The sequence below is a fragment of the Paenibacillus terrisolis genome, from assembly GCF_056171975.1.
On record NZ_JBKFGG010000033.1, the window covers coordinates 1 to 57,671 of the forward strand.

The 57,671-nt window shown below is 52.5% G+C and carries 53 protein-coding genes and 1 riboswitch (1 of these 54 running past the window's edge); of the genes, 48 read left to right on the forward strand and 5 right to left on the reverse strand.

What is annotated here, in order from left to right:
- Positions 1 to 1,422: 1,422 nt before the first annotated feature.
- Together ACI48K_RS21035 and ACI48K_RS21040 are read left to right on the forward strand one after the other, a co-directional pair.
- Entirely contained in the window at positions 1,423 to 2,568 is a 1,146-nt protein-coding gene (locus ACI48K_RS21035) for a DUF3298 and DUF4163 domain-containing protein (RefSeq protein ID WP_475029601.1), read from the forward strand.
- Between the two features lie 200 nt (positions 2,569 to 2,768).
- Positions 2,769 to 3,197: a hypothetical protein gene (locus ACI48K_RS21040; RefSeq protein WP_475029602.1), complete on the forward strand. Its 429-nt coding sequence runs from the start codon at positions 2,769 to 2,771 to the stop codon at positions 3,195 to 3,197.
- Between the two features lie 68 nt (positions 3,198 to 3,265).
- Here the strand turns inward: ACI48K_RS21040 and ACI48K_RS21045 are convergent, their stop codons facing one another.
- The gene (locus tag ACI48K_RS21045; protein ID WP_475029603.1) at positions 3,266 to 3,793 is read right to left on the reverse strand and encodes a hypothetical protein; all 528 of its coding nucleotides are present in this window, start codon (positions 3,791 to 3,793) and stop codon (positions 3,266 to 3,268) included.
- Between the two features lie 216 nt (positions 3,794 to 4,009).
- Here ACI48K_RS21045 and ACI48K_RS21050 point away from each other — a divergent pair, with 216 nt between their 5' ends.
- The 10 genes from ACI48K_RS21050 to rsmI all read left to right on the forward strand — a co-directional run bounded on the left by ACI48K_RS21050 (position 4,010) and on the right by rsmI (position 11,535).
- Positions 4,010 to 4,195: a sigma factor G inhibitor Gin gene (locus ACI48K_RS21050; RefSeq protein WP_475029604.1), complete on the forward strand. Its 186-nt coding sequence runs from the start codon at positions 4,010 to 4,012 to the stop codon at positions 4,193 to 4,195.
- A 159-nt stretch (positions 4,196 to 4,354) separates the two neighbouring features.
- A complete protein-coding gene (locus tag ACI48K_RS21055; protein ID WP_475029605.1) occupies positions 4,355 to 5,938 on the forward strand; it encodes an aminotransferase class I/II-fold pyridoxal phosphate-dependent enzyme in 1,584 nt (527 codons plus the stop codon).
- On the forward strand, positions 5,935 to 6,585 hold the full coding sequence (gene tmk / locus ACI48K_RS21060; protein WP_475029606.1) for a dTMP kinase: 651 nt from the start codon (positions 5,935 to 5,937) through the stop codon (positions 6,583 to 6,585). Before ACI48K_RS21055 ends, tmk begins: the two co-directional genes overlap by 4 nt.
- A 52-nt stretch (positions 6,586 to 6,637) precedes the next feature.
- Entirely contained in the window at positions 6,638 to 6,967 is a 330-nt protein-coding gene (locus ACI48K_RS21065; protein ID WP_178020592.1) for a cyclic-di-AMP receptor, read from the forward strand.
- Between the two features lie 51 nt (positions 6,968 to 7,018).
- Entirely contained in the window at positions 7,019 to 7,462 is a 444-nt protein-coding gene (locus tag ACI48K_RS21070; RefSeq protein WP_475029607.1) for a YaaR family protein, read from the forward strand.
- Positions 7,463 to 7,504: 42 nt separating this feature from the next.
- Positions 7,505 to 8,485 (forward strand): DNA polymerase III subunit delta', encoded by a 981-nt coding sequence (gene holB / locus ACI48K_RS21075; RefSeq protein WP_475029608.1) that lies wholly within the window; start codon positions 7,505 to 7,507, stop codon positions 8,483 to 8,485.
- Positions 8,486 to 8,588: 103 nt separating this feature from the next.
- Complete coding sequence (locus ACI48K_RS21080; protein ID WP_475029609.1) at positions 8,589 to 9,389, forward strand: PSP1 domain-containing protein; 801 nt, start codon at positions 8,589 to 8,591, stop codon at positions 9,387 to 9,389.
- A gap of 40 nt (positions 9,390 to 9,429) precedes the next feature.
- Positions 9,430 to 9,801: an initiation-control protein YabA gene (locus ACI48K_RS21085; RefSeq protein ID WP_475029610.1), complete on the forward strand. Its 372-nt coding sequence runs from the start codon at positions 9,430 to 9,432 to the stop codon at positions 9,799 to 9,801.
- A gap of 88 nt (positions 9,802 to 9,889) precedes the next feature.
- The gene (locus ACI48K_RS21090) at positions 9,890 to 10,648 is read left to right on the forward strand and encodes a tRNA1(Val) (adenine(37)-N6)-methyltransferase (protein WP_475029611.1); all 759 of its coding nucleotides are present in this window, start codon (positions 9,890 to 9,892) and stop codon (positions 10,646 to 10,648) included.
- On the forward strand, positions 10,645 to 11,535 hold the full coding sequence (gene rsmI / locus ACI48K_RS21095) for a 16S rRNA (cytidine(1402)-2'-O)-methyltransferase (protein WP_475029612.1): 891 nt from the start codon (positions 10,645 to 10,647) through the stop codon (positions 11,533 to 11,535). Before ACI48K_RS21090 ends, rsmI begins: the two co-directional genes overlap by 4 nt.
- A gap of 128 nt (positions 11,536 to 11,663) precedes the next feature.
- On the opposite strand, the gene ACI48K_RS21100 is transcribed toward rsmI, so the two are convergent.
- Positions 11,664 to 11,918 carry an AbrB/MazE/SpoVT family DNA-binding domain-containing protein gene (locus tag ACI48K_RS21100; protein ID WP_475029613.1) on the reverse strand — a complete coding sequence of 85 codons (255 nt, stop codon included), beginning with the start codon at positions 11,916 to 11,918 and terminating at the stop codon, positions 11,664 to 11,666.
- A gap of 320 nt (positions 11,919 to 12,238) precedes the next feature.
- Here ACI48K_RS21100 and ACI48K_RS21105 point away from each other — a divergent pair, with 320 nt between their 5' ends.
- From ACI48K_RS21105 to hydG, 29 genes are all read left to right on the forward strand, one after another.
- Positions 12,239 to 13,528 (forward strand): HD domain-containing protein, encoded by a 1,290-nt coding sequence (locus ACI48K_RS21105; protein ID WP_475029614.1) that lies wholly within the window; start codon positions 12,239 to 12,241, stop codon positions 13,526 to 13,528.
- A gap of 36 nt (positions 13,529 to 13,564) precedes the next feature.
- Entirely contained in the window at positions 13,565 to 14,335 is a 771-nt protein-coding gene (locus ACI48K_RS21110) for a TatD family hydrolase (RefSeq protein WP_475029615.1), read from the forward strand.
- A gap of 217 nt (positions 14,336 to 14,552) precedes the next feature.
- Positions 14,553 to 14,772: riboswitch (cyclic di-AMP (ydaO/yuaA leader) on the forward strand.
- 262 nt (positions 14,773 to 15,034) lie between these two features.
- Entirely contained in the window at positions 15,035 to 16,171 is a 1,137-nt protein-coding gene (locus tag ACI48K_RS21115) for a G5 domain-containing protein (protein WP_475029616.1), read from the forward strand.
- A gap of 113 nt (positions 16,172 to 16,284) precedes the next feature.
- Complete coding sequence (rnmV, locus tag ACI48K_RS21120) at positions 16,285 to 16,839, forward strand: ribonuclease M5 (protein WP_475029617.1); 555 nt, start codon at positions 16,285 to 16,287, stop codon at positions 16,837 to 16,839.
- Positions 16,836 to 17,726, forward strand: coding sequence for a 16S rRNA (adenine(1518)-N(6)/adenine(1519)-N(6))-dimethyltransferase RsmA (rsmA, locus tag ACI48K_RS21125; protein WP_475029618.1), 891 nt, complete (start codon positions 16,836 to 16,838; stop codon positions 17,724 to 17,726). The genes rnmV and rsmA overlap by 4 nt, the downstream gene beginning before the upstream one ends.
- Before the next feature lie 53 nt (positions 17,727 to 17,779).
- On the forward strand, positions 17,780 to 18,688 hold the full coding sequence (gene yabG, locus ACI48K_RS21130) for a sporulation peptidase YabG (protein WP_475029619.1): 909 nt from the start codon (positions 17,780 to 17,782) through the stop codon (positions 18,686 to 18,688).
- A gap of 221 nt (positions 18,689 to 18,909) precedes the next feature.
- Positions 18,910 to 19,185, forward strand: a complete 276-nt coding sequence (gene veg, locus ACI48K_RS21135) for a biofilm formation stimulator Veg (RefSeq protein WP_475029620.1) — start codon at positions 18,910 to 18,912, stop codon at positions 19,183 to 19,185.
- Between the two features lie 192 nt (positions 19,186 to 19,377).
- Positions 19,378 to 19,560, forward strand: a complete 183-nt coding sequence (locus tag ACI48K_RS21140; protein WP_475029621.1) for a protein sspF — start codon at positions 19,378 to 19,380, stop codon at positions 19,558 to 19,560.
- A 223-nt stretch (positions 19,561 to 19,783) separates the two neighbouring features.
- Positions 19,784 to 20,638, forward strand: coding sequence for a 4-(cytidine 5'-diphospho)-2-C-methyl-D-erythritol kinase (ispE, locus tag ACI48K_RS21145; RefSeq protein ID WP_475029622.1), 855 nt, complete (start codon positions 19,784 to 19,786; stop codon positions 20,636 to 20,638).
- 75 nt (positions 20,639 to 20,713) lie between these two features.
- Complete coding sequence (gene purR / locus ACI48K_RS21150) at positions 20,714 to 21,544, forward strand: pur operon repressor (protein WP_475029623.1); 831 nt, start codon at positions 20,714 to 20,716, stop codon at positions 21,542 to 21,544.
- 182 nt (positions 21,545 to 21,726) lie between these two features.
- On the forward strand, positions 21,727 to 22,011 hold the full coding sequence (gene spoVG / locus ACI48K_RS21155) for a septation regulator SpoVG (RefSeq protein ID WP_036618134.1): 285 nt from the start codon (positions 21,727 to 21,729) through the stop codon (positions 22,009 to 22,011).
- A gap of 122 nt (positions 22,012 to 22,133) precedes the next feature.
- Positions 22,134 to 23,534, forward strand: coding sequence for a bifunctional UDP-N-acetylglucosamine diphosphorylase/glucosamine-1-phosphate N-acetyltransferase GlmU (glmU, locus tag ACI48K_RS21160; RefSeq protein WP_475029624.1), 1,401 nt, complete (start codon positions 22,134 to 22,136; stop codon positions 23,532 to 23,534).
- 145 nt (positions 23,535 to 23,679) lie between these two features.
- Positions 23,680 to 24,633: a ribose-phosphate diphosphokinase gene (locus ACI48K_RS21165; RefSeq protein ID WP_475029625.1), complete on the forward strand. Its 954-nt coding sequence runs from the start codon at positions 23,680 to 23,682 to the stop codon at positions 24,631 to 24,633.
- Positions 24,634 to 25,182: 549 nt separating this feature from the next.
- Positions 25,183 to 25,743, forward strand: a complete 561-nt coding sequence (gene pth / locus ACI48K_RS21170; protein ID WP_475029626.1) for an aminoacyl-tRNA hydrolase — start codon at positions 25,183 to 25,185, stop codon at positions 25,741 to 25,743.
- Between the two features lie 131 nt (positions 25,744 to 25,874).
- A complete protein-coding gene (locus ACI48K_RS21175; protein WP_475029627.1) occupies positions 25,875 to 26,105 on the forward strand; it encodes an anti-sigma-F factor Fin in 231 nt (76 codons plus the stop codon).
- Positions 26,106 to 26,265: 160 nt separating this feature from the next.
- Positions 26,266 to 29,790: a transcription-repair coupling factor gene (gene mfd, locus ACI48K_RS21180; RefSeq protein ID WP_475029628.1), complete on the forward strand. Its 3,525-nt coding sequence runs from the start codon at positions 26,266 to 26,268 to the stop codon at positions 29,788 to 29,790.
- The gene (locus ACI48K_RS21185) at positions 29,777 to 30,916 is read left to right on the forward strand and encodes a peptidylprolyl isomerase (RefSeq protein ID WP_475029629.1); all 1,140 of its coding nucleotides are present in this window, start codon (positions 29,777 to 29,779) and stop codon (positions 30,914 to 30,916) included. The genes mfd and ACI48K_RS21185 overlap by 14 nt, the downstream gene beginning before the upstream one ends.
- 331 nt (positions 30,917 to 31,247) lie before the next feature.
- On the forward strand, positions 31,248 to 31,790 hold the full coding sequence (spoVT, locus tag ACI48K_RS21190; RefSeq protein WP_475029630.1) for a stage V sporulation protein T: 543 nt from the start codon (positions 31,248 to 31,250) through the stop codon (positions 31,788 to 31,790).
- Between the two features lie 172 nt (positions 31,791 to 31,962).
- Positions 31,963 to 33,588, forward strand: coding sequence for a putative polysaccharide biosynthesis protein (locus tag ACI48K_RS21195; protein WP_475029631.1), 1,626 nt, complete (start codon positions 31,963 to 31,965; stop codon positions 33,586 to 33,588).
- Between the two features lie 163 nt (positions 33,589 to 33,751).
- Positions 33,752 to 35,248, forward strand: coding sequence for a bifunctional methyltransferase/pyrophosphohydrolase YabN (gene yabN, locus ACI48K_RS21200; RefSeq protein WP_475029632.1), 1,497 nt, complete (start codon positions 33,752 to 33,754; stop codon positions 35,246 to 35,248).
- A gap of 182 nt (positions 35,249 to 35,430) precedes the next feature.
- Entirely contained in the window at positions 35,431 to 35,703 is a 273-nt protein-coding gene (locus ACI48K_RS21205) for an HU family DNA-binding protein (protein ID WP_068784357.1), read from the forward strand.
- Positions 35,703 to 35,984 (forward strand): RNA-binding S4 domain-containing protein, encoded by a 282-nt coding sequence (locus ACI48K_RS21210; RefSeq protein ID WP_475029633.1) that lies wholly within the window; start codon positions 35,703 to 35,705, stop codon positions 35,982 to 35,984. Before ACI48K_RS21205 ends, ACI48K_RS21210 begins: the two co-directional genes overlap by 1 nt.
- A 460-nt stretch (positions 35,985 to 36,444) precedes the next feature.
- Positions 36,445 to 37,506, forward strand: coding sequence for a [FeFe] hydrogenase H-cluster radical SAM maturase HydE (gene hydE / locus ACI48K_RS21215; protein ID WP_475029634.1), 1,062 nt, complete (start codon positions 36,445 to 36,447; stop codon positions 37,504 to 37,506).
- Between the two features lie 59 nt (positions 37,507 to 37,565).
- Positions 37,566 to 38,555: a 2-oxoacid:acceptor oxidoreductase family protein gene (locus ACI48K_RS21220; RefSeq protein ID WP_475029635.1), complete on the forward strand. Its 990-nt coding sequence runs from the start codon at positions 37,566 to 37,568 to the stop codon at positions 38,553 to 38,555.
- 20 nt (positions 38,556 to 38,575) lie between these two features.
- The gene (locus ACI48K_RS21225) at positions 38,576 to 40,867 is read left to right on the forward strand and encodes a thiamine pyrophosphate-dependent enzyme (protein ID WP_475029636.1); all 2,292 of its coding nucleotides are present in this window, start codon (positions 38,576 to 38,578) and stop codon (positions 40,865 to 40,867) included.
- 35 nt (positions 40,868 to 40,902) lie between these two features.
- Positions 40,903 to 41,412, forward strand: coding sequence for an NADH-quinone oxidoreductase subunit NuoE (nuoE, locus tag ACI48K_RS21230; RefSeq protein ID WP_475029637.1), 510 nt, complete (start codon positions 40,903 to 40,905; stop codon positions 41,410 to 41,412).
- Between the two features lie 16 nt (positions 41,413 to 41,428).
- Positions 41,429 to 43,306 (forward strand): NADH-quinone oxidoreductase subunit NuoF, encoded by a 1,878-nt coding sequence (nuoF, locus tag ACI48K_RS21235; protein ID WP_475029638.1) that lies wholly within the window; start codon positions 41,429 to 41,431, stop codon positions 43,304 to 43,306.
- 17 nt (positions 43,307 to 43,323) lie between these two features.
- The gene (locus ACI48K_RS21240; RefSeq protein ID WP_475029639.1) at positions 43,324 to 45,060 is read left to right on the forward strand and encodes an NADH-dependent [FeFe] hydrogenase, group A6; all 1,737 of its coding nucleotides are present in this window, start codon (positions 43,324 to 43,326) and stop codon (positions 45,058 to 45,060) included.
- A 57-nt stretch (positions 45,061 to 45,117) separates the two neighbouring features.
- Complete coding sequence (gene hydG, locus ACI48K_RS21245) at positions 45,118 to 46,545, forward strand: [FeFe] hydrogenase H-cluster radical SAM maturase HydG (RefSeq protein ID WP_475029640.1); 1,428 nt, start codon at positions 45,118 to 45,120, stop codon at positions 46,543 to 46,545.
- 1,168 nt (positions 46,546 to 47,713) lie between these two features.
- Here hydG and ACI48K_RS21250 read toward each other — a convergent pair.
- Positions 47,714 to 48,298, reverse strand: a complete 585-nt coding sequence (locus ACI48K_RS21250; protein ID WP_475029641.1) for a TetR/AcrR family transcriptional regulator — start codon at positions 48,296 to 48,298, stop codon at positions 47,714 to 47,716.
- Between the two features lie 215 nt (positions 48,299 to 48,513).
- Between ACI48K_RS21250 and ACI48K_RS21255 the strand changes: the two genes are divergently transcribed.
- Entirely contained in the window at positions 48,514 to 49,410 is an 897-nt protein-coding gene (locus ACI48K_RS21255) for a carotenoid biosynthesis protein (RefSeq protein WP_475029642.1), read from the forward strand.
- An 84-nt stretch (positions 49,411 to 49,494) separates the two neighbouring features.
- Here ACI48K_RS21255 and hydF read toward each other — a convergent pair whose 3' ends face one another.
- Together hydF and ACI48K_RS21265 are read right to left on the reverse strand one after the other, a co-directional pair.
- Positions 49,495 to 50,742 carry a [FeFe] hydrogenase H-cluster maturation GTPase HydF gene (hydF, locus tag ACI48K_RS21260; RefSeq protein ID WP_475029643.1) on the reverse strand — a complete coding sequence of 416 codons (1,248 nt, stop codon included), beginning with the start codon at positions 50,740 to 50,742 and terminating at the stop codon, positions 49,495 to 49,497.
- A gap of 14 nt (positions 50,743 to 50,756) precedes the next feature.
- Positions 50,757 to 52,196 carry an aspartate ammonia-lyase gene (locus tag ACI48K_RS21265; RefSeq protein ID WP_475029644.1) on the reverse strand — a complete coding sequence of 480 codons (1,440 nt, stop codon included), beginning with the start codon at positions 52,194 to 52,196 and terminating at the stop codon, positions 50,757 to 50,759.
- Positions 52,197 to 52,357: 161 nt separating this feature from the next.
- Between ACI48K_RS21265 and yabP the strand changes: the two genes are divergently transcribed.
- The 6 genes from yabP to ACI48K_RS21295 all read left to right on the forward strand — a co-directional run.
- The gene (gene yabP / locus ACI48K_RS21270; protein ID WP_475029645.1) at positions 52,358 to 52,639 is read left to right on the forward strand and encodes a sporulation protein YabP; all 282 of its coding nucleotides are present in this window, start codon (positions 52,358 to 52,360) and stop codon (positions 52,637 to 52,639) included.
- A complete protein-coding gene (gene yabQ / locus ACI48K_RS21275) occupies positions 52,636 to 53,217 on the forward strand; it encodes a spore cortex biosynthesis protein YabQ (RefSeq protein WP_475029646.1) in 582 nt (193 codons plus the stop codon). The genes yabP and yabQ overlap by 4 nt, the downstream gene beginning before the upstream one ends.
- 19 nt (positions 53,218 to 53,236) lie before the next feature.
- On the forward strand, positions 53,237 to 53,584 hold the full coding sequence (locus ACI48K_RS21280) for an FtsB family cell division protein (RefSeq protein WP_475029647.1): 348 nt from the start codon (positions 53,237 to 53,239) through the stop codon (positions 53,582 to 53,584).
- A 114-nt stretch (positions 53,585 to 53,698) separates the two neighbouring features.
- Positions 53,699 to 54,178, forward strand: coding sequence for a S1 domain-containing RNA-binding protein (locus ACI48K_RS21285; protein WP_475029648.1), 480 nt, complete (start codon positions 53,699 to 53,701; stop codon positions 54,176 to 54,178).
- A gap of 382 nt (positions 54,179 to 54,560) precedes the next feature.
- A complete protein-coding gene (gene spoIIE / locus ACI48K_RS21290; protein WP_475029649.1) occupies positions 54,561 to 57,056 on the forward strand; it encodes a stage II sporulation protein E in 2,496 nt (831 codons plus the stop codon).
- 91 nt (positions 57,057 to 57,147) lie between these two features.
- A protein-coding gene (locus ACI48K_RS21295; RefSeq protein WP_475029650.1) for an ArsR/SmtB family transcription factor crosses the window boundary here: on the forward strand, positions 57,148 to 57,671 show its 5' portion. 397 nt of this gene lie beyond the right edge of the window; only the first 524 of its 921 coding nucleotides appear in the window; the start codon lies at positions 57,148 to 57,150; its stop codon lies off the right edge, out of view.

The following is a 57,671-nucleotide window of genomic DNA, read 5'->3' on the forward strand; positions in this document are numbered from 1 at the left end:
CAAGAGAGAAAGAGCACTGCCGATATTCGGCGGTGCTTTTTTGTGTGTCCAGGTGTGTTGAATACGAATTTAGATGCTAAGACATAACGAAGTAATATGGCATGTACTTGGCCAGTCGAGAAGAAATGTTGTATTTCATGCAATAATCCAGGCCATGGATTGGCTAAACGGCTCAAATGTTGCAGTTTGTACAGCAATTTTGGGCTTAAGAGTCATTTTAGCCCGACCCTTGTCTAATATGTTGTATTTTCTACAACATAATGGGCTGCAACTCCCTCTTGCGGTCAAAAATGATGTATTTTATGCAACATTTGTTTGGATGTCGGCAGGTACCTAGGTATCTAGACTGCTTTTTGTTTATGCACCCTTGTTGTGGAAACCGATGGGTCACTTGGACCGAAGGGTTCTAGAGGGTAAGACGCCGCCAAGCAAAGAGAGAGAGCGCTGCCGATGTAAAGAGCACTGCCGATATTCGGTGGTGCTTTTTTTGTACTTCCGGGCCACTTATTTCTACTGCGTAGATAAAAGCCTGCAAAAGTGCAGGCATTTCCGGCTTCATTGCAGGGTTGGACGCAAGAACCTGCAAAAGCTTTTGCCGGGATTTGAAAAGATAGACCTCCCTGCACGGTAAAATTGATGTAGATGTTGCTGCGATGAATGCGATATAAGCGTTACATTAAATTATTGATCTTAAGAAGGCAGGGTTTTTGACAAACAACAGCGGGGAAGCGAGAGTAACTAGCAAAACACTGCCGTATTCGGTGATGTTCTTTTGGTACATACCGCGACGAAGGCTTTACGTTTGGAGCGGTCATATTACATGCACGTCTTACGCGATTGCGGTATGATCGGTATGATGAGCTATTCGAGGAAACTTAGTGTGCACGCGTGCGGAGACTTCACACCAGATTGACTTCTTGAAGCTACACGGCCCAAAAGGGCGGCAGTCAAAGTAGAAAAGGGTGTATTTCTTACAACATTTTGCGATATGAAGCTGACAATTAGGAGTAAATGTTGCACTTTATACATCAATGTTAAGCTTATAGAGGCTATTCTAAGCCAATATGCCGCGGAATTTGTTGTATAAAGTACAACAAAAGAATCTAAATTGCCGAATACGGTCAAAAATGATGCATTTTATGCAACATTTGCTTTGCTGGCCAGGCGGATTCAGAATTTTTCTTGTACTCTGGAAGGGAGTGGCGTGCTGACGCAGACGCATTAAAACTTTTCCCGAACCTTGATAGAGTTCGCGTGCTGATGCTTGCATCAATCCATATTTTTATTAAAAAAATGAGAAGAAAAAAGACCAAATAGAAAAAAATCTGTAAATTGCTTGTAATTCATAATAGCGGGAAAGAGAGTACAATAGTAATCGCTCAGACATTATAGGAAAAGCAGCGACGAGAGGAGTCCTTACCCATGAAATTAACAATGAAGCGGATTACGGCAATTACTGCGGGTGCGATAGGAATGTTTCTTTTTACGGGGGCGGTTATGCCATTAGGTTTGGGAGGGCAAGCGAACGCAGCTGCAACCACTCCTACTGCAGCAGCCGTAAGCGCAAAAACAACGGCGTCGACGCCGGTAATTTTGACTTGGAACGGGACAGATACGGCGTATCAAGGGCTGATTGTGAACGGCAAGGCTTATGTTCCGGTGGCGTTTTTGCAAGGGGTGCTCAAGCTTCCGCTATCTTACGATGCTGCCACTAAAATTTACAGCGTGGGAACGGGATACCGACAAATGAATTTGGAAGTCTTCCCTAATGGAGTTGCAGCTAATATAAACGGGTTCTATATCGATCAAGATAATCTTATGGCCAGAAATGAGCACGGGCGGCTGTACATCTCTTTTCAATGTCTCAAGGATTATCTGGGCTACTCCGGGGGCTGGAACGCGGCCAACAAGAAGCTGAATATTGTTCCCGCTCAGGAAAATAAACTCGCTTTAACCTCCGAAAACTACGATAAAACGTCCAAGGAAGTCAGCATCCATTTAATCACACCCCAAGTCAGCGGTCTTGCTAATGCTAATGGAAGCGTGGAAAAAGCCATCAATGATGTGCTTCAACAAGGGACGGAACAATTCAAAAAGGAAATCGACGATGAACTTAACGACAAAGATTCGGTCGCCAATATACGGCCTTATGAATATAGCAGTACATATGTCGTCACCCTGAATCAAAAAGGAGTGCTGAGTCTCGTTACTTTGAGCTACTCCTACACGGGCGGAGCTCATGGCATAAGCGTGATGCAGGGTTATACTTTCTCACTGCAGGATGGGAAGCAGCTGACGCTGGATGATTTGTTCGGACGCAATCCCCAATACCGCAGCGAGTTGAACCAAAAGTTGAAAGTAGGGCTGGCAGCAACACCGGGGTATTTCGGAGGTTTTAAAGAGATGAAAGCAAGCCCTGACTTTTATTTGCTGCCTGATCGGCTCCGTATCTTTTTTCAATTGTATGAGTATGTTCCCTATGTTAGTGGATTCATTGGCTTCTCGTTCCCGTTCAGCAGCCTGCTTCCTCAGGGAAGCACGCCTTTTGACGGGTTGAATGTCAATTAGTACGGCGTGTGGGTGGAGGTTATCTTGCCCTCCCGGATGAATGTAACCTTTTTGTTACCGACAGAGATTGGACTGCCGTTATAATTAGTATGGTATGTAATCTTCTAGGATATTTGACCTATCCGTGGACTATATCGGGAAATGAAACAGCAAAGGAGCAGGATTGATCAGCATATAGGCTAGGTAAGGAGGAATGAATCATGCGGCGAAAAGGAGTATGGTATTCCTTAGGCTTCATGTGGGTGGTCTTGGTGATGTTGTTCGTCATCGCAGGCTGTGCATCTTCCGAGCCTTCTTGGACCACTTTTGTTGGAGCAGCGGTTGAGAAAAGCTTCCCCGTTCCCAAAGAGGCAAATCAAACGGAGGCAGCCTTAAATAATTCTAAGATGGATTACGTGCATTATACGGTGACGGGTTTACAGAAGAGCAGTACAGTTCCGGAAGCGTACCAGAAGGCAATTACCGAGTGGGGCTGGACTGAGAAAAAGGATGAGAGCACAGGAACGACGCGGGTGTATGAAAAAGGCAAGCTCATCGTTCAACTGACGCTGCATGACGATTCCATAACCGTATTGGTACCCAAGCAAGAAAAGAAGATGGTTATTCAAGGCTTGGAGAGCAATCCCTAGGCTACTTGAGTAAGCGTAATCAAAAAAAGCCTGAATCCCTCGAACAATTGGGGGAGCAGGCTTTTCTATTATTGCATGTAGTACGAGATTTCCAGATCGGTGATCTTCAGCACTCCGTCTTTGCGCTGCCCTCTCAGCGTGCCGAGTACGTAAAACCGTGGGGCAATCAGCCAAATGTGCCAGAACAACAAGGAAAAAGTGAAGGAGAACGGCGACCAGGGAACAATGACCGCGATGATGCAGCAGCCAATCCAGGCCGAGTGTAGATGAACCCGGCGAAATATCGTATAGCCGACGTATTGATCGGGCATATAACCGATCCAGGGCATTTTCCTGGTAAATCGCCAGCGTTTACGGGTAGAGTGGCTGACGATCATCAGAACCGACCGGGAAATGACGTATTGAATCCATAAAGTAATCGGAATGGCGAGCAGAAAAAAGAAGAGGCTCGTCCAGGATATAAAAACCATCTCGGCTGCCAGCCAAATGAATGGGAGCACGAGAAAGCTGCGGGTCATGGACTTGGGAATAACGGCTTTTTTGAGCAGCGTGTAGTGGTAAAACGTCGCATTGGGTCCGGATTCAACTGACTTCAACAAACAACCCTCCTTGGATGACATAGGGTCCGCTTCATACGGACAGCCTTTATTAATATATCGGATAAAAGAAAGGAAATTTAAGATTTTCCTCCGTACAAACACAGCCGGGCGGCAAGCGGCATATATATAAAGTAGGTAAAGCGGCTATGAAAAGGTTTAAAATAATAGAATCTGTGTCATACTGATAGTAAAACAAACAAGGTGGGATCGGGCATGGATGAGCTTGCCGAAAGAAAATGCATTATTTGCGGGGAGCCGAAGACCGAAGGAATCCATATCGTGTCGGAGTTTATCTGTGACGCCTGCGAGGCCGAGATGGTACACACCGATGTGCAGGAAGAGAAGTACCACTTTTTCATCCATCAAATGAAACAGATCTGGGTGCAAAAAAATGCATAATAAAGCCTTATGAAGGACCTAATCTTGCGAAAAGATAGGTCCTTTTGTATTGCCCGGAGGGCCGAAAAAACGGTAAAATGAAGCGATGGCGGCATATTGCATATACCGCCACCCGCTTCGAGAAAATCGAAGCCGGAATTACCGGAAGGGTTAATAGACATGTCGGAACATATTCATCAAGCACCTTTATATGAAGCTTTATTGCAATATCAAGCGAGAAAAGACGTTTCTTTTCATGTGCCGGGACATAAAAACGGACAAACCCTTCAGGGACACAAGCTACCCGGACACGGCACGTTTACGCAAGTGATGGGAATCGACGCCACGGAAATCACCGGAACGGATGATTTGCATCATCCGGAAGGGGTGATTTTGGAGGCGCAGCGGCTCGCGGCGGCGCAGTTTGGCGCCGAGGAGACGTTTTTCCTGGTCGGCGGAAGTACCGCCGGCAATCTGGCGCTGATCCTGAGCGTGTGCACCGCTCCGGGCGACGTGCTGCTCGTGCAGCGGAACGTGCATAAATCCGTCATACACGGATTGATGCTGGCGGGCGCGCACGCGGTGTTTTTGGCGCCGCAGCTCGCGGCGCCGAGCGGCCTCGCGACCATCCCGTCGGAAGCGACGGTGCGTGAGGCCCTGCGCCGGTACCCCGGCGCCAAAGGGCTGCTGCTCACGCACCCGAGCTACTACGGGATGGTCGCGCCGCTGCGGCCGCTGGCGCAGCTGTGCCGCGCCAGCGGCGTGCCGCTGCTCGTCGACGAGGCGCACGGCGCTCACTTCGGCCAGCATCCGGCGCTGCCGGAAAGCGCGCTGGCCGCAGGCGCTGACGGCGTCGTGCAGTCGACGCACAAAATGCTCGGCGCCATGACGATGGGCGCGATGCTGCACGTGCAGGGCGGCCTGCTGGACCGCGGTCTGCTGCGCCAGCGGCTGGCGATGGTGCAGAGCTCCAGCCCATCGTACCCCATCATGGCTTCGCTTGACCTGAGCCGCAGCCAACTGCAATCGCAGGGTCCGTCCCTGTTCGAGACCGGCTTGGCCGCCGCTGAGCGTATTCGCGAGGGGGTGCGGAAGCACCCGCGGTTCGGGCTTGTAGAGCCGCAGCCGGGCGCGGGCGGAAAGCCTGCTGCATACACTATACAAGATCCTTTAAAAATTGTGATATTCGATGCCGCCGGACATCTCAGCGGATACGAACTGCAGCGGCTGCTGGAGAATGAGGGCTGTGTACCGGAAATGAGCGACGATCATTATGTGGTGTTGGCGTTAAGCTATGGAACATCGCATGAGGATGCCGACCGGCTGCTGCAGGGGTTGAAAGTGATTGGCGAAGCCTTGAAACCAGAACACCGCATCGAAGAGGCGGACATCCCACTTTCCACGTGGAACATTGAGAAAGAATCCGCAAGAACAATCGAGCGGGCTGCGCCATCCGCCGTACTTGAGTCGGAACTGGATATTTCCGCCCCGGTACCGTTTGATCTTCGCCCATTGGCGAGAGAGGAACTTGAAACGATCCCGGTTGAAGCCAGCACCGGCCGCCTAGCGGCGGAAATGGTGATTCCCTATCCACCCGGCATCCCGATTCTTTACCCGGGAGAGGCGATTACGCGGGAAATGACGCATCGATTGATTAAGCTCCGAAATGATGGGGCCAAATGCCAAGGAACGGCCGATCCTTCGCTGTATACCATCCGGGTCATCCATTCAGTCCAAGACGAAAGCAGGGAAACACACTCATGAACGGAAAAGGCAGAGGATTATTCATTACGCTGGAGGGCGGCGAAGGATCGGGGAAAACGACGGTCATCCGCGAACTGGAATCCATTTTGGAGGAACACGGGGTCGTGTATCTTACAACCCGTGAGCCGGGAGGCATCGAGATCGCCGAGAAAATTCGCGACATCATCCTGAACCCCGAGCATACCGAGATGGATGCCCGCACGGAAGCTCTGCTGTACGCAGCGGCGAGAAGACAGCACCTGGCCGAGAAAGTAGAGCCGGCACTGGAGCGGGGGATTACCGTGTTATGCGACCGTTTTGTCGACAGCAGCTTGGCTTATCAAGGATATGCCCGCGGTCTTGGAATCGAGGAAGTCCTGCGTATCAACAATTTTGCCACAAACGGCCGATTCCCTGACGTCACTTATTTTCTGGATATCGATCCGGAAGCCGGATTGGCGCGCATTGCGGCTGGAGAAGGGCGGGAAGTGAATCGCCTCGATCTGGAGAAGACCGGGTTCCACCAAAAGGTTCGGGAAGGATACATGAAAGTGATAAGCATGTTTCCGGAACGGATTAAGGTTATTGACGCCTCCGGCAGAAAAGAAGAGGTCGCCGCCGAGATTAAAGGCCATCTTTCAGCGTTTTTAAAGGATTTCATGGTATAGTTGTCTAATAAGTAGGTGTATCTATTTTTATAATAACGAGGAGGGACTGCAAATGAAGCTTATTGTTGCGATCATTCAAGATAAAGACAGCAATCGGTTATCCAGCGCGCTCGTCAAGGAAAACTACCGGGCGACCAAACTGGCAAGCACCGGAGGGTTTCTGCGGGCGGGGAACACGACGTTTATGATCGGTGTGGATGATCATCAGGTAGACTCTGTGCTTAATGTCATTCGTAACAGTTGTAAGGTGCGCGAGCAATTAGTGACCCCGGTTACACCGATGAGCGGCACGACCGATTCGTATTTGCCTCTGCCCGTTGAAGTTCAGGTGGGAGGAGCTACCGTATTTGTTCTGCCGGTAGACCGTTTCGAACATTTCTAATTCCATTTCAAATATCCATTATTATCTATTCTTAGGGCAGGTGGCGACGCTATGAAAATCGATCCGGGATTCAGGCCGCTCCAGAGCGGTTTCGGCATTAGTGATTCTCCCACCAAGCCGGTACAGGCCAAAAGCTTTTCCGACGTCATGCAGCACCAAGGGGAGCAAGCCTCGAAAGAGGAGCTTAACCGAAAATTCAAAGAGATTCAGCTCCAGGGAGAACGTCTAGCCCATTCGATGACCGTTAGGGAACTGAAAGCCTATCGTCAACTCGTCAAAAAGTTTCTCGAAGAAACGGTTCGGCGGGGCGTGACGATCAAGGAATCAAGAGGCTGGGATCGTAGGGGCAGGGGCAAACGTTACAAGCTTCTGGACGAAGTTGATGCCGCTTTGCTGGCGATGGCCGACGAATTGCTCGAGACCGAACAGGGAAAGATCGAGCTAATGCAGAAAATCGGAGAGATCCGAGGCATGCTGATCAATCTTTGCTTCTAAATGGTGCATGAGTTACGGGCTTGAAAGGACGAGAAGTTAAAGATGTTATTTCAGGAAATTATCGGGCAGGATCACGCCAAGCTGCTGCTGCAGAGTGCGCTGCGCCGTAATCAAATATCTCACGCTTATCTATTCAGCGGCCCCCCGGGCAGCGGACAGATGGAAATGGCGATGGCTTTCGCCCAAACTCTGTTCTGTGAGCGCAAGGGGGCCGATGCTTGTGGGGAATGCTTGCAGTGCCGCAAAATCCAGCACGGCAATCACCCTGATCTTCACCTCGTAGCGCCTGAAGGGGCCACGATTAAAATTGATCAGATTCGCGATTTGCAGCGGACTTTTTCCTATCGTTCGGAGAGTGGCAATCCCAAGGTTTATATTATTGACGATGCCGATAAAATGACGGTTCAAGCGGCGAACAGCCTGCTTAAATTTTTGGAGGAGCCGCCTACGCCGGCTGTGGCCATCCTGCTGTCCGACAACGGACGAGCCCTCCTTCCAACCATTCAATCCCGGGTTCAGACGATTCCTTTTACGCCGCTGGATCCGGAACGGATGCTCCAAATATTGGCGGGCGAGGGTTTTCCGGCTACATTAACCCGCAGCGCAGTACATCTCGCGGCCGGACTGGGTCCATGCCGGGAACTTATCCAGCAGAATTGGTTTGCAGAAATTAGAAACGTAGTGTTACAATTAGGGAGGGAAATCGCAGGCCGTGGCGGTTCTCCTTTGATTACAGCGCAGCAGAGCCTATTCAAAGCCGGTCTCGGCGATCACTTGGACATGTTGTTCAGTCTTTTTCATTTGTGGTTTAAGGATATGATCCATGCGCTTTACCATAAACATGACCAAATTGTTTTTATAGATGAGCTCCAGTTCATTACCGGACACGCACATCTGCGCAGCGCGGAGCAGTGGATTGATGCCATGGCGCTGGCTGCGGAGAGCAGAAAGAAATTGCGGCAGAACATGAACGGGCAGCTCTGTGTCGAACAATTCCTGATCCGTGTAGACGGACAACAGTAAGATTCATGAAACATCGATTGATTAAGGCAGAACGAACTTTCTCCCGTGAAGGAACAGGGATTTATCAAAAGCATTTTCATAGGCTATACGAGGGGGTAAGTTTTTGTATACAGTAGTGGGCGTCCGTTTTAAAAAGGCGGGCAAAATATATTATTTCGATCCGCTCGAGCTACCTGTTGAGAAGGATCAAAGTGTAATTGTCGAGACCGCGCGTGGGATTGAATACGGCAAAGTGGTAGTCGGCAAGAAAAAGGTAGGGGAATCCGACGTCGTCCTTCCGCTCAAGAAGGTCATTCGGATTGCCGATGACGTCGACGCCCGTGTTGTAGATGAAAATAAATTTGCGGCAAAAAACGCGTTTGCCACATGTTTAAATAAAATCAGAGATCATGACCTGAAGATGAAGCTCGTGGATGTGGAATTTACCTTCGACCGGAACAAGATTATTTTCTATTTTACGGCCGAGGGCCGAGTCGATTTCAGGGAACTGGTCAAAGATTTGGCCAGCATTTTCCGTACCCGGATCGAGCTGAGACAAATCGGGGTGCGGGACGAAGCGAAAATGCTGGGTGGGATTGGTCCATGCGGCCGCGTGCTCTGCTGTTCCTCCTGGTTGGGGGATTTTGAACCCGTATCCATCAAAATGGCCAAAGATCAGAGTCTCTCTCTGAATCCTACCAAAATATCCGGATTGTGCGGACGTTTGATGTGCTGCTTGAAGTTCGAGCACGATAATTACGAAAGCACCAAGGAAGAGCTGCCGACCGTCGGCAAGATGGTCATTACTTCCCTAGGCGAGGGTAAGGTCGTCGGACTGAACGCCGGAACACGCACTGTCCATGTACAGCTATTCGAAATTGGCAAGGTCAAAGAACTTCCTCTGGACGATGTTGTCCTCAAATAACGGAGGGGCTTAACTTTAGAGATGACTCTGGGGTGGGAACTTGGAGAACAAGGACATTTTCACAAATATGCAGGCGCTGGAAACACAAATGGGGAAGGTACACGGCGACTTGGGCAGCCTCATGCTTGAAGTGAAGAAGCTTATGGAGATGAACCAGCGGCTTTTGCTGGAGAATGAGCAGCTGCGCAAGATTTTGAAGTTGGAAAGTTCGGAAGGGCGTTTGCCTCTGCCTTCTGCAGAAAAGGCGAATGACCTGGTGCTTGCCGGCAAGGATGTCATCGATGTCGTCGGTGAAGGGCATGATAACCTCGCTCGTTTGTATCATGAAGGTTTTCATATATGCAATGTATATTATGGGCATTTGCGCACGGAAGGCGACTGTCTTTTCTGTCTGTCATTTTTGAATAAATAATAAACCGTGGGGAATGACCCTACGGTTTTTTTTGAGCGCGGAATCATAAATACCTGAAGCTAAACCTCTTACAGAATGGAAGGTCCTATTGAAAAACAACGTGATCATTTACGATAGTGAGCGGGTGGACGATTTGCTCACGCATGATTTGCACATCATACAAAGCGACGAAGTGTTCAGCTTTTCCATGGATGCCGTCCTGCTGGCCCGTTTTGCTTCGATACCGAAGTATGGGAAAGTCCTGGATTTATGCACCGGCAACGGGGTAATTCCTCTTCTGCTCACCACGAGAACAGAAGCATCCATCGAGGGCATCGAAATTCAGCCAAGAGTCGCTGATATGGCGCGCCGGAGCGTGGAGATGAACGGGCTTGCCGGTCGAGTTCTTATTCGCGAAGGTGATTTGCGTGAGTTGGTCAAAGAAACCGGGCACGGCATATATGACGCGATTACTGTCAATCCGCCCTATATGCCGGTGGCGAGCGGCGAAGTGAAACTGAATTCCCATCAGGCGATTGCCCGGCATGAAATCCATTGCAGTCTGGAAGAAGTCGTTGCGTCGGCGATGCGTTTAGTGCGTCCCGGCGGGAAAGTGTCGATGGTGCATAAACCTCAGCGGCTCGGGGAAATCCTGACCGTACTTAGACAATATCGCTTGGAGCCGAAAGTGATCCGGTTCGTTCATCCGCGGGCGGGGGCCGAGGCCAACATGGTATTGATTGAAGCCCTGAGAGACGGAAAACCGGACCTTCGGGTACTCCCGCCTCTCGTCGTATATGGAGAAGACGGTGAATATTGCCGAGAGATTATGGACATTTATTACGGACCAGAAGAGGGAAGAACATGAGCGTAAAAGTGCAAAAAAGTTTTGAGGAAGCACCAGGCAAAGAAGCCTATGGAAAGCTGTTTCTAGTGGCCACGCCGATCGGCAATCTGGAGGATATGACGTTCCGGGCCGTGCGGACTCTGCAGGAAGCGGATATCATCGCGGCGGAGGATACGAGGAATACGCGAAAGCTGCTTACGCACTTTGAGATTTCCCCGGTAAAATTGCTTAGTTACCATGAGCATAACAAGGCGGCCAGCGGACCTGAATTGATTCGCTTTATAATAGAAGGAAAAAATTTGGCGCTGGTCAGCGATGCCGGTCTTCCGGCGATTTCCGACCCCGGCAGCGATCTCGTAAAGCTTGCGCTGGAGGCGGGAATTTCGGTCGTTCCGATCCCGGGAGCCAATGCCGCCCTGTCGGCGTTAATCGTCTCCGGACTATCTACGGAGCGCTTTCAATTTCTCGGCTTTCTGCCAAGAGACAACAAGGATCGAGGAACGCTGCTGGAGTCGCTTCAGGATGATCCAAGCACACTGTTATTTTATGAGTCGCCGCATCGCTTGTTAAAAACACTCGAATCGCTTATCGATGTTTTGGGCGACCGGGAGATCGTGTTGGCCCGTGAGTTGACGAAACGCTATGAAGAAATGACGAGAGGGAAAATCAGCGATTGTTTGTCATGGCTTGAGGAACATCCGCCGCTGGGCGAATACTGCCTGGTTGTTAGCGGGGCGCATCCGGATCAAGTGAAGGAGAAAAAGGACGCTTGGTGGAAAACATTATCGGTCGAAGAACATGTTGCCCATTATGAGCAAGAGGACGGATTGTCGCGAAAAGAGGCCATGAAAAAGGCGGCGGGAGACCGTGGAGTTTCGAAAAGAGACATTTACCAAACGTTGTTATAGGCCCAATTAGCCCTTTAAGCAAAAAAAGGGGCCTTCACTAGGCCGGGTTCAAGCCTAGGAAGGCGCCAAGGAGATATGAAAAAGGTTAGAATTAACAGTTTCAGTAAATCTATTATATACTATATTTCTTAATTTGTCACAGGGTTAGGAAGCTCAGTAATACATTCGTGGCAAACAATTTTACCTTTGAAGTATGTCACGTTTTCGGCGTTGCCGCAGAAGATGCAGGCAGGCTCGTATTTTTTGAGCATAATCCGTTCTCCGTCCACATAAATTTCAAGCGCGTCTTTTTCACCGATGCCGAGTGTGCGGCGAAGTTCGATAGGAATGACAACGCGTCCCAATTCGTCTACTTTTCTTACAATACCGGTTGATTTCATCATTTCGATGACAACCCCTCTCGCTATAATTTTTTAATTGTCATTATTCGACATTGTTCTATCTTTTATGATATTTATAATACCAACCATTGCCAAAACAGTCAACCTATTTATGGTAGAGTTCATTATTATTTCTAAATTCGAGTTTTTATAGAGCGCAAATAGCCCTGTATTATAAGGGAAATCGGACTTTTACGAAGATTCGACATTTTGGAAATCTATATTTTGACACTTTTCGACAATGTTCGACACCATCTGTCGTCAATAGTCAAGTTCCTTCTTTTTCTCCCAAAAAACAGTTCCAAAATAAAGGAGTGTATGCCATGTATCGTCAGCTGCGCGAAGAAAAAGTGTTTAAAGATCCCGTACATAATTATATTCATGTCCAGGACGAAATGATTTGGTCGCTGATCAATTCGTCTGAATTTCAGCGTTTACGTCGAATTCGGCAGCTGGGCACTTCTTATTTGACATTTCACGGTGCCGAGCACAGCCGCTTCTCCCACTCGCTGGGCGTTTATGAAATCACGCGCCGCATCATTTCGCAGTTTGAAAGCGGCGGTTATGCCGGCTGGGATCACGACGAGCGGCTGGTCGCTTTAAGCGCCGCCCTGCTGCATGATTTGGGCCATGGTCCATTTTCCCATTCCATCGAGCAGGCCTTCCAAATGCATCACGAGGATTGGACCTGCAAAATTATGCTTGGCGACACGGAGGTCGGCCAGGTGCTTCGGCGCATGGGTGAGGATTTCCCCGAAAAAGTCGCCGCGGTCATCCGTAAGGATTACGGCAATCCGATTGTCGTCAATCTGGTCTCCAGTCCGCTTGATGCCGACCGGATGGATTATTTGCTGCGGGACGCCTATTTTACCGGGGTCAATTACGGCACGATTGACATGGACCGGATTTTGCGGATGCTGCGTCCTCATCAGGGCCGGGTAGTCGTCAAGGAGTCGGGCATGCACGCGGTTGAGGATTATTTGATGTCCCGTTACCAAATGTACTGGCAGGTATACTTCCATCCCGTTACCCGCAGCTCGGAGATCATTTTGCGGCAGATTTTGCGCCGGGCCAAAGAGCTTTTAGAGGCCGGGCATTCGTTTAAGTTCTTGCCGGATCCTTTGCCGGGACTGTTTAACCGTGAATTAACGGTCCAGGAATATTTACTGCTGGATGAGGCGCTGATGCAAACGGCCTTTATGCAGTGGAAGCAAGAGTCCGATCCTTTGCTCAGTGATTTATGCGGTCGATTCTTGGAACGTAAATTGTATAAATATGTAGAATGCGAATCGCTGGATTTGGAAACGATCGAGGGAATTCGGGAGGCGTTTGCTAAGGCCGGGCTTAACCCGGAATACGATCTGGAAATTGATTTTCCGACCGATCTGCCTTATGATGTGTTTCGTCCGGAGGAAGCTTTCGGACAGAAGCAGATCTTGCTGCTCGACCGACGCGACCGGCTCCGGGAAATTTCCGAGGTGTCCGACATTGTAAGGTCGATCAGCGGACTCCACCGCGGCAAATTTCATTTGTACTATCCCGACAATAAATTATCCGCTGTGATCGGCCGGCTGCCGGCAAACATTGCAAGGATTTTCGAGCAGCAGCATTAAGAAACGAATCAAAAAACAGCCTGGGAGGAACTATCGATGATGTTATTCGACACCCATACCCATATGGATGCGCCCCAGTTTGACGAAGATCGTGAGCAAGCGATTGCCCGCGCGGTGGAACAAGGGGTTACGCGTATGATCAATATCGGCTTTAACCGTGAAACGATCCCGACGACGATGAAACTTGCGGAATCTTATGACTTTATTTATGCCGCCGTCGGCTGGCATCCTCAGGATGCGATTACGATGCAAGAGGGCGATTTGGACTGGATCGCTGAATTATGCAAGCATGAGAAGGTCGTGGCCATCGGCGAGATCGGTCTGGATTATTACTGGGATACGTCACCGAAAGAGGTTCAGCACAAAGTTTTCCGCGATCAAATCGGCCTCGCTCGCAGCCTCGGAATGCCCATCAGCATCCATAATCGGGAAGCGCACGAGGATGTAGTCCGAATTTTGCGCGAAGAGAAAGCGAGCGAAGTCGGAGGTGTGCTTCACTCCTTCTCCGGTAGTTGGGAAATTGCCAAAATGTGTCTGGATTTGGGATTCCATTTGTCGTTCGGCGGACCGATAACGTTTAAAAATGCAAAACAGCCAAAGGAAGTTTTAGCCAAAACACCGATGGACCGTTTGTTGATCGAAACCGATTCCCCATATCTTACTCCGCATCCATTTCGAGGGAAAAGAAACGAATCCGCCCATGTACGTCTGGTTGCGGAAGCGGCGGCCGAGTTAAAAGGGGTGTTCGTGGAGGAAATCGCCGAAATTACCTCCCGAAATGCAATGGAACGATTTGGAATACGGTGAATTCCGGAGCAAATGGGCCGAAAAAAGCAGGATTTTCGAAATATGAATGCTTTTTAACCAGAAAATCCAAGTTAGTTACATTTTTTTAACCATTTTTTTTAAAAAACGTGGTTGATTCGTCCTTTACAACATGCATGGAAACAAGTTAGAATTTCTTCTGTAGTCATTTTGGCTCACTCGTCAGTTGGGCGAGCCTATTCGATGACTTTGGTTCCATGAACCAGTCTCGCTGAATCTCCATTTGGAGAACGGGGGAACCGATACAGGAATGGTTAAGGGCAGTGCTTAGAGCACCGGCTGTTGCTGTATTTGATTTCTTTACAGGGTCTTAGGGGTGAATTCGAGGTCATTGCGCCATGAGCGAATGAACTGAGAAAGGGCGGCTCTCTTTCGTCCGAACCCGACAGCTAACCTCGTAAGCGTCAATAAGAGAGGTAACTCGTGCATCCTATTACACCAAGACAATTCGGAAGCCACGAAGGAGTTCCTCTAACTCTTTCTTTAGGCTTCTTTTGTTTTTGAATAAAAGTAATAGGGTCATCATACTGTTGTTAAACAGGAGGTGACATATGCCAGGTAGACTGGGGCAGGATGCGAAATACGGGGGATTTCACCGCGTTTCGTAAAAACGATCTGTAGTCACGTCAAACGTATCATGCATCGACCTAGACGGCGGGACTATGAAGGAGGACGGACGAAATGGGCATTTTCCACAAAGAAGACACCCATCAATCACGCTCATCCAGCATGTCTTACGCAATGCGATGGAAGCATGAGAATTTACGTCAGATTTCGATTGTTGGAGTTCTGACCGTCGCAGTGATCATCATCATCCTGATTTGGCTATTTGGCCAAAACGATAAAAAAGAGACTTCTCTGGTAGCGGAAGGCAAGATCCAATCGGCCGAGACAGGCGTGTCTCAGGCGGATCTTAAGAAAGCGCCAGTCGGTATGCTGAGCAAGCAAGATTCAGCAGTCCAGCTTCTTGCCGGCTCGCAAGGGGCGGACAATCATTTTGTTGCCGTGCATGCGGTTCCGGTAACCGTAAGCGTGGACGGAGCAACGAAGGTTCATTTCACCACGAAAAGCAGCGTACAGGGGGCCATCACCGAGCTTGGCATCGCCCTGAGCAAAGACGATAAAATAAAACCGGCGCTGGGCAGCGCGCTAACGTCTGATTCGGATATCAAGATCGTCCGTGTCAGCAAGCAAACTGTTCAGGAAAAAATTACAGTTCCGTTCACCATCGTGAAGACGTCAGACGAGAACCTGCTTAAGGGCAAAACCAAAGTCCTTCAGCCGGGAAGCAATGGCGTGGTCGTTCACAACATCGAAAAGGTGTACGAGGATGGCAAATTCGTAACGAAGCGGTGGCTTGGCAAAGAAGTGGCGGTAAGCGCTCAGCCCAAGGTCATCGCAGTTGGCGTCAAAAAGCCGGCAGAGGTCAAATCCGCAAGCATTACCCGTAATCCGAACGCGGTAAATATCAGCGGGCTGACCACAAAAGGCGGCGTGTCGTTTAAATACAAAAAGGTACTTAAAAACGTTACCTTAACGGCTTATTCCTCCGAAGAGGAAGGTATCGGCACGAGAACCGCTTCCGGGACGCGCGTAACGCAAGGAAGAACCATTGCGGTTGATACCAGCATCGTTCCGCTCGGATGGTGGGTCTACATCGAAGGGCTCGGCTTCCGCAAGGCGGAGGATACCGGCGGCGCTATCGACGGACATAAGATTGACGTATATTACGACTCGCTCAAGGCAGCGACAAATTTCGGGCTCAAAAAGGGCCGTACCGTATATGTCATCGGTCCGACAAAGCCTGAATTAAACTAACCTCGTTTTACTTTGCGAGGGGAATAAGATAGTATTAGGATGATGAATAAGACATTGGATTAGAAGAGGAGCCTTCCTCTTCTTTTTGTTGTAAACGGAAGGGAAGACGGCACATGATCAAAGAGGTCATCGTGGTGGAGGGGCGCGACGATACCGTCGCGATTAAACGGGCCGTGGAGGCCGACACGATCGAGACGGGCGGGTCGGCGATCAACGAGACGACGCTGCGAAAAATTGCCCTGGCGCAGGAGCGGCGGGGAGTTATTATTTTTACGGATCCCGACCATGCGGGGGAGCGAATCCGTAAAATCGTCGCGGCCCGGGTTCCGGGGTGCAAGCATGCCTTTATACGGGAAGCGGACGCCACGAAACGCGGAGACATCGGCGTGGAGAACGCTTCGCCGGAGGCGATCCGCGAAGCGCTCTCCAAGGTCCGCTGCGAGCTTCAGGGAGTGGAGGGGCTCATTGATTGGGCAGACTTGATAGAGGCGGGCCTGATCGTTCATCCGGAAGCCGCTGCACGCCGGCGGGTGATGGGAGAGCTGCTTGGCATCGGATACTGCAACGGCAAGCAGTTCCATAAACGGCTGACGGTGTTCAAGATCAGCAGGGAAGAATTCGCGGCCGCCCTCGCGGAGCTCGAAGACAAAGGAGTCAATCACCCATGAACAGGAATGAAGATGTTTCTACGCCGCGCCGGACGAAGGAAATTATTCAACGGCACGGATTTTCTTTTAAGAAAAGTCTGGGTCAGAACTTTCTGATCGATCAAAATATACTCGGCAAAATCGTTGCAGCCGCCGGTTTGGACGCGTCCAAGGGGGCTCTTGAAATCGGGCCGGGGATCGGCGCATTGACCGAAAAACTGGCTCAGGAGGCCGGGAAAGTGGTTGCGGTGGAAATCGACCAGCGTCTGCTGCCGATTTTGGAAGAGGTGTTGGAGCCGCACCCGCATGTTCGCGTCATTCACGGCGATGTGCTGAAGCTGAATCTGCGCGCGTTGTTTGAGACAGAATTTGGCGGGGTCAGCGGCGTCAGCGTGGTGGCTAACTTGCCTTATTACGTGACGACCCCGATTCTGATGAAACTACTGGAGGAAGGCCTCCCGCTTGAGCATATCGTCGTCATGATTCAGAAGGAAGTGGCGGAGCGGATGGCGGCTTCTCCCGGCGGCAAGGATTATGGCAGTCTCAGCATAGCGGTTCAGTATTACAGCGAACCGGAGCTGATCTGTACGGTGCCGCACAGCGTGTTTATTCCCCAGCCTAACGTAGAGTCGGCGGTGATTCGTTTGACGGTGCGCAAAACGCCTCCGGTGGCCGTAAACGACGAGAAGTTCTTTTTTGACGTGGTACAAGCTTCTTTTGCGCAAAGAAGAAAAACAATCTCCAACAACCTGAAAACCCGCTTCTTCGCCGGAGAAGGCCGGGAACGGCTGGAGCAGCTGCTTGGGGCCGCGGAAATCGAACCTTCCCGGCGTGCGGAAACGCTCAGCCTGGAGGAGTTCGCGCGGCTTAGCAATACGCTGCTTGCGGCCGGGTTCAGCCATTCGTAACCCTCGCAATTGTAACCAATCCTTCGCCTAGCCCATACGATGGGAAAGAGGTGATGGATTTGACGAATTTGGGAGACTTGGTCGTCCGCAAATCTTACGGAGGAGACGTAACGTTCCGGATAGAAAGAATAGAGCGGAGCGAGGCTATCATCAAAGGGACGGAATTCCGGCTGCTGGCGGATGCGCCTTTGACCGACCTGGTCAAGGTAGACCCGGCTTCCCCCGGCGAGAAAGCGCAGCGCGCCCGCATCAAAGAGGCTGAATCGCTGGAACGGATGACACAAGACCGGAAGGTGCTGGCGGAACGCAATCAAATGACGATCGGTACGGATTGGTACCCGCAGCCGCAGGGGGAGCCGTCCTATTTTGAAGTCCCGGGCAAGGTGCTTCACCTGGACGGGGACGAGAGGTATTTGCAGAAAAGCTTAAGTCTATACGAGAAGCTGCGGATTCCGGCTCAAGGTTACTACGTGTCGGAGTCGCAGATGGCCAGAACGCTTTATCGTCTGCTGCCGTCCGTTCAGCCCGATATCGTGGTGCTGACCGGGCATGACGGCGTGCTGAAGCATCGCCCGTCCGGGGACTTGTATAATTTGACCAGCTACAAAAATTCCAAATATTTCGTGGAGGCGATTCAGGCGGCCCGGCAGTATGAGCGTAATTTCGATTCGTTAACGATCGTGGCGGGGGCTTGCCAATCGCATTTTGAGGCTTTGCTGCAAGCCGGTGCCAATTTTGCGAGTTCTCCGGCCCGCGTGCTGATCCACGCCCTGGATCCGGTCTACATCGCGGCGAAAGCGTCGCTGACTTCGATCCGCGACACGATCCAGATCACGGACGTGCTGAACAATACGATCAGCGGGGCCCAGGGGGTAGGCGGCATAGAAACCCGCGGAAGCTACCGGATCGGCCTGCCGAAGCTCCGGGATCTTTCTTCGCTGAAGGTTGTTCCGTCGATGTAAGGGCCGGAACTTTGGGATCATTTCATACATTTCTTTTACGCAGAGCTTGAGGTTTATGCCTTGGGAACTGCGTATTTTTGTGCCGGTTATTTAGTATACGCAAAGTGTCATAAAAAAAATGTTGACAATACATTTTTCTTGCTGATATAATTAATTATTTTGATTTGACAGGCGACTCCCTTTCATGTATAATGGACAAAGAAAGAAGGTGGTCACAGGCAATGGCTAAAAATGCACTGTCAGAAATCAAGCATAGTCTCGACGCCCACGTTGGACAGAAAATTATGCTTCGGGCCAACGGTGGTCGCCGGAAAACGGTTGAACGTACCGGAGTTTTGGAAGAGACCTATCCTTCGGTCTTTATAGTGAAGCTGGATCAAGAACAGCAGACCTTTAAACGTGTGTCTTACAGTTATGCCGATATACTTACCGAATCCGTTGAAGTTATGATTTGTGACGATAACAACGAGATGAGGCTTTCGTATATTAAACCGTGAACATCATGCCAAGTCACTACTAAACGGTCTTCGTTTTCATGCGAGGCCGTTTTTTTATTTTTATTGACGCTCCGATTCTTTGAAGGAGGCGTAAGGCTGCAGCGAAAGGGAGTGTCTTTCCTGCATGAACGGGAATCCGTTGCGGGATACTAACTCTGTTCCTATATCCACAATCCCTAAGGAGGACTGAACATGTCGCGCAGAAGACGAAGCGTAATGTCGGAGGATCTGAAGGTCGAGCTGGCCAAGGATTTAGGATTTTACGATACCGTTCAGAAGGAAGGCTGGGGAGGCATTAAGGCCAAGGATGCTGGGAATATGGTGAAAAGAGCGATTGAGCTGGCGGAACGAGCCGCAGCCAAGCAGCAGCCCTAACGGGCGGCGAAAAAAAGCCGGGAAGCTCTCCCTCAGGGAGGGCTTCCTTTGTTGATGAATACGTGCTCTGTGCGCTTGGAACTTGTTTTTGCAGCAGGATGAAGTAAGATAAAAAAGAAGTGTTTGTCTTTCATACATAGACGAAGAATGAAGTTTTTCTTAAAATAGATAAAGTGTAACAACACGAATAAATTTATGGAACTGCTGAGGGTGGGTGAACGCCTTGAAGATTTACGAAAAAGCACCGGCTAAAATCAACTTGATGCTCGACGTATTGCATAAACGGCCGGACGGCTACCACGAAGTCGAGATGATTATGACGATGGTTGATCTTGCCGATCGACTGGAAATGAGCGCCCTCCCGCGGGATACCATTATTATTTCGAGCCAGGCCGGATATATTCCGCTGGACGAGAAAAATTTGGCTTTTCAAGCCGCGAAGCTGGTCAAGGAAAGGTACCGGGTTGAATCCGGAGTATACATCCATTTAGATAAAAAGATTCCCGTTGCGGCGGGACTCGCCGGCGGCAGCAGCGATGCGGCAGCGACTCTGCGCGGCTTAAACCGGCTGTGGAAGCTTGGCATCTCCGATGAAGAACTGAAAGAGCTGGGCTCCGAGCTGGGCTCGGATGTACCGTTTTGCGTGACCGGGGGGACCGCGCTCGCCACCGGGCGGGGTGAGAAGCTTACCGTCCTGCCGAATCCGCCGCAATGTTGGGTGGTATTGGCCAAGCTGCCGATTAACGTGTCTACGGCTGAGGTTTACGGCCGTCTGCGCAGCGAGAAAATTACGGATCATCCTTCCGCGAGGCGAATGCAGGAAGCGCTGGAACACCATTCTTTTTCCGAGGTGTGCCAGGAACTCGGCAATGTGCTGGAGCGAGTCACGCTGGAGATGCATCCGGAGGTCGCCCATTTGAAAGAAACGATGATTCGGCTTGGAGCGGACGGCGTTCTTATGTCCGGCAGCGGGCCGACAGTATTTGGACTCGTGTCCAAAGAAGCCAAAGTAGCCCGTATTTATAACGGACTTCGGGGCTTTTGCAAAGAGGTATATGCGGTTCGTTTGCTGACTTAAGATTCTGCCTTGGACAAATCCGTACAAAAATGTTATATTTTCATTAAAATATTCGGATTTAGCGAGGGGTACTTCGTGAAAAAATTAAAGAGAAGCGCTCGTTTAGTGGAGATGACTCATTACCTGTTGTCCCGTCCGCATCAGTTGATCCCGTTGACCACTTTTGCCCAGCGGTACGGGGCGGCCAAATCCTCGATCAGCGAGGATCTCGCCATTATCAAGGAAGTTTTCGAGGAAGAGGGCATCGGCGAACTGCTTACACTGGCCGGTGCAGCCGGAGGCGTGAAGTATGTTCCTCAAATCGGACAGGAACAAGCAGAGCTCTTTGTTAGCGAGCTGTGCAAGAAGCTGGCCCAGCCGGACCGTATTTTGCCCGGAGGATATCTGTATATGTCCGACCTGCTCGGACAGCCCGGCCTGATGAACGAAGCGGGCAAGCTGTTTGCAACGGTTTTTGGGAAGCAGGAGATCGACTGCATCATGACGGTGGAGACAAAAGGGATTCCGCTCGCATACGCCACCGGCGCGGAGCTGAATCTGCCGGTTGTTCTGGTCCGCAGAGACCATCAGGTGACGGAAGGATCCGCGGTAAGCATCAACTACGTATCGGGTTCCCACAAGAGCTTGCATACGATGACCTTGTCCCGGCGGGCGCTTAAAGAGAAATCGCGCGTGCTCATCGTCGACGACTTCATGAAAGCCGGCGGAACGATTCAAGGCATGGTGGATTTGCTTACCGAGTTTAATGCTATGGTTGCCGGAGTCGGAGTACTGGTGGAGTCGGGAGAAATCGAATCGGAGCAGCGGCTGCTTCATGATTATGTGTCGCTGGCTAAGCTTCGGGCCGTCGATGCCAAAGGAAAAGAAATCTCCGTAGAACCTGGAAATTATTTTTCGAGATTTTGACAAGAAGAAGTTTGTCGATTTGAACACTAATCCGAAGGATTATCGACGAAACCTGTCGAAAAGCCTATTATATCAAAAAAATTCCTGTTTTTAAGCCAATTTGTTCTAGAAAAAAAAAGGATTTACGTTTGCTATGTGGAATATTACACCAAGTCTCTGATGGAAAAAGGTGGTGAACACATATGCAAATTACGGATGTAAGACTCCGCCGAGTCAGCTCTGAGGGCAGAATGAAAGCGATCGCATCCATTACCATCGATAACGAATTTGTTGTTCATGACATTCGCGTAATCGACGGCAACAATGGAATGTTTGTAGCTATGCCTAGCAAGCGCACACCGGACGGGGAGTTCCGGGATATCGCGCATCCGATTTCTTCCGGCACTCGCGAGAAGATTCAAGCCGCAGTATTGGCTGAATACGAACGCGCCGCCGACCAAGAAGAAGCTATTGAAGAAGGGGCGTAAGTCGAAGTTATTTTCAATTAATTGGGGTTTGAGAAAAGGGAGCCATGTGTCATGGCTCTCTTTTCTTTTTGCCCTAAATGAGATATATTCAGTAATGAGTTCAAGAGAAGGAGGCCGGGGCCTTGAAAAGATTAGCGATTGTTCTTGCCGCAGGTCAGGGGAAGCGCATGAAGTCCAAGCTTTACAAAGTGCTCCATCCTGTATGCGGTAAGCCGATGGTCGGACACGTTCTGAGCACGGTGAGGAAAGTAGGCTGCGAACGCAGCATCGTGGTTGTCGGCCACGGCGCGGAAGCGGTCCAATCTTATCTGGGAACATCGGTTGAATACGTGCTGCAGGAGCAGCAACTCGGAACCGGTCATGCGGTGCTGCAGGCAAGCTCGCTGGTTGGCCAGGAGGAAGGCATCACCATCGTCATTTGCGGCGATACTCCGCTGGTCACGGAAGAGACGCTTGAAGCGATGATCGATCTTCATTCCCGTAAAGGCGCGGCAGCTACCGTGCTTACAGCGAAGATGGACAATCCGAAAGGATATGGCCGGATTATTCGGGGGGAAGACGGTTCCGTGATACGGATTGTCGAGCAGAAAGATTGTTCACCCGAAGAGGACGCGGTTAACGAAATCAATACGGCAACGTATTGCTTTGATAATGCCAAGCTGTTCGCCGCGTTGTCCAAGGTTACCAATAACAATGCCCAGCAGGAGTACTATCTGACCGACGTGATCGGGATCTTGGTACAGGAGAATGAAATTGTGGAAGGTTACGTGACGAAAGACTATACCGAGTCAATTGGCGTTAACGACCGTGTGGCTCTTTCCGAAGCCGAAGCGTTTATGCGGGAGAGAATTATCCGCAAGCACATGTTGGATGGCGTAACCGTGATTGACCCGAGTTCAACGTACATCGGAGCGGATGTCGTCATTGGCGCCGATACGGTCATTTACCCGGGAACCGTATTATCTGGTCGGACCGTCATCGGTGAAGATTGCGTGATCGGACCGTCCGCGGAAATCGAAAACAGCGTGATCGAAAACGGCGCGAAGGTCAAACATTCGGTTCTCAGCCAGGCAGAAGTTGGCAAGAACTCGGCGGTTGGGCCTTTCGCTTATTTGCGTCCGGGGGCCAAACTCGGAGAGGACGTCAAGGTCGGCGATTTCGTAGAAATCAAAAACGCTTCCCTGGGCGACGGCTCCAAGGTGTCGCACCTCAGCTATGTCGGCGACGCTCAAGTGGGCAAGAACGTGAATATCGGTTGTGGCGCGATTACCGTCAACTACGATGGTTATAATAAGTCTATTACTGAAATCGGGGACGATGCGTTTATCGGCAGCAATGTCAACTTGATAGCGCCGGTAAAAGTAGGTAAGGGCGCTTTTATCGTGGCCGGCTCGACGATCACCCATTCCGTGCCGGACAACGATTTGGCGATCGCCCGGAATCGGCAGGAGAATAAATCGGGATATGCCGAGAAAATCCGTGCCCGGGCCAAAGCCAAGAAGGAAAGAAATCAGGAGTCTTAAATTTTTTACTCGAAAACGAAATTATTATTGTGGCGGATGTTGCGGAATCAGGATGCAGTGGTTCATTTAATATCGGGGCGGGCCAAAATCATGGATTTCAGCTTGCGGTTTTGGCCGTCTACACAGCACGGAGGGTTTTAATTTTATGACTTATTGTGATTCTAAATTAAAGATATTCACCTGTAACTCCAATCCCCAATTGGCTCATCAAATTGCCGACTACATCGGGATTCCTATGGGAGATTCGGAGACGACAAGCTTCAGCGACGGCGAAATTCAAGTGAAGCTGTCCGAGAGCGTTCGCGGCTGCCATGTGTACATCGTACAATCCACAAGCGCGCCGGTTAACGACAACCTGATGGAGCTTCTTGTTATGGTGGATGCTTTGAAACGGGCTTCGGCCAAAAGCATCAATGTCGTTATCCCTTATTACGGCTACGCCCGTCAAGACCGGAAGGCGCGTTCGCGCGACCCGATTACGGCCAAGCTGGTCGCCAATCTGATCGAGAAAGCCGGCGCTCACCGCGTGATTACGATGGATTTGCATGCCATGCAGATCCAGGGCTTCTTCGATATTCCGGTGGATCATATGCTCGGCGTGCCGATTTTGGCCCAATATTTCCGCTCGAAGCATATTCAGAATCCGGTTGTCGTATCGCCTGACCACGGCGGTGTGGTTCGCGCCCGCAAACTGGCCGACTTCCTGAACGCGCCGCTGGCGATCATCGACAAGCGCCGTCCGGAACCGAACGTCAGCGAAGTCATGAACATCATCGGGCATATCGAAGGCAAAACGGCGATCCTTATCGACGACATCATCGATACCGCCGGTACGATTGTACTTGGGGCCAACGCCCTCAAAGAAGGCGGCGCTGAAGAGGTGTATGCGTGCTGTACGCACCCGGTTTTGTCCGGCCCGGCCATGGAACGTCTGGAAAACTCTCCGCTGAAGGAAGTTATCGTTACCGACACCATCCCGATCAAGCATCCGAATCCATCCAGCAAGCTGAAGGTACTGTCGGTTGCTCCGCTGATGGGCGAAGCGATTATCCGCGTGCATGAAGAGCTCTCGATCAGCAAGCTGTTCGAGATCGAATAGATTCCGATTCAACTGCCACAAAGGGGTTGCACTCTCCCGCTCGGGACGTGCAACCCCTATCGGTGCATAAGGGCGCATTCCCTTTGAGGAAAGTCGGATGCAATGCTGCGAAAAGGGATGAATGGGGGCCGTGTAGGCTGGCTTAGCCTGGCTATCGGGTTGGTTATCGGATTCCCGGATTCAATTGAACCTTCATCAAGGAAATCCATCTTAGTCTCAGTTTCTGTCGGAACTAACCGGAATTTCTCCCGTTAAATTGGCCTTTTGGTGGGATTTCATCGAATTAATGGAAAAAGTCCATCTAATTCAGCCATATTTCACGAACTACCGGCATAAGAGCTAAATTAGCAGGAGGATTTCCAACTAATTGTTTGGAAACGGCGGATGGCGGGAAATTAACGGGAGGTTCTCCAGTTAGTCGCCTAGCAAAGTTGGAAGGTGCGAATTAGCAACGGGACTTTTTCCGGTTAACGGAGAGTAGCGCGACTGTGTCCAATTAACATTCTATTTAATGTCTGCATTAGCTGCATTTTTGGAGGTATTTGACCAATGAAATGGATCGTAGGCCTCGGAAATCCGGGGTCCAAATATGAGAAAACAAGGCATAACATCGGCTTCATGGCGATCGATGCGCTTGCCAAGCGGCACGGGATCGACGTGAAACAGAGCAAGTGCAAAGCGCTTATCGGGGAAGGGATGCTGCCCGGGGGCAAAGTGGCGCTGATCAAGCCGATGACGTTTATGAATTTGTCCGGGGAGGCCGTCAGGGCTTTTATGGACTATTACAAGGTCAGTTTGGAGGATATGATCGTCGTGTATGACGATCTCGATACCGAGACCGGACGCAACCGTCTGCGCTATCAAGGCAGCGCCGGCGGGCACAACGGAATCAAATCGATCATCCAGCATACCGGCACCCAATCGTTTAACCGGATTCGCATGGGGATCTCTCGCCCGGAGCCGGGTTTTGCGGTCGTGGACTATGTTCTGTCCGGCTTTGCCAAAAAGGACGCTCCGCTGCTGCAAAATTCGATTGAAGCGGCGTGCGATGCGCTGGAGTACAGCATGGACCACACTTTTGAGCAAACGATGGCCAAGTTCAACGGGTAATGCGCGGATGCTTTTTCTCATTGGGAGCCGAAGTACAAACGCCGATAATAAATCATCACTGAGGGGTTAGGCTAGAATGCCGTAAATTGGGGCATACTGGCAGACATAATGATTCTTCAGGAGGCATATAGATGGCTATAAATTATGTGTGTCGGCACTGTCGTACGTTTATTGGTAGAATAGAGGCTCCTCATGTATCCGAGGAGCAGCTGGGCTTCCATTCCTTGACCCCCGATGAGCGTAGAGATATAATAGCGTATGATTCGAACGGAGAAATGACGGTTCGTGTTACATGCGATTATTGCAGGGAAGCCATCGAGAACAACCCTGAGCTGACGCTGCTCGCCAATCCTTTGCAATGATCCGTACATTCACGTTGAATTTTTTAGGAAACTTACACCGATTTTGAGCGGTTATAGAGCCTTGGCACGATTGCTGAGGCTCCTTTTTGGTTCGGGCAGCAGACCTGAACAAGCTGTTCGTCAGATATAGATTTAATAAGCAATAAGAGAGGTGCCTCACTTGTTACAAGCACTTATTCAGGCTTTTTCCAAAGATTCCGATTTCGCCTCCATGGTGGCTGGCGTTCAATCCGGAATGAAGGAACAGTTGATCTCGGGACTATCGGGCTCATCCAGACAGGTGATGCTCGCCGCATTGCATCGGGAAACGGATCGCCCGTTGCTGGTGGTTACCCATAACATGTTTTCGGCCCAGAAAATATACGAAGATTTGCAGGAAGCGCTGTCATCGGATGAGGTATTGTTATATCCGGCCAATGAGCTGGTTGCCGCCGAATCGGCCGTATCGAGTCCGGAGACGCTGGCGCAAAGAATTGAGGTGCTGCTGCAGTGCTCACAAGAATTCCGGGGCATTGTGGTTGTGCCTTATTCCGGCGTCCGCCGATATATTCCAACCCCGCAGGCTATGTCCGGTGTGGGATTGTCGATCAAGCTTGGCGGAACGCTTCAACTGGAGGATTTCCTGCAAAGAATGATCGAGCTCGGGTACGAGCGGGTAGAACGGGTAGAGTCACGCGGAGAAATGAGCCTTCGCGGGGGAATCATCGATTTTTATCCGCTAACGGCGTCAATGGCGTACCGGGTGGAGCTGTTCGACGATGAGATAGACTCTATTCGGACCTTCGATCCGGCGGATCAACGCTCGGTGGATCAGATCAAAGAGGTTTTCGTGCCGCCGTGCAAAGAGCTGATCGCTTCCAGAGACCGGCTTGAAGCCGCGGCCCAGGCTGCAGCCGACCGGCTGGAGCAGCAGCTCGAGAAAATGAGTGACCGTCAGGCGAAAATCCGGCTGCGCGAAGAAATCTCGAGAGAAATTGAGCTGCTTCGGGAGCATGTGTATTTTCCGGAAATCTATAAATATATTTCTCTGATCTATCCCGAGAGAAAGATGCTGTACGACTACATGCCCAAGAATACGCTGCTAGTTCTCGACGAGCCGGCTAGACTGCTGGAGACGGCCAAACAGTTGGAACGCGATGAAGCGGAATGGAATCTCCATTTATTCCAGAACGGCAAAAGCCTCCCCGAGCTTCCGCTGGCTGTTGAGGCAGACCATGTGCTGTACCACCGTCCGTTCCAGACCTTGTTTCTGTCGTTGTTCCTCCGTCAGGTGCCGCATACCCAGCCGCAGAACATCCTGAATTTCGTCAGCCGGTCGATGCAGGATTTCCATGGCCAGATGAACGTGCTGAAGGCTGAGATGGAACGCTGGAAGAAGAGCGGAGCGAACGTCATTATGCTCGCGAGCGGTGAAGAGCGCATGGACCGCATACGGCGGGTGCTGATGGATTACGGCATCGATGAGCCGCAGCTGCTGCAGGGCAACCTGCAGTCCGGATTTGAGCTGCCTTCGGTGCATCTGGTGGTCATTACCGAAGGGGAAATGTTCTCTCAGAAACAGCGTAAAGCCCGTAAAGTCGGCAAGAGCATGGACAACGCTGAACGGATCAAAAGCTACACCGAGCTCAAAATCGGCGATTATGTCGTTCACCAGAATCACGGGATCGGCAAATATCTTGGCATCGGAACGCTGGAGGTCAGCGGAATTCACCGGGATTATATGCATATCCTCTACGCGGGGGGCGATAAGCTGTCGGTGCCGATCGAACAGATCGATATGATCCAGAAATACGTCGGCTCCGAAGACAAAGAGCCGAAGATTTACAAGCTGGGCGGCAATGAATGGACCCGGGTCAAAAATAAAGTCCGTTCCTCCGTGCAGGACATCGCCGATGATTTGATCAAGCTGTATGCCGAGCGCCAAGCGGCGCCGGGCTTCGGGTTTGAAAAGGATACGCCGGAACAGCAGGAATTCGAAGGGATGTTCCCTTACGAGGAGACGCGGGATCAGCTTAGGGCCATTGAAGAAATCAAGAAAGACATGGAAAAAAGCCGTCCGATGGACCGTCTGCTGTGCGGCGACGTTGGATATGGCAAGACGGAAGTGGCGATACGCGCGGCGTTCAAAGCTGCGATTGAAGGCAAACAGGTTGCTGTCCTTGTGCCGACTACGATTTTGGCGCAGCAGCATTATGAGACGTTCCGGGAACGTTTTGCCGGATATCCGATCAATATTCAGTCCCTCAGCCGTTTTCGCAGCCGCAAGGAGCAAAATGAGACGATTAAGGGCGTCCGGCAGGGAACGGTGGATATCGTTATCGGGACCCACCGGCTGCTGTCCCAGGATCTCGTGTTCAAGGACTTAGGGTTGTTGATCGTCGATGAAGAGCAGCGGTTTGGCGTTACGCATAAAGAAAAGCTGAAAAAGCTCAAAACGAATGTGGACGTCCTGACGCTGACGGCGACGCCAATCCCGAGAACGCTGCATATGTCGATGCTTGGGGTGCGGGACTTGTCCGTCATCGAGACGCCGCCAGAGAACCGCTTTCCGGTCCAAACTTATGTAGTGGAGCATAGCCAGGCTTTGACCCGCGAGGCGGTTGAACGGGAAATGGCCCGGGGCGGACAAATTTATTATCTGTACAATCGCGTGCAGGGGATTCAGGAAATGGCGGCGCAAATTTCCATGCTGGTGCCGGATGCGCGGGTAGCCGTAGGGCACGGGCAGATGTCGGAGCAGGAGCTCGAGAAGACGATTCTCGACTTCCTCGACGGAGAATACGACGTGCTGGTCAGCACGAGCATTATCGAGACCGGGGTCGATATCCCGAACGTCAACACGCTGATTGTGCATGACGCAGACAAGATGGGGCTTTCTCAGCTGTATCAGCTGCGCGGCCGCGTAGGCCGGTCCAACCGGATTGCGTATGCGTATTTTACCTACCAGCGGGATAAGTCCCTGACGGAAGTTGCGGAGAAACGTTTGCAATCGATCAAAGAATTTACGGAGCTCGGGTCCGGCTTCAAAATCGCGATGCGCGACCTGTCGATCCGCGGTGCGGGCAATCTGCTCGGCGCCGAGCAGCACGGTTTTATCGCTTCCGTAGGTTTTGATTTGTATTCGCAAATGCTCGCCGAGGAAATCCAAAAACGCAAGGTTTCGATGCTGGGAGAAGAGGTTTCCGTCGAATCCGCGTGGAACACTTCAATCGATCTTGGTATTGATGCCTATTTACCATCCGATTATATTTATGATAGTATTCAGAAGATTGAGATTTACAAGAAAACGGCGTCTGTTTCTTCCTTCGAAGACGTCTCGGAGCTGGAGGACGAGCTGCTTGACCGGTTCGGGGAATTGCCGGAAGCCGTTCAAAACCTGCTTTCTGTCGCCAAAGTGAAGCTTTACGGCAAGCAATACGGCATCGAATCGATCATTCTGCGCGGAGAAGAAGTCACCATCAAGTTCTACGAAGGGCGCGAGAAGGTAGTCGTACCGACTAGGCTTGCCGAAGTTGGCAATCTGTTCGGAAGACGTGTACAATTTAACCAAGGATCGGGTATGCTGATCCGGATCAAAACCAAGGGAATGGACGACAAAGAGTTGATGGGCCTGTTGGAACAATTTCTGGATGCCCTGAAGGACTCGTTCAAAGCGAAAGGGGAACTACAAAATGTTTCAAAGTAAAGGGCGTTCTTGGAAAACGCTGCTCATTGCCCTCGTGGCAGTAATGTCAATTTCCGTGATGGCGGGCTGCGGCAAGAAAGACGATAATCAAGCGGCCGGCGGCAAGGATACGAGCAAAGTCATCGCCACTTACGACGGCGGGGAAATCACGGAGAACGAGTTTGACCGGGAGCAACGCATCGTCCTGGCGCTTCAACCGCAAATGGAGCAGTACATGCAAATGGACGATTTCCGCGACTATCTGATCAAACAGGAAATCGCTTATGAATATCTGGAAACCAAAACGGACGATAAAGCCAAGGAAGCCGGTAAGAAAAAGGCAGAGGATCAATTCGAAACCATGAAAACTTCGATGGGCGCCGATTCGTTCAAGCAAATGCTCGACACGCAAAAGATCACCGAAGATGAATTCAAAAACTACATGGTTCGCGTTTATACCGTCATGGAAAGCGAACTCGCAAAAGTGACCGACGATGAAGTGCAGAAGGAATTCGACGCAACCAAATCGGATTACACCGTCGCCTCGGTACGCCATATTCTGATCGGTCTGACCGATTCCGCAGGCAAAACGCGCACACCGGAGGATGCCCTCAAATTGGCCAAGGATATTAAATCCAGATTGGACAAGGGTGAAGATTTTGCGACTTTGGCCAAGCAATACAGCGATGATACCGGCTCGAAAGACAACGGCGGCCTGTATGCCGATACCGAAGTCAGCCAATGGGTGGATGCGTTCAAGAATGCGGCTCTGACCCAACCCGTCAACAAGATCGGCGATCCGGTGGAAACTGAATACGGATATCACATTATCCGCGTGGAAAAACGGACCGAGAAAAAGTTCGAGGACCTGACGCAAGACCAAAAGGATACGATTAAAACGACCATTGCTTCCGGCAAATTGGACGAGTTCATGTCCGGCGACCTGGAGAAGAAAATCATCAAGAAAATCGAATTGCCTAAAGTCGAAAATAAAGCCGGGAACAGCGGCGGAACCTCCGGTAATGGCACTAATGCAGGGACGAACGCAGGCACTAACGCAGGTACCAATTCCGGAACCAATGCAGGTACCGATAAGAGCGGCAGCAACAGCACAGGCAACAGCAGCTCGAACGGTACCACCAAATAACGGGAATTCTTTTCCGGGATGCTAAAACAGCAGCAGCGCGATCCGTCGTGCTGCTGTTTTGCTCCCTTATGCATATGAAGGATTTAAAAAACATGGGTTCATTTGATGAATAAGGTGCTGGGAAGGGATAAATACTATGACCAGAATTAAGGGTTACTAAATCCCTCCATTCCGAACAACCTGTCCGAAAGCCGATCTTGGGAAGGCTCGGGATGTCAATCGTCTGCGCTGAGCAGGCTTTGCATAAGAAGGCAATCCAGCACCTGAAGGGATATTTAAATTATTTAAACAGTAGTTCAAAACATCTTAAGAAAGCGGGGCAACAAGTGAAATGAAAGCTACTGGTATTGTACGCCGTATCGATGATCTTGGCCGTGTTGTAATTCCTAAAGAAATCCGCCGTACTTTGCGGATCCGGGAAGGCGACCCACTCGAAATTTTCGTTGACCGGGACGGGGAAGTGATTCTGAAGAAGTATTCTCCGATCGGCGAATTGGGCGATTTCGCCAAGGAATATGCCGAATCTTTATATGAAAGCACCGGGCATGTCACCATTATTTCCGACCGCGATACCTTGATCGCCGTGGCCGGGGCATCCAAGAAGGAGTACCTCGACAAACAGGTCAGCTCTTTGCTCGAAAGCAGTATGGACGGCCGTAAAATCATCAAGGAAACCGAGACAGGCATGTACGAGATCAGCAAGGATCACGCAGAGCAGATTTCTTCGTTCGTCATCGCTCCGATCATTACGGGCGGCGACCCGATCGGTACGGTGTTGCTGTTGAACAAAGACGAATCGGTGAAAATGTCCGATCTCGAGTCGAAGATGGCCGAGACGGCAGCAGGTTTTCTCGGTAAACAAATGGAGCAGTAGACGCGGGGCACGAAGCTTTCGCGCAACCTCAACTTACACATTTCTGCAGCCTGCGGGGGGCCAAGCCGTCTCCCGAGGCAAAGAATGTGTAAGTTTTTTTGTTTTCGTCCTCTTTTTCGTCTTATAATGGAACCTGCGGGCAAGACCATTTTACGACGAAAAGTAGGTAACCATGGAAGAGCCGAACGATAACTTGTCTTCGAAGCTGCTGAGGGGCGCCGCCGTTTTGAGTATAGCGGCGCTGCTGACCAAGCTGCTGGGCATGCTGCAGAAGATACCGCTGCAAAATATCGGGGGAGACGGCGTTTTTGGCATTTACAATACCGTCTACCCTTTTTATACGATTATCATTACGTTGGCAACCGCCGGATTTCAGGCGGCTATCGCCAAATTCACCGCCGAGCGGCATGTCCGGGGGCGGGAAGACGAACAGCGCGAGGTGCTGCGTCTGATGATGCTTGTGATGGCCGCTTTGGGTTTTGCGGCTTGCGTATTTATGTACATGGGCGCCCCGTGGATCTCGCAGGCCATCGGCAGCAGCCAGTTGGTCCCTGCCTTGCGCAGCGCGGCTCCGGCGCTGCTGTTCTTTCCGTTCAGCTCCGCGCTGCGCGGGTATTTTCAAGGCCTGCAGGATATGAAGCCGACGGCGGTTTCACAGGTGATTGAGCAGGCCGTCCGAGTAACGGTGATGATCATCCTGCTGCTTTATCTCAGTGGCCTGGCTTCACCGGACCCGGCGCTTGCCGGGGGTGCGCTGGCGGGATCTTCCGCGGGGGCGGCCGGAGGGTTTATCGTGATGCTGCTGTATTGGCGGAGATACCGTAGACAGGCCGGCCGTCGGGGAGGCATCGTTAACGGAGTCGAGAAGAACGGCGGAACGTCCAAACTCGTGCTGTTGCGAGCTGTTTTGAAGTATGCCGTGCCGATCTGCCTAGCCTCGCTGGCCGTGCCGTTGATCAGCCTGGTGGACACCTTTACGCTGCCCCGCCTGCTGGCTGACAAAGGGGACGAGCTTCGGATTATGGCCGAAGTGGGCGTTTACAATCGGGGTATTCCGCTGGTGCAACTCGTGACAATGCTGGCGTCCTCCTTGTCGGTGCTGTTTATTCCGGCGATGGCGGAGTTGAACGTCAAAGGCGACGCGGAGGGAATCCGCCGGCATACCCGGATGGCGCTGCGCTGGTTTTGGCTGATCGGACTGGCCTCCTCGGTGGGGTTGGCCCTGCTTGCTGAGCCGATCAACGTCATGCTGTACGAGGATCGGCTTGGCAGCGGCACGATGGCCTGGATCGCCTGGACGGCGGCCCCGGGCGCGCTTGTCGCCGTGACGGCGGCGCTGCTGCAGGGCCTCGGCGCCGTCCGCGCCCCGGCGCTGCACCTGCTCGCCGCCGCGCTGCTCAAAACGGCGCTGAACGCGCTGCTCGTGCCGCAGCTTGGCATCGCCGGCGCCGCCATTGCCGGCATCGCCGCCTACAGCGCAGCAGCAGCGCTCAACCTCGTGCTGCTGCTGCGCCGCGCGGGGCTGCGTCCGCGCCTGCGGGACGCGCTGCTGCGGCCCGCCACGGCCGCCCTGGCGATGGCGGCCGCCGTCGGCGCGCTGCGCCTTGCCGCCGCCGTGCTGCCGTCCGGCCGCGCGATCGCCGCGGCCGTGAGCCTGCTCGGCGTGCTGCTCGGCGCAGCCGTATTCGCGGCCGCCGTGCTGCGGACGCGACTGCTCACCGCGGCAGAGCTCGAGGCGCTGCCGCGGGTGGGGCCGAAGCTGCTGAAGGCGCTTCGGAAGCTGCGGCTGCTGCGGTAGCGCCATACGCGGCGCATCCGCTTTGAGGCGGGCCGCATCGCGTTCGCGGCCGGCCGCCAACCGGCCTGTTTTACGCGGTTTTCGGCCTTGAGGATTTCGTAATCCGCCCCAACAAGTGGTATAGTAAGGTACATGCCAGACGACAGGAGTGTGAATGAGGAAGATGAGCGCAATTCTTACGGTGGTAGGTCTCGGCTCGGGAGATCCCGACCGGCTGACGTTAGGAAGCCTAAGACGCCTGCAGGAAGCCGCTGAACGGTTCGTGCGCACCAAGGATCATCCGGTGGTGAATTGGCTGGAGGGAACCGGCATATCTTTTGTCTCGTTTGACGAGGTGTACGAGGCCAAAGACGATTTTCCTTCCGTCTACGAAGAAATTTCGGCGCGCCTTCTGGACCGGGCCAAAGCAGCTGCGGACGGTCAGGAAATCGTATACGCCGTTCCCGGTCATCCGATGGTCGCCGAGGCGACGGTCAAGCTGCTTCGCGAACGTGCTCCGCAGGAGGGAATCACCCTGAATGTGATCGGGGGAGAGAGCTTCCTGGACGAAGCTTTTGTGCGGCTGGGCTTTGACCCCATCGAAGGCTTCCAGCTCCTGGACGCTTCCGATTTGTCCGGAGGACGTATAGACCCGAGGCTGCATACGTTGATCGGTCAGGTATATGATGCGTTTACCGCCTCTGAAGTGAAGCTGAGCTTGATGGACATCTACCCCGACGACTATGAAGTCGTTGTTGGACATGCCCTTGGTGTGGAGGGACGGGAGCGGATCGCCAGAGTACCGCTGTTCGAGCTCGATCGGGATCCGGATTTCGGCAATCTGTCGCTGGTCTACGTACCGGCAAGCAGCGAGGACTTACTGCGTATTCGCAGCTTCCAGCGCCTCCACGAAATCGTAACGATTTTGCGCAGTCCGGGCGGCTGCCCTTGGGACCGGGAGCAGACCCACGAATCACTCCGTAAACACCTCATAGAAGAGACCTATGAGGTCATTGAGACGATCGATGAGGACGACCCGGATCATATGCGCGAAGAGCTCGGCGACCTGCTGTTACAAATTATGCTTCATTCCCAGATGGAAGAGGAAATGGGCGCCTTCAACGTCTATGATGTCATTCAGGGACTCAATGAGAAGCTGCTGTACCGTCATCCTCATGTATTTGGCAATTTGAACGCGGAGGATGCCGAGGCGGCGCTGAACAACTGGGAAGCCATGAAGGCGGAAGAGAAGCGCCGAAAGGGCATTGAACCCCAGAAACTGTCGGCGCTGGACGGGGTTCCGCGGGATTTGCCTGCGCTCATGAAGGCTTACAAGTTGCAGAAAAAAGCGGCGAAAGCCGGATTCGACTGGGAATCGATCGACGGAGTCTGGAGCAAGCTGGAGGAGGAAATCGCCGAGCTGAAGAAAGCGGTGGAAGACGGCGAAGGTCCGGCCGATCAGGCGCTGGAGCTGGGGGATGTCCTGTTCTCCGTCGTGAACGCGGCTCGCTTTATCGGGGCTGACCCTGAGGAGGCTTTATCGCGGACGATGACCAAATTCACCCGACGTTTTCATTATGTCGAGCAAAGGCTGAAAGAACTCGGCAAATCGACAGAATTCAGCAGCTTATCCGAAATGGATGCACTATGGGAAGAAGCTAAGTCGAAAGAACGGGAATGATGGGAGAAAAGGCCTAAATTTCGGTTTTTTTGCGAAAAAATCAAAAAAAAGTTTCCCTTCCCGGAAGGATTTTCAAAGAAAAGCAAGAATACTCATACAAAGATAATCGCACGGCTTATCGGGCTAAATGCCTGTAGTGCCGTGGTATCATCTATTTTCTTAATTATTGGGAGGCATTATTGATGAACAAAACAGATCTGATCAACAACATTTCCAGCAAAAGCGGTTTGACTAAGAAAGACGTTGAATCTGTTCTTAACGGATTCCTCGGTGAAATCACCGACGCTCTCGCTGGCGGAGACAAAGTACAATTGATCGGCTTCGGTACGTTCGAAACCCGCAAACGCTCCGGCCGTACGGGCCGTAACCCGCAAACCGGCAAAACGATCGAAATCCCGGCATCCAATGTTCCGGCATTTAAAGCGGGCAACAAACTTAAAGAAGCTGTAAAATAATGCGTCTTGATAAATTCCTTAAGGTGTCACGGTTGATTAAGCGGCGCACGGTAGCGAAGGATGTCTCCGAACAAGGAAGAGTCCTGATTAACGGGCGCGAATCCAAACCGAGCAGTACTGTGAAGGTGGGCGACGAGATTACCGTTCAATTCGGCCAAAAGCTGGTGACGGTGCGCGTTGAACGTCTCGCGGAGACGACTCGCAAGGATGAAGCTGCCACCATGTATACCTTGGTGAAGGAAGAGCCAATCGCGAAGGATACCGGTCTGGACTGGTCCTGAAAACACGAGAGGCTAAAGGCATGTCCCCGTCATGTTGACGGGGCATGCCTTTTTCACTCGATGCAAACTAAAGAAGTGTAAGAAATGTCTCAAACCAAACCACTTATTAATGGTAAAATAAGTTATATCAGTTTTACTTAACCCTAATTCCACTCACATTTGCTTATCGTAAGCACCTCTAATTGACGTCTAGGGACGAAATGAATCAATGCTCCATAGAAAACACCTCTGATCCAACAAACACTCTTAATGCTTCTATGATCACATCCCGGATTTACTCCATCTCACCGTTTAACGTTGTTTTGTACGAAAGCCATGTTATGCCGAGTTATTGATCCAAGTTTATGTTAAATGGAAATGTAACCGCTTTATTTGTGAAATTATTCACAATACCTTCACTCATCATTTGCTTATAGCGCCATATTGATAAACAAACGTAATCATACAAGGATGATCGCTGATGAAACAGTTAATTCGTAAGCTGTATTTTCGCGGAGAGCTATCCAATGATGAAATCGTCTATCTGCTGGAGCATCTTGATACCGAGTCCCGGAACGAGCTGTATCAATATGCCCATATGAAGCGAATGCAAAAGTATGGAGATCAAGTATATCTCCGCGGCTTGATTGAATTTTCCAGCTGCTGCAAACAGAACTGCCTGTACTGCGGACTTCGGGCGGGCAACCGCGTAGCCAAGCGGTACCGTCTGAAACCCCAGCAGATTCTTGATTGCTGCCAGGAAGGGTACAACCTGGGGTTCCGTACCTTCGTTCTGCAGAGCGGGGAAGATTTTTGGTATACGGAGGACATTCTGGCGGAGCTGATCGAAACGATCAAAGCCCGTTTTCCGGATACCGCGGTCACTTTATCGATCGGCGAAAGGGACGAGAAAACCTACAGAAGGTTGTACGAAGCAGGTGCGGATCGTTTTTTAATGCGTCATGAAACCGCTTCCGAACGCTTGTACCAATCGCTCCATCCTTCCATGTCTTTCGAGAATCGCCGGAACTGCATCAGCCTCCTGCAGGAGATAGGTTACCAGATAGGGGCCGGATTTATGGTTGGCCTGCCTGGACAGACCGCTTGGGATTTGGCGGAGGACCTCTGGTATTTAAAAGCACTCCAGCCGGACATGATCGGCATCGGCCCATTTATTCCACATCGCAATACTCCGCTGAAATATGCGAAAGCCGGTACGATTGAAGATACATTGGTGATGGTAGCGTTAACCCGATTGTTTATGCCGGACGCGCTGATTCCCGCCACGACTGCACTGGCCACTCTGAGCCCAACCGGGCGAGAGATGGCTTTAAAGGTAGGCGCAAACGTGGTCATGCCGAACTTGTCACCCGTAGCTGTTCGTAAGAAATATGCGCTCTATGAAAACAAGGTGTGTACCGGCGAAGAGTCGGCGCAGTGCCTTGGTTGTCTGGGGCTTCGCATAAGAGCGGCCGGCTTTTCCGTGGATATGGGAAGGGGGGATAGTCTGAAATCACTGTCTGCCAAACCAATGGAAGTATAGTTCCAGCGCTACCCAAATGTGAAATATTTCTCAAATAAAACGTAGAGGAGAAAGGACGCATGAGTATACTTACCAAAACGAACGAGCTGGGATTCTTCGAAATCCGGCTGGAGTCCATCGGCGGTCTCGGGGCCAATCTTGCCGGGAAAATGATGGCGGAATCCGGGGTACTGGGACTTGGGCTAAACGGAGCGAATTTCTCGTCTTATGGCTCGGAGAAGAAAGGCTCGCCGGTCAAAAGCTTTGTCCGCTTTTGCGAATCGGATGTGCCCATTCACGACCATAGCCCGATTGAACAGCCGGACGTAATCGGGCTGTTCCACGAAGCGCTGCACAAAACGGTCAACGTTCTTAGCGGTTTGAAGCCGGACGGGGTGCTATTGGTCAATTCCACCCGTGATTTCGAGGAAATCCGCCGCGACTTGAAATTCCCTTACGGGACGCTCGCGGTCATTGATGCCATGGGCATCGCGATCGACGAACATACCAAGGTAAACACCTCGATGCTGGGCGCGCTATTCCGGATATGCGATTTCCTCGACCCGGAATCGATGCGCGAAGTCATCAGACATACGTTCCAGAAGAAGTACCCGCAGCTTGTCGAGCCCAATTTGCGCACGTTTGACCGGGGCTACCAGGAAGTGAAGTTCCAGACGATCGAAGCGCCGGCAGGTGCCGTGGCTAGCTTTGAACGGGAAAAGCCTCAGCTTGGTTATGAAACGCAGGAAATGGGAGGCGTGATCAAGACGCAGGGCAACAGCTTACTGAAGGATCTCAGCGGCTCGCGCCAAGGCTTTTTACCCGAACTGAACATGGAGTCCTGTATTCACTGCGCCAACTGCGACGCGATTTGTCCCGACCTTTGTTTCGTATGGGAATCCGGCGAGGACAAAAAGGGACGGCAGCAGATGTTTCTGCGCGGCATCGATTATCAATATTGCAAAGGCTGCCTGAAATGCGTGGAGGTTTGCCCGACGGGATCGCTGTCCGTTCGCCGGGAAGAGCTTGGGTATGCCGACAGCCACCGCGTGGCCCACGTTTTTAATTAAGCAGAAGGAGGACAATTGCTATGTCAATAACGGAAGAAAAAATGACGGCCTTGGCGGCGGCCGAGCAAGTGGTTGCGTTTGAATCCGGCAACGAAGCGGCAGCCATGGCTGCCACGCATATCAACTATCATATCATGGGGTATTTTCCGATTACGCCGTCTACCGAAGTGGCGCAAATTCTGGATCAGAAGAAATCGCAGGGGCTGCATGATATCAAGCTGATCGCGGCCGACGGCGAACACGGCTCGGCGGGGATCTGCTACGGCGCTGCGATCAGCGGCGCGCGGGTCATCAATGCCACGAGCGCCAACGGCTTCATGTATATGATTGAGCAGCTGCCGGTGCAGTCGGGCACGCGGTTCCCGATGGTGCTGAATCTCGTCACCCGGGCGATCAGCGGTCCGTTGGATATCCGCGGCGACCACTCCGACCTGTATTACGCGCTGAACACGGGCTGGCTGATCTTGACGGCGAGCACGCCGCAGGCCGTATACGACATGAACATCATTGCGCTGAAGCTGTCCGAGCATGCCGATGTCCGTCTGCCGGTCATCGTCGCCTACGACGGCTTTTTCACCTCGCATCAAAAACGGAAGCTCAGTTATTTTACCGACGGCAAGACGGTTCGCGCATTCGTTGGCGAGACGCCGCCGGCCGGGTTCGACAATGTCATCGACCCCGCCAACCCCATCACCGTAGGGGCTCATATGAACGGCGAGGACCTGACGAACAACCACTATCAATTGTCTCTCGCGCATGAGCGCGCCGCCGAAGTGTACAAAGAGGTTGCGGACGAATACGGACGACTCTCGGGCCGCCAATATCCGACGCTTGAACTGTACCGGATGGAGGACGCCGAAGTCGCGTTGTTCCTGCTCAATTCCGCGGCCGAATCGGCCAAGGCTATCGTCGACAAGCTGCGGGCTGAAGGGATTAAAGCCGGGCTTGTCCGTCCAAACATCATCCGTCCGTTCCCGGCGGAAGAGCTGCGTGCTGCGCTAAAGAACGTCAAAGCCTTACTGGTGGGCGAACGGGCCGATTCCTACGGCGCCCAAGGCGGCAATATGACGCATGAGGTGCGTTCTGCGCTGAAGCTTGACCCGGATAATGAAACCATCGTGCTTTCGCGGGTGTTCGGCCTAGGCGGGAAAGACTTTTACCCGGACGATGCCGAGGCCTTTTTCCGTCTGGCTATCGAAGCCACGGAGAAGGGTAAAGCGGAGGTTCCGTTCGATTACTTCGGACAGGAGCCGGGAGATCCGGAGAATCAATTGAAGCCGGTAATGTCTCCGCAACACGGCGACGTATTTAATACCGGCCTGATCCAGATTACACCGGATGAAGCTACCGGTAAGCTGAAGGTGAAGCTGCCGCCGCTTCGCAGCCTGACCGTGAAGCCGAAACGGCTTGCTCCGGGGCACGGCGCGTGTCCGGGCTGCAGCGCCATCACGTCGCTTGAACTGTTTTATAAAGGCATTGAAGGCGACGTCGTGACTCTGTTCCAAACCGGATGCTCTTATGTAGTTACCGCCGGATATCCTTTTACTTCGCATAAACAGACCTTTATCCACAACTTGTTCCAAAACGGGGCGGCTACGGTCTCGGGCGTTGTGGAGGCATTCTGGGAACGCAAACGCCGCGGCGAGATCGATGTGTCCGATAACGTCACCTTCATCATGGTTACGGGTGACGGAGGGATGGATATCGGGATGGGGCCGGCGATCGGCGCAGCCCTGCGCAATCATAAGATGATCATTCTGGAATACGACAACGAAGGGTACATGAATACGGGTTCCCAGCTCTCCTATTCGACACCGCTCGGCCATCAAACCAGCACATCGGGCGTCGGCAAGAAACAGAAGGGCAAAGCGTTCCATCACAAGGATACGCCGGAAATTATGGCGGCTACCAATATTCCATATGTCTTTACCGGGGTAGAATCCATGCCGCAGGATCTGATCATGAAAGCCGCAAAAGCCCAGTGGTACGCACAGAATGAAGGCCTCGTTTACGGCAAAGTGCTGAGCGCTTGCCCGCTGAACTGGCGTTCCGAAGAACAGCTCGGCACCAAAATCCTTAAGACGGCCGTCGATTCCTGCTTCTTCCCGCTGTACGAAATCGAACGCGGCGTAACGACGATCACCTACAACCCGGAAGCGAAAAACGCCCGGATTCCGGTGGCCGAATGGCTCAAATCGATGGGTAAAACCAAACACATGCTGAATGATCAAGAATTGCTGTCCGCTTTTGAGGAAGAAGTCGAACGCCGCTGGGAACGGCTCAAACTGAGACACGAGTCCCCGCTGCTGTAGTCTCTTTGGAGGACGAGGAAGGAGGATAATCGACGATGGAAGGCACTTGCAACTGTCAAGGAAAGCAGCCGGATGAGCGGCTGGAGAAAGTAAAAGCCACCATAGAGCAGTTTCGCCAAATGCAGGGGGCGCTAATCCCTGTGCTCCACGAGATTCAGGACCTCTACGGATATTTGCCGGAGGAGGCGCTTCAGCTCGTATCCAAGGAATTGGATATGCCTTTGGCGGAGATTTACGGCGTGGCCACATTCTATTCGTTCTTCTCGCTGGAGCCTAAAGGGGAGCATGTCATTCGCGTTTGCATGGGTACGGCCTGCTATATCAAGGGGGCGCAGTCCATCTTGGACCGGCTCAGCCAGGAGTTGAACATTCCGGTTCAAGGCACGACGCCGGACGGCAAATTCACGCTTGACGCCACCCGCTGCCTTGGTGCCTGCGGTTTGGCTCCGGTCATGACGATCGGAGAAAAGGTGTACGGCCGGTTAACGCCTAATGAGATTCCCAAAATTCTGAAGCAGATGCGTACACCTGTGGAGACGCACTAGGTGGAGGGGGGATAAGATGAAAACGTTGATTAACCTGGATCATATTCATACTGCCGAACACGGCAAGCTGAGCAGACGGAAGCTGGGCGAGATCAGCCCGATCGGCATCGCCGAGCGGTCCGTCATGATCTGCGGCGGTACGGGCTGCACCTCCTCGGACGCCGTGCTTATTGTGGATGCCTTCAGGCAGGAGGTGGCTAGCCAGGGACTCGAGGATAAAATCGAGATCGTCCGCACCGGTTGCTTTGGGCTTTGCGAGCTGGGCCCGGTGGTTATTGTTTATCCGGAAGAGGTGTTCTATAGCCGGGTCAAAGTCAGCGACGTGGCCGATATCGTGGAGGAGCATTTCCTCAAGGGTCAAATTGTCGAACGGCTCGTCTATGATCAAGCGATGGAAGACGGCCGGATCAAGCCGCTGCATAATGTGGATTTCTTCCGCAAGCAAAAGCGCATCGCTTTGCGCAACTGCGGAACGATCGATCCGGAAGATATCGATGAATATATCGGGATGAACGGATACAAAGCCTTGAAAAAGGTTTTGACCAAGATGATGCCTTCCGAGGTCATTCAGGAAGTGAAAGAGGCAGGCCTTCGCGGACGCGGCGGCGGCGGTTTCCCGACGGGGATCAAGTGGGAAACGGCGGCCAAGCAGCAAAACGCGCAGAAGTATATGATCTGCAACGCCGATGAAGGCGATCCCGGCGCGTTTATGGACCGCTCCATCCTGGAGGGGGATCCGCATTCGGTGCTCGAAGGGATGGCCATTGCGGGCTACGCGATCGGCGCGAATCACGGATTTATTTATCTGCGGGCCGAGTATCCGATTGCCGTTAAACGGGTACAGGCCGCAATCAATCAGGCGCGGGACTATGGTCTGCTTGGCGAAAACCTGTTCGGCACGGACTTCTCCTTCGATGTTAGCGTTCGACTCGGCGCGGGAGCTTTCGTCTGCGGCGAAGAAACGGCGCTGATGAACTCTATCGAAGGCCGGCGCGGCATGCCGAATCCGAAACCGCCATTCCCGGCGGTAAGCGGGCTCTGGGGCAAGCCGACCGTCATCAACAACGTGGAGACGCTGGCCAACGTGCCGATTATTTTGCTGGAGGGCGCCGAGTGGTATTCCAGCATCGGCACGGAAAAAAGCAAGGGCACGAAAGTGTTCGCGCTTGGCGGCAAGGTCGTCAACACCGGGCTGGTGGAAGTGCCGATGGGGATCACGCTGCGCGATGTTATTTTTGAAATCGGCGGGGGCATTCCCGGAGGAAAGAAGTTCAAGGCCGTTCAAACCGGCGGTCCTTCCGGCGGCTGCTTGACGAGCGAGCATCTGGACCGTCCCATCGATTACGATACCCTGCTTAGCCTCGGTTCGATGATGGGTTCCGGCGGGATGCTCGTCATGGACGAAACGACCTGCATGGTCGACGTGGCCCGGTATTATCTCGACTTTACGCGCGATGAATCCTGCGGCAAATGCGCACCGTGCCGGATCGGTACCAAGCGTCTGCTGGAGATTCTGGAGAAGATCACCGAAGGCAAAGGAACGATGGAAGACCTGGATCGTTTGGAAGAGCTATCGGAGCAGATCAAGGCGGCGTCCCTTTGCGGTTTGGGACAGACGGCGCCTAACCCGGTTTTGTCCACATTGAAATACTTCCGCGACGAATATATCGCGCATGTCATCGACAAGAAGTGCCCGTCGGGAGTTTGCCGCTCCCTGATCACTTATGCCATCGATGCCGAGAAGTGCAAAGGCTGCGGCTTATGCGCGCGCAAATGCCCGGCGAACGCCATCACCGGCAAGGTGAAGGAGCCATACGTCATTGATGCCGATGCTTGCATCAAGTGCGGACTCTGCTTTGACAGCTGCAAATTTACAGCTATCTATAAAAGCTAAAGGTGTGAGGAGACCCAATGGATACCGTAAAATTATGGATTAATAATATCGAAACGGAAGTGCCGAGAGGGACGACGGTTCTTCAAGCCGCTCGCGAGCTCGGAATCAATATCCCGACCCTCTGTCACCTGCAGGACGTCAACCATTCCTCGAGCTGCCGCGTATGCCTCGTGGAAGCCGGTCCGCGCCTCATCGCATCCTGTACGCTCGCGGCGGAGAATGGCATGCAGATCAAGACGAATACGCAGCGAATCCGCAAGGCCCGCAAAACGACGGTTGAGCTGCTGCTGTCCGATCACAACCGCGAGTGCACCTCTTGTATGCGCAGCGGAACCTGCGAGCTGCAGGAAGTGGCTACGCAGGTCGGAGTCCGCGAAGTCCGCTATGCCGGCGACCGCTCCAAAACCTTTGTCGATACTTCCTCGCCTTCGATCGTGAGGGATATGTCCAAATGCCTGCTCTGCGGCCGCTGTGTAGCCGCATGCAGCAATATGCAGACCGTAGGAGCCATCGGGTTCATGAACCGGGGTTTCGACACGACTATCGGTCCTGCGCTGAGCCGGCCGATTGCCGAATCCGTCTGCGTCAACTGCGGCCAATGTATTATGGCTTGCCCGGTTGGAGCGCTGCAAGAGCGCGAGAACATCCATGACGTATGGCGGGAGATCGCCGATCCGAACAAATTCGTCGTCGTCCAGACCGCTCCGGCGGTTCGCGTGGCGCTTGGCGAGGAGTTCGGCCTGCCGATCGGCACGCGCGTCACGGGCAAAATGGTCGCAGCGCTGCGCCGAATGGGCTTCGATAAAGTGTTCGACACCGATTTTGCCGCCGATTTGACGATTATGGAGGAAGGCTCGGAGCTCCTTCATCGTTTGGAGACCGGGGCCGATCTGCCGCTGATGACCTCTTGCTGTCCGGGCTGGGTGAAGTTCGTCGAGCATTTCTTCCCGGATATGCTGGATAACCTCTCTACCTGCAAATCGCCGCATGAGATGGAAGGGGCCATGATCAAGAGCTACTTTGCCAAAATGATGGGGATTGATCCGGGGAGCATCGTCGTTGTTTCGATCATGCCGTGTACCGCGAAGAAGTTCGAAGGGCAGCGGGGAGAGCTCTCCCATGAAGGCATGCAAGATATCGACTATGTCCTTACCACCCGGGAGCTGGGCCGGATGATCAAAGAGGCCGGCATCGACTTCGTCAATCTGCGCGGGGAAGCTTTCGACAACCCGTTTGGCGAAGGAACGGGGGCCGGGGTAATTTTCGGCGCAACGGGCGGCGTGGCCGAAGCGGCGCTGCGGACGGTGTTTGAGCTGGTGGCCGGCCATGAGCTGGAAACCGTAGAATACACAGCCGTGCGCGGCACGGAAGGGATTAAGGAAACGACGGTGGAGCTGCCGAACGGCAAAAAAATTCGCACCGCCGTGGTTCATGGGCTTGGCAATGCCAGAAAGCTGATGAGCATGATTCAGCAAGGGCAGCGGAAGTACGAGTTCATCGAGGTCATGGCTTGCCCTGGCGGCTGCATTGCCGGCGGCGGTCAGCCGATCGTCGACGCTAAGCTGCGGGATCAAGTGAATGTGAAGGCTGAGCGCGCCAAGGCGATTTATGACGAGGACGAAGCGACCACGATTCGGAAATCGCATAAAAATCCGTATATCCAACAGCTCTACGAAGAGTTTTTGGAGAAGCCGAACAGTCATAAAAGCCATGTTTACCTGCATACCGAATATTTGGTGCGGTCCCGTTTTTAGCGAGGCCTCTCATCCGATGCACCGGGGCAGTTCATAAAAAATCATGGGGGGATCGATGTGAGCAAAACAGTACAGAAGGAGTCGGCGGATTTTATCCGGGATGAGGAAATTACGGCATCTCTGGCGTATGGAGCGTCGGAGGCGCACAACCGCGAAGCGGTCAGGACGATCCTTGAGCGGGCCCGGGCCTCAAAGGGGCTGAGTTCCAGAGACGCGGCCGTGCTGCTGAACGTGGAGGACGAAGAGCTGCTTGAGGACATTTTCCATGCCGCCCGCGAGGTTAAGGAGCGAATCTACGGCAACCGGATTGTACTGTTCGCCCCCCTGTATGTCAGCAACTATTGCGTCAACAATTGCGAGTACTGCGGGTATAAACAGTCTAACTGCGATATGGTGCGCCGCCGGTTGAACCGGGATGAGCTGATCAAGGAAGTCGAAATTCTGCAGAATCTGGGGCATAAGCGGCTGGCGCTCGAAGCCGGCGAGGACCCGGAGCATTGCCCGATTGACTACATCCTGGACAGCATTGAGACCATCTATTCGGTGAAGGTCGACAATGGCAGCATCCGCCGGATCAACGTCAACATTGCCGCGACCACGGAGGAGAATTACAGCCGTTTGGCGGCGGCCGGGATCGGGACGTATATTTTGTTCCAAGAGACGTATCATCGCCCGACCTATGCCCAAATGCATCATAACGGGCCGAAGCGCGATTACGACTGGCATACGACGGCGATGGACCGGGCCATGCGGGGTGGGATCGACGATGTGGGCGTCGGTGTGCTTTATGGTTTATATGACCACAAGTACGAGACCATCGCCATGCTGATGCATGCCGAACACCTCGAGGAAACGTTCGGCTGCGGGCCGCATACCGTATCCGTGCCTCGCCTGCGCGCGGCCGAAGGGGTGGATCTCGACAACTTCCCTTATCTCGTCAGTGACGACGAGTTCAAAAAAATCGTCGCTGTGCTTCGGCTCTCGGTTCCTTATGCGGGCATGATCCTCTCTACACGGGAGGATGCAGGATTCCGCGACGAGGTGATCAAGCTCGGCATCTCGCAAATCAGCTCCGGTTCATGCACCGGGGTCGGCGGGTACGTGAATACGTACGAAGAAGGCCAAGGCAACGGGGATAAGCCGCAGTTCGAGGTGGGGGATCACCGGTCTCCGCTGGAAATAATCAAACTGCTTTGCCGGGACGGATACATCCCCAGCTATTGCACAGCCTGCTACCGGGAGGGGCGGACAGGCGACCGCTTTATGCGGCTGGCCAAATCCGGGCAGATCCACAATGTCTGCCACCCCAACGCGCTGCTGACTCTGCAGGAATACCTGCTGGATTACGGGGACGAGGAAGCGAAGGAGATGGGGAAAGCGATTATCGAGGACAATCTCGAACGGATTCCTAAGGAATCCGCGCGCAAAGTCACGGTTGACCGCCTGCAGCGCATTCAAGCGGGCGAGCGGGACTTGAGATTTTAACGTATTCGAATAGAAAAGTGAGCAGAGCAGCGATTCCCCGGGTTTGGGGGCGCTGCTTTGTTTGTACTCGTGTTTAACCGTTCATACAAATTTGCCTCGCCAGTTAGGGCTACGAGCTTCATCCAAGCTTTGGTTTGCTCTCCACAATGGTTGTCCTCTTCCATAGGGGTCGCCACCCATCGGCCCGAATGCGGGTGCCACTTCTTGCCCAACGCTAACATGTTGCCACTGGTGTTGACTTCGCTAACCCGTCGGCAGAGAATGTTGTATTTTGTACAACAATTCGAGTCCGGTAACGTGCTGAACCCTGGCATTGTTGCACAAAATACAACTTGTTGGTGCTCGACCGTCTGAGAATGCTCAAAAGTTGCAGTTTGTACAACATACTCATAAAGCCTCTTCGGATAATTCCGGAGCACCCTCCGGGGCACGCCTAAGCGATCAACAGGAAGCTTACCCAAGCAGCTGGCAGAATTCGCTTAAGTGATTGTTCAAGTGATCAGTGAAGTCGCGTACTCGCGAACTGGCCACCGACGGAGTACGCTCAAATGCTCAAATGAGAGTTAAGGTGCAATAACATGGGAGCCAATTAAAGATCTTCATTTCATAGTCCATGCATCTGTTTGACACTTACTTACTAGTATGTTAGTTTTATTCTTGGAATTTTACGATTAGCAAAAATAATCGGTTTGACGATTAAACCATTTCAGGAAAAAGGTGATGCTGCAGTCAGTTAACGGTGACTTATCGAGACCACGGGGTGCAACTAAACCAAGTATTTAATATCAATTTGAAAATAGGAGGAGGATCTGGGTAGCTCGGCTCGAATAAGCTCGAACAACTTTTGGGCCGCAAGACGAGCTCTCCAAGGGAATTTTTAAAATCCATCTACTTTGCAAACTAAGAGAGGACTCGGACCGATCGAGCACCGGTTATTTGATTCGAGCGAGAATGAGATGGGGAAGTGGCCAGTTATAATAGGCGGAAAATTGCCTCAAATCGCTGCTCCTCCCAAATAACCGGTGCGTCCGATTAGATCCGACCCGACTTGTAGAACGCTTCCTGAAGTTCAGTCAGAAGAACAGGCCGCCTCGTCCCGACGACGACCGGCCTTCATTCTTGTCGCTTTCGATTCTTAGAACCCGCATCGAGCCGCTAGCTGAAGAGACTACACTGCCCCGTCCGTAAATGATGCAATCCCGCCCCTGATAATGCGGATGATCAAAGCGGCCATGACATCAGGCGGCTGAATGCATCCTTCACTCACCCATTTGAGCATCAGCCCCGATGCCCCCGCCTCAGTAAATGTATACAAATATTCTGCGATATCCGGCTGCACAGAGCCGGTCTTCAGCCATTCATTAATCGTATAACGCCGCACCATATCCGCAATCCGGCTTCCGAAATCCTTGCTGCCGTTTCCGCTCAGAAGGGCAATGAAGTTTTCTTTGTTTTGCAGCATATATTCCAGCATTTTCTCGATCACGAAATATTCATCATAGGTCTTCCGCTCTTCGACATGTCCGTTTACATAGGCATCAAGATTCTGGATAATCTCATCCTCCACCTGTCGCATCAAATCGTATTGATCGGCGTAATGGCTATAAAACGTGCTGCGGTTCATATCGGCCAATACACAAATCTCCTTGATTGTCACCTTGGAAAACGGCTTAAGGCGGATTAGCTCAAGGAGTGTGTCTTTCAGGATCATTTTGGTCATTTTCGTTCGCCGGTTAAGCTTGACGCTATCCATATTTCCCTCCACTTTTCCGCAAATCATCGCAATCCCGACACAACAGGTTGTCTGTGTCGGTTTATGCACACTCGCGCTATTATTGATGGTTGAATCCCAACACTGTGTACAGTATATTGTACTCGTGACGGGAATACAACAACATGCGGGGGTTCGGTAAAACCCCCGTTTTGACAATTCGGTCAACCATGGACTACACAAAGGAGGCAATCTTTATGCCACAAGCATCCCCCTCGTTAGCACTGGGCACAGGGCTTAAGGGCAGCCGTTCCGTAAGCACGGGCAGATGGTCGTTCATCGTTCTGCTGCTTGCGATGTTACTGATTAAATTTCTGGTTCCGTCCTCTGCCCAAGGAATCCTGGAATTCGGATTTTTCGCTATTCTTTCCGGCCTGGCCTTCATTCATGGAACCAAGCGCTACGGGCTGAAAAATATGACCATTTTCTTCGTTATCACCTGGGTCGTCAGCAATTTCTTCGAAAGCTTGAGCATCGCCAAGGGCTTCCCCTTCGGCAATTACCATTACACGTCTCCGCTGCCGCGGATCTTCGAAGTGCCGATTTTTATCATGGTCGCCTATTTCGGGATGGGTTATATGGCGTGGACGCTCGCCCATATCCTGAACGGACAGTACGGTAAAAAGCTGCAAGGCGCGCAGATTTTCCTCGTTCCATTCGTCGGTTCGTTCATTATGGTGATGTGGGATGTGGTGATGGACCCGCTGACCGCAACGATCGGCAAGGAATGGATATGGGAGGACGGCGGGAACTATTTCGGGGTTCCGATCTCCAATTATTTGGGCTGGTTTTTCGTCGTCTATGTATTCATGCAAATCTTCGCCCTCTACATCTCCAAATACGACACCAAGGCTGCAGGAGACTCCTTCGGCAAACCGTATTGGTTTGAGGTGACGGCGATATATGGGATTCAAAGTCTGAACTATCTGCTGCAGTGCATCAACGGTGAAGGGTACAGAGAAATTTACAGCTCGATGGGCCTGGTATCCGTGTTTACGATGTGGTTCGTCACCTTAATCGCGGCGATCACGATCAGACGGTCGGGCGAATCGGATTTAACCATTGATAGCAGCCGATCCGTACTTCATAAATAAAGACAACGAGAGCTGGCCCATTTGGCCAGCTCTTTTGTATGAAACAGCCTCATGCCTCGATCCGATCTTTGCCGATCCGGCTCTTCAAACGATCGGGTGGCCCGATTCCTCCCAAGCCATCAGAGCGGAAGGGAACAGTTCGATCGCACGAGGGAAAATGCCCTGCACATAAGCAATCAGCACGCCATAGTTCACGATGGGCACGCCGGCGGCCATCGTTTCGCCGATGCGGTGCAGCATGGCCCGGCGGTTCAGGATACAGGCGCCGCAGTGGACAACCAACGCGTATTGCGACAAATCGAGCGGATAGCCGTAACCGACCGCATGCTCGATCTTCAGTTGTTTTCCCGTGATTTGCCGAAGCCAGCGCGGGATTTTGACGGTGCCGATGTCGTCGGACTGCTGATGGTGGGTGCAGGCTTCGGCAATCAGCACGCGGTCGCCGTCGCGCAGGCTCTCGATTGCGCGTGCTCCTTTGACCAGCTCGTTCAGATCCCCTTTATGGCGGGCGAACAGGATCGAAAAGGAGGTCAGCGGAATGTCCTTGGGCGTATCGGCAGTTACCTTGAGGAACACCTGCGAGTCCGTGATCACCAGCCGCGGTTTGCGGCCAAGGCGCTCCAGGGTTTCCCGGAGCTCGTGCTCCTTGGTTACGACGGCGATCGCGTCGCTCTCGAGAATGTCGCGGATGGTCTGCTGCTGCGGCAGGATCAGCCGGCCTTTTGGCGCAGCTTTGTCGATCGGCACGACCAGCACGACAAAATCGCCCGGCGACACAAGATCGCCGACGATCCGGAAGCGGTCTTCGTCATGGGGCACCGCGGACACGATCGCTTTTCGCAGTTCGGACACGCCTTCTCCCAATAACGCGCTGAACGGGACGAACCTGATGCCGATTTGCCCTTCGACCTGCATCCGGACACCCTCCGCATTCTGAACCGCATCGGTTTTGTTCAGCACGCCAACGACCGGAATGCCTTTGGCCTGCAGCTCAGCCAGCAATTCCAGATAAAATGCGTCCGCACCGGCCGTGGCGTCGACCACCAGGAGCGCCAGATCGGTGCGGCTGATCAATTCTCGCGTTTTTTGCTTGCGCAGCTCGCCGAGCATTCCCTCATCATCCAGTCCGGCAGAGTCGATTAGCACGACGGGGCCAAGCGGCAGCAGCTCCATCGCTTTAAATACCGGGTCGGTCGTCGTCCCCCGGACCGGAGAAACCACCGCCGTCTCCTGGCCCGTCATTGCGTTGATTACGCTGGATTTGCCGACATTGCTTCGTCCAAAGATTGCGATATGAATCCGTTCTCCCCGCGGCGCGGCGTTCAGGCTCATATTCGTCTTCCTCCTTATTTGCCGGGTATGCCCGGTTTGGTCACTTCAAACGGATTCAGGATCTGCCGGATTTGGCTTTCCATCAGCAAGCCTCGCTCCAAAACGACGGTTTCCACGGTCTTCCCCTCGGACTGCGCGGTTTTGGCGATATCGGCGGCCTGCTCATAGCCAAGGTGGGGAACCAGCGCTGTGGCGAGCACGGAGGACTTCTCCAAATGAGTCCGGCAGCGCTCCTCATTGATCTTAAGTCCGCGAATGCAGCGCTGCTCGAACAGCTGCACGGCATGAGTGAGAATCTCCAGCGATTCGAGCAGAGATTCGGCGATCAGTGGACTGAACGCGTTAAGCTCCAGCTGGCCGCTGCCGGCAGCCCAAGTGATCGCGGTATCGTTCGCGATCACCCGCATCGCGGCAACCCCGGCCATCTCGGCCATGACCGGGTTAACCTTGCCCGGCATGATCGATGAGCCGGCCTGCACGGCGGGAAGCTGATATTCGCCGAGACCACCGGCCGGCCCCGAGGCCAGCAGGCGTAAATCTCCGGCGATCTTCAGCAGAGTGACCGCCGCCGCTTTCAGCAGCCCGGAAACCTCGACGAACACGTCCATGTTCTGCGTCGGGTCTACCGGGAACTCGCTGCGGCACAAGCCAAGGCCGGTCAGGTCTTGCAGCACTTCCGTCACCTGAAAGATATAGGCGCGGGGAGCGTCCATCCCCGTTCCAATGGCGGTGCCGCCCAGATTGATCTCGCGCAGCCGTTCTTCGGCCTTGTAGAGCCGCCAGCGATCGCGGGCGGCCCCTTTGGCATAGGCGCCAAACTCCTGGCCGGCCATCATCGGCAGGGCGTCCATCAGCTGCGTCCGCCCCAGCTTCAGCACCTCCGCGTACTCCCCCTCCTTTTCCTGCAGAGCCTCCTGCAAGGAGGCATACGCCTCGCTAAGCGGCCTGAGCAGTCTAATCGCGGCGATTCGCAGTGCGGTGGGGTAGACGTCGTTTGTGGATTGGCAGCGGTTGACATGATCAAGGGGATGGACGAGCTTATATTCGCCTTTTTGACCGCCCAGCAGCTCAATAGCCCGGTTGGCGATCACTTCGTTCACGTTCATGTTGGTCGATGTTCCGGCTCCGCCCTGCAGCGCGTCGACCAGAAGCTGGTCAACCAAGGCGCCGCCGAGGATTTCGTCGCAGGCTGTTGCGATGGCGGAGGAGACGGAAGGAGGGATGAGAGCAAGTTTGCCGTTAACGATCGCCGCGGCTTTTTTGACCACAACGATGGATCTGAACAAATGGCGGCTCACGGGTCTTCCGCTGACGGGAAAGTTCTCAAGGGCTCTGGCCGTGTGAATTCCGTAATATGCCGATGCCGGAACGGCCTTCTCGCCAAGCGAGTCCTTTTCAATGCGGAAAAGGCTATGCGGGTGGTCGCCAAAAGCATTCGAAGCGTCTAATTCCATGAAGGATTCCCCCTCAAGATACGATTGGCATGTCTTTCCTTTATCGTAAATGAAAGCAATTACGTTATCAGTAAAGAAGATCACTTGAATAACTCTCGCGGAGCGGTTCTAAAAGGCGGAAGCCTCCCATAAGCTATCTACAAGAAGGAGGTGTACATGCCATGATCGAACAAGGTAAAGGGAAACGGCAGGAGCTTCATCTGCTGCAAAGGAAATTGCTCGACATTTCGGGGGTTCTGAATGTGGAAAGCTTCGACAACGAAGAGTTTTTGCTTCAGACCGAGCTGGGGCATTTGACGATTCGCGGCCAAAATTTACATATCAAAAACCTGAATCTGGAGCAGGGGCTTGTCAGCATCGAAGGCCTGATTAATAGCCTGTCCTATCTGGATCCAGGCTCGCACGGCGCGAATAAAGGTCTGCTCGGCAAGCTGTTCCGATGAATCTGGAGACGCAGTGGATGACCCTTCTGTGGATGCTCGCGTCCGGGGGAATCATGGGAATCGCTTTCGACAGCTATCGCGTAGTCTCGGGACAGCTTCGATTTCCCCGCTGGAGTATCCATGCCCTCGACCTGGTTTATTGGGTGGCCGCTTCCCTTTTTGTATTCCGCATGCTCTATCGTAGTAATCAAGGAGAACTACGTTTTTACGTCTTTCTGGGACTGTTCATAGGCATTTGGATTTATTTTTTGTTCCTCAGTGTTATAACGGAGCGTTTTGTGATAATGTTAATGGGGATAGTTAACCGCATTTACCGTTTTTTTGTACGAATGATTAAGCTTTTGTTAATTGCACCCATTCGCTGGTTAATCAAGACAATCCGTTTGCTGCTGGGCTTCATATGGATTGTTGTTTTGTTTATAGGGCGGATTACCCTGCTTCCGGTCTGGAAGCTGCTAAGATGGGCAACCCGGCCTATTTGGAAACGCCTTCGAATTCAAGAGACCTATAATAAACTTTACGGCGGCGTCAAAAATTGGTTTACGGCATTATGGAATCGCTGGTTCAGGAAAGAATAACGGCTTGGGAGGTGCCCCGATGCGTTCAGCTACGTCAAACAGGAATTCGAATAATACGGCTTCCGGCAGTTCGGTCGGGGCTCGCCGCAGGATCCGGCTGTGGATGGGATTCATGATCCTGTTCCTGGGCTGGGCGGGTTACACATACATAGCCCAGTCGGGAGACATCGGGGACAAATCGCACCAACTGGCCGTTCAGCAAGCATCCAAGGTAGCCAGCGAGCAAAACCTGAACCAATTAAAATACGAAATAAACCGTCTTCAGGATCCTGAATATATTGGACAAATTGCCATGAAGAAATACGGGTTATACCGGCCGGGCGAAATTCCGGTTCGCGTGGAGGGCTTCGGAGCCGAAAATGACTGAGCCGCAAGGTCATACGTCTGTTGACCTTGTTTGAGTCATTCGGTATAATCAAATCACCGCAGTCATGATTTCGAGGCCTGGCTGTATATTTTTAAGGGAGGATCATTTTATTTTATGGCAATTGAAGTGGGCACCAAGTTAGAAGGAAAAGTGACAGGCATCACGCATTTCGGAGCATTTGTGGATCTGTCAGGAGGTGTCACGGGTCTCGTTCACATCTCGGAGATCGCCGACAATTACGTTAAGGATGTCAACGACCATCTGAAGATTGGCGATACGGTTACCGTTAAGGTAATTAATGTCGACAAGGACGGCAAGATCGGACTTTCCATCAAACAGGCTGTTGATAAGCCGGTGGAGGCCAGACCACCACGCGCACCAAGATCTGACCGGCCAGGCGGAAGAGACGGAGACCGTCCGGGTGGCGGCGGATTTAACCGGGACCGGGGTGGACGTTCTTTCAAACCCCCAGCCAACAAAGCTTCCTTTGAAGACAAGGTATCGCGGTTTCTGAAGGATAGTGAAGAACGTATTTCTTCGTTGAAGAAAAATACGGAAGGCAAACGCGGAGGTCGCGGAGCCAAACGAATGTAATCCCCTATGAACTTAAATTCAACCGCAGGCGATTCGGATCGCTTGCGGTTTTTTGCCGTCTTTCCCCATGCCTTGATCGGACATGAAACTTGAAATCGTCTTTTGTCGCCTCCTTGCTTTTGCCGACAGGTTCTTACGGAATCTACGGTATTCTACAGATCAATGTACGGGAATATCGCGGCAGGGTGGCATAGGGAGGGGCGAACATAGGAGCGCATCACGCGGCGAATCCTTATGGCGGGCCTGCGTTCGCGTTGTTTCGTAGTGCCCTCTCAATTTGTCGGAAATTTCTTTGGTACGGGTTCCGGTATCTGACAAACTTTCCGGCCGAGCCCTCCTATAATGGGACATACCTTACAAATTTGGAAGAGGTGGTGCCAGGATGTTGGGAAAGTGGATTGTCACCCTGCCGGGAATAAGGAAAGCCAGAAAGAGCGTTGCCGACTTTAGCTGGAGCGAGGTGCCGCTGATCAGGCGGATCAGGCATATCCTCGCGATGAACAAATGGAACGGCCTTTTTATCGTAATGAGCTTCCTGCTGGGGAAAGCGACGATTTTGGACGAGCTGTCTCCTTTTGCGATCGCTTTCTTTGCGGTCATGATGTACATGCGCCGGGATTTGGCCGCCGTCACGGGAGCGGTGATGGTCGCCGGGGCCATGTTCGCGCCCGGTACCCATGCACATGCCGCGCAGATCGCCGTGGAACTGCTGATTTTTTATCTTTTCCAAAAAGGCATGGAATCTTTCGAGCGGGCGGACATCTCCTATGCACCGCTAATGGTGTTCACAAGCACGTTTTTCGTCGGACTTTTTAATGCGGTAATCGGACCGACATTAACCTGGTACGCGCTTATGCTGACTTTTATGGACGCGATCTTGAGCTTCGTATTGACACTGGTGTTTATTCAGGCGGTGCCCGTCTTCACGTATCGCAAAAAGAACTATCGCCTTCGCGGCGAAGAAATTCTGTGTCTCGTCATTTTGCTCGCTTCGGTCATGACCGGTTCGGTCGGATGGGAGATTTCCGGTCTGTCCCTCGAGCATGTGCTTTCCAGATATTTGATTCTGCTGTTCGCTTTTGTGGGCGGCGCGCCGCTGGGTGCATCGGTGGGCGTGATTACCGGGCTGATTCTCAGCCTGGCGGATACCGGGGCGCTGGTTCAAATGAGTTTGCTGGCTTTTTCCGGCATGCTGGCCGGCATGCTGAAGGAAGGCCGAAAATGGGCTGTAGGTTTCGGTATGCTGCTGGGATCTTCGATACTGTCTATTTATATTTCCGGCCCGGCGGACGTGATGTCCTCCACTTGGGAGAGCTGCGTGGCGGTGTTGTTTTTTCTCCTTACGCCGAAATCCGTGGTTAGCGTTATCGCCAAATATGTGCCCGGAACACAGGATCACACGAAAACGCAGCATGATTATGCGAAGCGGGTGCGCGACATTACCGCGGACCGGGTGACGCAGTTCTCGCAAGTGTTCAAACAGTTGTCCCGAAGCTTCGGACAGGTGGCGAGTTCCGGCGAAATCGCAAGACGCGGGGATGAGATCGACCACTTCATGAACGCGATCACGGAAGGAGCCTGTGCGACCTGCTACCGGCGCAGCACTTGCTGGGACAACCGGTTCTATCAAACCTATAAATACATGACGGAGATGATGACGGCCATTGAGGAGAAGCCCGAAATATCGCCGGCCGAGCTGCCTCCCAAGTGGTCGAAAATCTGCTCCAAAACCGAGCAAGTGCTGGAGCTCATGAAGCAGGAATACAATCTTTACCAACATGATATGCACTGGAAACGGCAAATATACGACAGCCGTCAGCTCGTGGCTGAGCAGCTGTCCGGCGTATCGCAGGTCATGGAGGATCTGGCCAAGGAGATCCAGCGGGAAGGACAAGCCATGTACCGTCAGGAGGAGCAGATCCGGGACGCGCTGGAACAGATGGGGTTGTCCATCCATAACATCGACATCGTTAATTTGGATCACGGCAACGTCGAGATCGAGATCGTCCATTCGTACACTCGAGGTTTCGATGAATGCCGCAAAATCATCGCCCCGCTGCTGTCGGATATTCTGGGCGAGCATATCGCGGTGATGAACGAGACGATGCATGGGGGTAAGGAGGGGCTTGCAACCGTGACGTTCGGATCGGCCAAAAATTACGAAATCTCCACCGGGGTTACGGGTACCGCCAAAGGAGGCAACCTGCTGTCCGGCGACAGCTTCAGTGCCAAGGAGCTTGGCAACGGCACGTATGCCGTCGCAATCAGCGACGGAATGGGCAACGGGGAGCGGGCGCGGCTTGAGAGCAGCACGGCACTTAACATTCTGGAGCAGCTGCTGCAGTCCGGGATGGACGAGACGCTGGCGATCAAATCGGTAAACTCCATTCTGATGCTGCGCTCCCCGGATGAGATCTACGCCACGGTGGATATGGCCTTGATCGACGAATACACGGCCCGGACGACATTTATGAAGATCGGTTCGTCCCCGAGCTTCATCAGACGCGGGACGGAAGTCATCTCCGTGTCGGCCAGCAATTTGCCGGTGGGCATCATTCAGGAGATTGAGGTCGATTTGGTCACCGTCCAGCTGCAGCCGGGCGATACGCTGATCATGATGACCGACGGGGTATACGACGCTCCGGGCCATGCAGTAAACAAGGAGTTGTGGATGAAGCGGCTAATTCAGGAGATTGCGGGGGACGACCCACAGGATATCGCCGACCATTTGCTGGAATCCGTGATCCGCTACCAGCAAAACGTGATTCATGACGATATGACCGTCGTTGTCGCTTCGGTGGATCATATGCGGCCGCAATGGTCTACGCTGCGGATTCCGGGCATCAGCCGTCTGGAAAGGCCGCGAACGGTAAGCTAAGGGAAGAACTTGGGGTGAGAAGCCTCAGGTTCTTTTTTTTGCCTAAACCCCGGGCTTACCCGTTATAATGAAATAGAAAGGGGCGTGGAACGTGGACTATCGCGTAGACATCACATTCAAGCCATTGTACGAGTTGATGACCAGTCTACATACTTATATTTGCCGCAAATCTCACAAAAAAATTGATCTGGAGCCAGTTTGGGTCAAAGAAACTACACATCGCCTTACGCCCGAATTCATTTCCATGCTCAGCGGCATGGAGATTGATGCGGATTGGAAGTTAACCTATTTGCTCGTTCACTTATGCGAAGAGGGCCATACCGCCGAAGATTTTTTGGTTTGGCTAGAAGGCAAAACGGCGGGAGACCTGTTTGAGCTGATCGCGGAATACACCCATCAGTTTCCGGTGAATATGGGAGAGTTTCGCTCCCGGACGTTAAAGGTGATTTCGGAGTGGAACGATCAGTATTTCCGGCATATCGACCCGGAGATTTTGAAAGCGCTGAGCAGCGAGGAACGGAGCCGAAAGAGCGAGATGGCAAGCAGCGCGCCTCAGGATTTTATCGATCGGACAACCAATGGGCTGGCGTTCCTTCCCAAAGACGGATTGGAGCA

Coding starts and splice junctions, on each gene's coding strand:
- ACI48K_RS21035 (WP_475029601.1), top strand. CDS start 1,423: ATGAAATTAACAATGAAGCGGATTACGGCAATTACTGCGGGTGCGATA.
- ACI48K_RS21040 (WP_475029602.1), top strand. CDS start 2,769: ATGCGGCGAAAAGGAGTATGGTATTCCTTAGGCTTCATGTGGGTGGTC.
- ACI48K_RS21050 (WP_475029604.1), top strand. CDS start 4,010: ATGGATGAGCTTGCCGAAAGAAAATGCATTATTTGCGGGGAGCCGAAG.
- ACI48K_RS21055 (WP_475029605.1), top strand. CDS start 4,355: ATGTCGGAACATATTCATCAAGCACCTTTATATGAAGCTTTATTGCAA.
- tmk (WP_475029606.1), top strand. CDS start 5,935: ATGAACGGAAAAGGCAGAGGATTATTCATTACGCTGGAGGGCGGCGAA.
- ACI48K_RS21065 (WP_178020592.1), top strand. CDS start 6,638: ATGAAGCTTATTGTTGCGATCATTCAAGATAAAGACAGCAATCGGTTA.
- ACI48K_RS21070 (WP_475029607.1), top strand. CDS start 7,019: ATGAAAATCGATCCGGGATTCAGGCCGCTCCAGAGCGGTTTCGGCATT.
- holB (WP_475029608.1), top strand. CDS start 7,505: ATGTTATTTCAGGAAATTATCGGGCAGGATCACGCCAAGCTGCTGCTG.
- rsmI (WP_475029612.1), top strand. CDS start 10,645: ATGAGCGTAAAAGTGCAAAAAAGTTTTGAGGAAGCACCAGGCAAAGAA.
- ACI48K_RS21100 (WP_475029613.1), bottom strand. CDS start 11,918: ATGATGAAATCAACCGGTATTGTAAGAAAAGTAGACGAATTGGGACGC.
- ACI48K_RS21105 (WP_475029614.1), top strand. CDS start 12,239: ATGTATCGTCAGCTGCGCGAAGAAAAAGTGTTTAAAGATCCCGTACAT.
- ACI48K_RS21110 (WP_475029615.1), top strand. CDS start 13,565: ATGATGTTATTCGACACCCATACCCATATGGATGCGCCCCAGTTTGAC.
- ACI48K_RS21115 (WP_475029616.1), top strand. CDS start 15,035: ATGGGCATTTTCCACAAAGAAGACACCCATCAATCACGCTCATCCAGC.
- rnmV (WP_475029617.1), top strand. CDS start 16,285: ATGATCAAAGAGGTCATCGTGGTGGAGGGGCGCGACGATACCGTCGCG.
- rsmA (WP_475029618.1), top strand. CDS start 16,836: ATGAACAGGAATGAAGATGTTTCTACGCCGCGCCGGACGAAGGAAATT.
- yabG (WP_475029619.1), top strand. CDS start 17,780: ATGGATTTGACGAATTTGGGAGACTTGGTCGTCCGCAAATCTTACGGA.
- veg (WP_475029620.1), top strand. CDS start 18,910: ATGGCTAAAAATGCACTGTCAGAAATCAAGCATAGTCTCGACGCCCAC.
- ACI48K_RS21140 (WP_475029621.1), top strand. CDS start 19,378: ATGTCGCGCAGAAGACGAAGCGTAATGTCGGAGGATCTGAAGGTCGAG.
- spoVG (WP_036618134.1), top strand. CDS start 21,727: ATGCAAATTACGGATGTAAGACTCCGCCGAGTCAGCTCTGAGGGCAGA.
- ACI48K_RS21165 (WP_475029625.1), top strand. CDS start 23,680: ATGACTTATTGTGATTCTAAATTAAAGATATTCACCTGTAACTCCAAT.
- pth (WP_475029626.1), top strand. CDS start 25,183: ATGAAATGGATCGTAGGCCTCGGAAATCCGGGGTCCAAATATGAGAAA.
- ACI48K_RS21175 (WP_475029627.1), top strand. CDS start 25,875: ATGGCTATAAATTATGTGTGTCGGCACTGTCGTACGTTTATTGGTAGA.
- ACI48K_RS21185 (WP_475029629.1), top strand. CDS start 29,777: ATGTTTCAAAGTAAAGGGCGTTCTTGGAAAACGCTGCTCATTGCCCTC.
- spoVT (WP_475029630.1), top strand. CDS start 31,248: ATGAAAGCTACTGGTATTGTACGCCGTATCGATGATCTTGGCCGTGTT.
- ACI48K_RS21195 (WP_475029631.1), top strand. CDS start 31,963: ATGGAAGAGCCGAACGATAACTTGTCTTCGAAGCTGCTGAGGGGCGCC.
- yabN (WP_475029632.1), top strand. CDS start 33,752: ATGAGCGCAATTCTTACGGTGGTAGGTCTCGGCTCGGGAGATCCCGAC.
- ACI48K_RS21205 (WP_068784357.1), top strand. CDS start 35,431: ATGAACAAAACAGATCTGATCAACAACATTTCCAGCAAAAGCGGTTTG.
- ACI48K_RS21210 (WP_475029633.1), top strand. CDS start 35,703: ATGCGTCTTGATAAATTCCTTAAGGTGTCACGGTTGATTAAGCGGCGC.
- hydE (WP_475029634.1), top strand. CDS start 36,445: ATGAAACAGTTAATTCGTAAGCTGTATTTTCGCGGAGAGCTATCCAAT.
- ACI48K_RS21220 (WP_475029635.1), top strand. CDS start 37,566: ATGAGTATACTTACCAAAACGAACGAGCTGGGATTCTTCGAAATCCGG.
- ACI48K_RS21225 (WP_475029636.1), top strand. CDS start 38,576: ATGTCAATAACGGAAGAAAAAATGACGGCCTTGGCGGCGGCCGAGCAA.
- nuoE (WP_475029637.1), top strand. CDS start 40,903: ATGGAAGGCACTTGCAACTGTCAAGGAAAGCAGCCGGATGAGCGGCTG.
- nuoF (WP_475029638.1), top strand. CDS start 41,429: ATGAAAACGTTGATTAACCTGGATCATATTCATACTGCCGAACACGGC.
- ACI48K_RS21240 (WP_475029639.1), top strand. CDS start 43,324: ATGGATACCGTAAAATTATGGATTAATAATATCGAAACGGAAGTGCCG.
- ACI48K_RS21250 (WP_475029641.1), bottom strand. CDS start 48,298: ATGGATAGCGTCAAGCTTAACCGGCGAACGAAAATGACCAAAATGATC.
- ACI48K_RS21255 (WP_475029642.1), top strand. CDS start 48,514: ATGCCACAAGCATCCCCCTCGTTAGCACTGGGCACAGGGCTTAAGGGC.
- hydF (WP_475029643.1), bottom strand. CDS start 50,742: ATGAGCCTGAACGCCGCGCCGCGGGGAGAACGGATTCATATCGCAATC.
- ACI48K_RS21265 (WP_475029644.1), bottom strand. CDS start 52,196: ATGGAATTAGACGCTTCGAATGCTTTTGGCGACCACCCGCATAGCCTT.
- yabP (WP_475029645.1), top strand. CDS start 52,358: ATGATCGAACAAGGTAAAGGGAAACGGCAGGAGCTTCATCTGCTGCAA.
- yabQ (WP_475029646.1), top strand. CDS start 52,636: ATGAATCTGGAGACGCAGTGGATGACCCTTCTGTGGATGCTCGCGTCC.
- ACI48K_RS21280 (WP_475029647.1), top strand. CDS start 53,237: ATGCGTTCAGCTACGTCAAACAGGAATTCGAATAATACGGCTTCCGGC.
- ACI48K_RS21285 (WP_475029648.1), top strand. CDS start 53,699: ATGGCAATTGAAGTGGGCACCAAGTTAGAAGGAAAAGTGACAGGCATC.
- spoIIE (WP_475029649.1), top strand. CDS start 54,561: ATGTTGGGAAAGTGGATTGTCACCCTGCCGGGAATAAGGAAAGCCAGA.